Origin of the sequence: Salinarimonas soli (assembly GCF_008386575.1) — a bacterium.
GTDB classification, from domain to species: domain Bacteria; phylum Pseudomonadota; class Alphaproteobacteria; order Rhizobiales; family Beijerinckiaceae; genus Salinarimonas_A; species Salinarimonas_A soli.
Genome location: NZ_VUOA01000023.1, coordinates 1 through 55,641 on the forward strand (window position 1 = coordinate 1; position 55,641 = coordinate 55,641).

The 55,641-nt window shown below is 70.2% G+C and carries 54 protein-coding genes (1 of these 54 only partly in view); 30 read left to right on the plus strand and 24 right to left on the minus strand.

Annotated elements, in window-relative coordinates; all coding sequences use genetic code 11:
- Positions 1-221 precede the first annotated feature (221 nt).
- Positions 222-812 carry a TspO/MBR family protein gene (locus tag F0L46_RS13120; protein ID WP_210247636.1) on the minus strand — a complete coding sequence of 197 codons (591 nt, stop codon included), beginning with the start codon at positions 810-812 and terminating at the stop codon, positions 222-224.
- A gap of 133 nt (positions 813-945) precedes the next feature.
- Here F0L46_RS13120 and aroC point away from each other — a divergent pair, with 133 nt between their 5' ends.
- Entirely contained in the window at positions 946-2,088 is a 1,143-nt protein-coding gene (gene aroC, locus F0L46_RS13125; protein WP_149818226.1) for a chorismate synthase, read from the plus strand.
- Positions 2,089-2,133: 45 nt separating this feature from the next.
- Positions 2,134-3,216, plus strand: coding sequence for a 3,4-dihydroxy-2-butanone-4-phosphate synthase (gene ribB, locus F0L46_RS13130; protein ID WP_149818228.1), 1,083 nt, complete (start codon positions 2,134-2,136; stop codon positions 3,214-3,216).
- Positions 3,217-3,528: 312 nt separating this feature from the next.
- On the opposite strand, the gene F0L46_RS13135 is transcribed toward ribB, so the two are convergent.
- On the minus strand, positions 3,529-5,811 hold the full coding sequence (locus tag F0L46_RS13135; RefSeq protein ID WP_149818230.1) for a DUF3370 family protein: 2,283 nt from the start codon (positions 5,809-5,811) through the stop codon (positions 3,529-3,531).
- 100 nt (positions 5,812-5,911) lie between these two features.
- Entirely contained in the window at positions 5,912-6,841 is a 930-nt protein-coding gene (locus tag F0L46_RS13140) for a histone deacetylase family protein (RefSeq protein WP_149818232.1), read from the minus strand.
- 158 nt (positions 6,842-6,999) lie between these two features.
- Here F0L46_RS13140 and F0L46_RS13145 point away from each other — a divergent pair, with 158 nt between their 5' ends.
- A complete protein-coding gene (locus F0L46_RS13145; RefSeq protein ID WP_149818234.1) occupies positions 7,000-7,578 on the plus strand; it encodes a L,D-transpeptidase in 579 nt (192 codons plus the stop codon).
- A 19-nt stretch (positions 7,579-7,597) separates the two neighbouring features.
- Here F0L46_RS13145 and F0L46_RS13150 read toward each other — a convergent pair whose 3' ends face one another.
- From F0L46_RS13150 to F0L46_RS13160, 3 genes are all read right to left on the minus strand, one after another.
- Positions 7,598-8,500 (minus strand): metallophosphoesterase, encoded by a 903-nt coding sequence (locus F0L46_RS13150; protein WP_149818235.1) that lies wholly within the window; start codon positions 8,498-8,500, stop codon positions 7,598-7,600.
- Positions 8,501-8,504: 4 nt separating this feature from the next.
- On the minus strand, positions 8,505-8,699 hold the full coding sequence (locus tag F0L46_RS13155; RefSeq protein WP_149818237.1) for a hypothetical protein: 195 nt from the start codon (positions 8,697-8,699) through the stop codon (positions 8,505-8,507).
- 175 nt (positions 8,700-8,874) lie between these two features.
- On the minus strand, positions 8,875-10,257 hold the full coding sequence (locus tag F0L46_RS13160; protein ID WP_149818239.1) for an aminotransferase: 1,383 nt from the start codon (positions 10,255-10,257) through the stop codon (positions 8,875-8,877).
- A 158-nt stretch (positions 10,258-10,415) separates the two neighbouring features.
- On the opposite strand from F0L46_RS13160, the gene F0L46_RS13165 reads away from it, so the two are divergent.
- Positions 10,416-10,958, plus strand: a complete 543-nt coding sequence (locus tag F0L46_RS13165) for a hypothetical protein (RefSeq protein WP_149818241.1) — start codon at positions 10,416-10,418, stop codon at positions 10,956-10,958.
- Positions 10,959-10,967: 9 nt separating this feature from the next.
- On the opposite strand, the gene F0L46_RS13170 is transcribed toward F0L46_RS13165, so the two are convergent.
- Positions 10,968-11,579, minus strand: coding sequence for a class I SAM-dependent methyltransferase (locus tag F0L46_RS13170; RefSeq protein ID WP_149818243.1), 612 nt, complete (start codon positions 11,577-11,579; stop codon positions 10,968-10,970).
- Positions 11,580-11,842: 263 nt separating this feature from the next.
- Entirely contained in the window at positions 11,843-12,232 is a 390-nt protein-coding gene (locus tag F0L46_RS13175; protein ID WP_149818245.1) for a DUF3775 domain-containing protein, read from the minus strand.
- A gap of 174 nt (positions 12,233-12,406) precedes the next feature.
- Between F0L46_RS13175 and F0L46_RS13180 the strand changes: the two genes are divergently transcribed.
- A complete protein-coding gene (locus F0L46_RS13180) occupies positions 12,407-12,667 on the plus strand; it encodes a SemiSWEET family sugar transporter (RefSeq protein ID WP_149818247.1) in 261 nt (86 codons plus the stop codon).
- 3 nt (positions 12,668-12,670) lie between these two features.
- Here F0L46_RS13180 and F0L46_RS13185 read toward each other — a convergent pair whose 3' ends face one another.
- Positions 12,671-13,210 (minus strand): DUF1499 domain-containing protein, encoded by a 540-nt coding sequence (locus F0L46_RS13185; protein WP_240539986.1) that lies wholly within the window; start codon positions 13,208-13,210, stop codon positions 12,671-12,673.
- A gap of 76 nt (positions 13,211-13,286) precedes the next feature.
- Between F0L46_RS13185 and F0L46_RS13190 the strand changes: the two genes are divergently transcribed.
- Positions 13,287-13,628: a DMT family protein gene (locus F0L46_RS13190; protein WP_149818251.1), complete on the plus strand. Its 342-nt coding sequence runs from the start codon at positions 13,287-13,289 to the stop codon at positions 13,626-13,628.
- Positions 13,629-13,702: 74 nt separating this feature from the next.
- Positions 13,703-14,779: a hypothetical protein gene (locus tag F0L46_RS13195; RefSeq protein ID WP_149818253.1), complete on the plus strand. Its 1,077-nt coding sequence runs from the start codon at positions 13,703-13,705 to the stop codon at positions 14,777-14,779.
- Between the two features lie 13 nt (positions 14,780-14,792).
- Here the strand turns inward: F0L46_RS13195 and F0L46_RS13200 are convergent, their stop codons facing one another.
- Complete coding sequence (locus tag F0L46_RS13200) at positions 14,793-15,299, minus strand: hypothetical protein (RefSeq protein WP_149818255.1); 507 nt, start codon at positions 15,297-15,299, stop codon at positions 14,793-14,795.
- A 123-nt stretch (positions 15,300-15,422) separates the two neighbouring features.
- Here F0L46_RS13200 and F0L46_RS13205 point away from each other — a divergent pair, with 123 nt between their 5' ends.
- From F0L46_RS13205 to infA, 3 genes are all read left to right on the plus strand, one after another.
- Entirely contained in the window at positions 15,423-15,902 is a 480-nt protein-coding gene (locus F0L46_RS13205) for a GNAT family N-acetyltransferase (protein ID WP_149818257.1), read from the plus strand.
- A gap of 153 nt (positions 15,903-16,055) precedes the next feature.
- The gene (locus F0L46_RS13210; RefSeq protein ID WP_149818259.1) at positions 16,056-16,265 is read left to right on the plus strand and encodes a cold-shock protein; all 210 of its coding nucleotides are present in this window, start codon (positions 16,056-16,058) and stop codon (positions 16,263-16,265) included.
- A 113-nt stretch (positions 16,266-16,378) separates the two neighbouring features.
- A complete protein-coding gene (gene infA / locus F0L46_RS13215; RefSeq protein WP_149818261.1) occupies positions 16,379-16,657 on the plus strand; it encodes a translation initiation factor IF-1 in 279 nt (92 codons plus the stop codon).
- A 46-nt stretch (positions 16,658-16,703) separates the two neighbouring features.
- Here infA and F0L46_RS13220 read toward each other — a convergent pair whose 3' ends face one another.
- From F0L46_RS13220 to F0L46_RS13230, 3 genes are all read right to left on the minus strand, one after another.
- A complete protein-coding gene (locus F0L46_RS13220; protein WP_149818263.1) occupies positions 16,704-17,852 on the minus strand; it encodes a PQQ-dependent sugar dehydrogenase in 1,149 nt (382 codons plus the stop codon).
- Positions 17,853-17,933: 81 nt separating this feature from the next.
- Positions 17,934-18,137, minus strand: a complete 204-nt coding sequence (locus tag F0L46_RS13225) for a hypothetical protein (RefSeq protein WP_149818265.1) — start codon at positions 18,135-18,137, stop codon at positions 17,934-17,936.
- Between the two features lie 752 nt (positions 18,138-18,889).
- Positions 18,890-19,867: a Bug family tripartite tricarboxylate transporter substrate binding protein gene (locus F0L46_RS13230; protein WP_188311957.1), complete on the minus strand. Its 978-nt coding sequence runs from the start codon at positions 19,865-19,867 to the stop codon at positions 18,890-18,892.
- Positions 19,868-20,123: 256 nt separating this feature from the next.
- Between F0L46_RS13230 and F0L46_RS13235 the strand changes: the two genes are divergently transcribed.
- The 6 genes from F0L46_RS13235 to msrP all read left to right on the plus strand — a co-directional run bounded on the left by F0L46_RS13235 (position 20,124) and on the right by msrP (position 27,530).
- Positions 20,124-21,326, plus strand: coding sequence for a pyridoxal phosphate-dependent aminotransferase (locus tag F0L46_RS13235; protein ID WP_149818269.1), 1,203 nt, complete (start codon positions 20,124-20,126; stop codon positions 21,324-21,326).
- Positions 21,327-21,412: 86 nt separating this feature from the next.
- Positions 21,413-21,808: a GIY-YIG nuclease family protein gene (locus F0L46_RS13240; protein ID WP_149818271.1), complete on the plus strand. Its 396-nt coding sequence runs from the start codon at positions 21,413-21,415 to the stop codon at positions 21,806-21,808.
- Positions 21,805-22,521 carry a hypothetical protein gene (locus F0L46_RS13245; RefSeq protein ID WP_149818273.1) on the plus strand — a complete coding sequence of 239 codons (717 nt, stop codon included), beginning with the start codon at positions 21,805-21,807 and terminating at the stop codon, positions 22,519-22,521. Before F0L46_RS13240 ends, F0L46_RS13245 begins: the two co-directional genes overlap by 4 nt.
- Before the next feature lie 32 nt (positions 22,522-22,553).
- A complete protein-coding gene (locus F0L46_RS13250) occupies positions 22,554-24,611 on the plus strand; it encodes an elongation factor G (RefSeq protein ID WP_149818274.1) in 2,058 nt (685 codons plus the stop codon).
- A gap of 166 nt (positions 24,612-24,777) precedes the next feature.
- Positions 24,778-26,487 carry an AMP-binding protein gene (locus F0L46_RS13255; protein WP_149818277.1) on the plus strand — a complete coding sequence of 570 codons (1,710 nt, stop codon included), beginning with the start codon at positions 24,778-24,780 and terminating at the stop codon, positions 26,485-26,487.
- Between the two features lie 92 nt (positions 26,488-26,579).
- On the plus strand, positions 26,580-27,530 hold the full coding sequence (gene msrP, locus F0L46_RS13260; RefSeq protein ID WP_149818279.1) for a protein-methionine-sulfoxide reductase catalytic subunit MsrP: 951 nt from the start codon (positions 26,580-26,582) through the stop codon (positions 27,528-27,530).
- A 144-nt stretch (positions 27,531-27,674) separates the two neighbouring features.
- Here the strand turns inward: msrP and F0L46_RS13265 are convergent, their stop codons facing one another.
- From F0L46_RS13265 to F0L46_RS13280, 4 genes are all read right to left on the minus strand, one after another.
- On the minus strand, positions 27,675-28,157 hold the full coding sequence (locus tag F0L46_RS13265) for a hypothetical protein (protein WP_149818281.1): 483 nt from the start codon (positions 28,155-28,157) through the stop codon (positions 27,675-27,677).
- A gap of 343 nt (positions 28,158-28,500) precedes the next feature.
- Positions 28,501-29,391 carry a LysR family transcriptional regulator gene (locus F0L46_RS13270; RefSeq protein ID WP_149818283.1) on the minus strand — a complete coding sequence of 297 codons (891 nt, stop codon included), beginning with the start codon at positions 29,389-29,391 and terminating at the stop codon, positions 28,501-28,503.
- 143 nt (positions 29,392-29,534) lie between these two features.
- Entirely contained in the window at positions 29,535-30,536 is a 1,002-nt protein-coding gene (gene trxB, locus F0L46_RS13275; RefSeq protein ID WP_149818285.1) for a thioredoxin-disulfide reductase, read from the minus strand.
- A gap of 19 nt (positions 30,537-30,555) precedes the next feature.
- Entirely contained in the window at positions 30,556-31,542 is a 987-nt protein-coding gene (locus F0L46_RS13280; RefSeq protein WP_149818286.1) for a mitochondrial fission ELM1 family protein, read from the minus strand.
- A 122-nt stretch (positions 31,543-31,664) separates the two neighbouring features.
- Here F0L46_RS13280 and F0L46_RS13285 point away from each other — a divergent pair, with 122 nt between their 5' ends.
- From F0L46_RS13285 to F0L46_RS13295, 3 genes are all read left to right on the plus strand, one after another.
- The gene (locus tag F0L46_RS13285; protein WP_149818288.1) at positions 31,665-32,156 is read left to right on the plus strand and encodes an Lrp/AsnC family transcriptional regulator; all 492 of its coding nucleotides are present in this window, start codon (positions 31,665-31,667) and stop codon (positions 32,154-32,156) included.
- Positions 32,157-32,274: 118 nt separating this feature from the next.
- On the plus strand, positions 32,275-32,631 hold the full coding sequence (locus F0L46_RS13290) for a YciI family protein (protein ID WP_149818289.1): 357 nt from the start codon (positions 32,275-32,277) through the stop codon (positions 32,629-32,631).
- On the plus strand, positions 32,632-33,852 hold the full coding sequence (locus tag F0L46_RS13295; protein WP_149818291.1) for an RNA polymerase sigma factor: 1,221 nt from the start codon (positions 32,632-32,634) through the stop codon (positions 33,850-33,852). It begins immediately after the preceding gene.
- 9 nt (positions 33,853-33,861) lie between these two features.
- Here F0L46_RS13295 and F0L46_RS13300 read toward each other — a convergent pair whose 3' ends face one another.
- The 5 genes from F0L46_RS13300 to carB form a co-directional block, all read right to left on the minus strand.
- The gene (locus tag F0L46_RS13300) at positions 33,862-34,662 is read right to left on the minus strand and encodes a TSUP family transporter (RefSeq protein ID WP_149818293.1); all 801 of its coding nucleotides are present in this window, start codon (positions 34,660-34,662) and stop codon (positions 33,862-33,864) included.
- Between the two features lie 76 nt (positions 34,663-34,738).
- Entirely contained in the window at positions 34,739-35,227 is a 489-nt protein-coding gene (locus F0L46_RS13305; protein ID WP_149818295.1) for a hypothetical protein, read from the minus strand.
- Positions 35,228-35,288: 61 nt separating this feature from the next.
- Positions 35,289-36,635 carry a serine hydrolase domain-containing protein gene (locus F0L46_RS13310; protein WP_149818297.1) on the minus strand — a complete coding sequence of 449 codons (1,347 nt, stop codon included), beginning with the start codon at positions 36,633-36,635 and terminating at the stop codon, positions 35,289-35,291.
- 178 nt (positions 36,636-36,813) lie between these two features.
- Complete coding sequence (gene greA / locus F0L46_RS13315) at positions 36,814-37,287, minus strand: transcription elongation factor GreA (protein ID WP_149818299.1); 474 nt, start codon at positions 37,285-37,287, stop codon at positions 36,814-36,816.
- Positions 37,288-37,379: 92 nt separating this feature from the next.
- Positions 37,380-40,850 (minus strand): carbamoyl-phosphate synthase large subunit, encoded by a 3,471-nt coding sequence (carB, locus tag F0L46_RS13320; RefSeq protein WP_149818301.1) that lies wholly within the window; start codon positions 40,848-40,850, stop codon positions 37,380-37,382.
- Positions 40,851-41,140: 290 nt separating this feature from the next.
- Here carB and F0L46_RS13325 point away from each other — a divergent pair, with 290 nt between their 5' ends.
- From F0L46_RS13325 to F0L46_RS13350, 6 genes are all read left to right on the plus strand, one after another.
- Complete coding sequence (locus F0L46_RS13325) at positions 41,141-42,238, plus strand: OpgC family protein (RefSeq protein ID WP_149818304.1); 1,098 nt, start codon at positions 41,141-41,143, stop codon at positions 42,236-42,238.
- Positions 42,196-43,029: an SGNH/GDSL hydrolase family protein gene (locus F0L46_RS13330; RefSeq protein WP_240539987.1), complete on the plus strand. Its 834-nt coding sequence runs from the start codon at positions 42,196-42,198 to the stop codon at positions 43,027-43,029. Before F0L46_RS13325 ends, F0L46_RS13330 begins: the two co-directional genes overlap by 43 nt.
- A gap of 119 nt (positions 43,030-43,148) precedes the next feature.
- Entirely contained in the window at positions 43,149-43,973 is an 825-nt protein-coding gene (locus F0L46_RS13335) for an SGNH/GDSL hydrolase family protein (protein ID WP_149818308.1), read from the plus strand.
- A gap of 301 nt (positions 43,974-44,274) precedes the next feature.
- The gene (locus F0L46_RS13340) at positions 44,275-45,114 is read left to right on the plus strand and encodes an outer membrane protein (protein ID WP_149818310.1); all 840 of its coding nucleotides are present in this window, start codon (positions 44,275-44,277) and stop codon (positions 45,112-45,114) included.
- A gap of 291 nt (positions 45,115-45,405) precedes the next feature.
- Positions 45,406-46,110, plus strand: a complete 705-nt coding sequence (locus tag F0L46_RS13345) for an outer membrane protein (protein ID WP_276315538.1) — start codon at positions 45,406-45,408, stop codon at positions 46,108-46,110.
- A 163-nt stretch (positions 46,111-46,273) separates the two neighbouring features.
- Positions 46,274-47,110 carry an outer membrane protein gene (locus tag F0L46_RS13350; RefSeq protein WP_149818314.1) on the plus strand — a complete coding sequence of 279 codons (837 nt, stop codon included), beginning with the start codon at positions 46,274-46,276 and terminating at the stop codon, positions 47,108-47,110.
- A 468-nt stretch (positions 47,111-47,578) separates the two neighbouring features.
- Here F0L46_RS13350 and F0L46_RS13355 read toward each other — a convergent pair whose 3' ends face one another.
- Both F0L46_RS13355 and F0L46_RS13360 read right to left on the minus strand, forming a co-directional pair.
- Positions 47,579-50,713, minus strand: a complete 3,135-nt coding sequence (locus F0L46_RS13355) for an efflux RND transporter permease subunit (protein ID WP_149818315.1) — start codon at positions 50,711-50,713, stop codon at positions 47,579-47,581.
- Between the two features lie 27 nt (positions 50,714-50,740).
- On the minus strand, positions 50,741-52,054 hold the full coding sequence (locus F0L46_RS13360; protein ID WP_149818317.1) for an efflux RND transporter periplasmic adaptor subunit: 1,314 nt from the start codon (positions 52,052-52,054) through the stop codon (positions 50,741-50,743).
- 632 nt (positions 52,055-52,686) lie between these two features.
- Between F0L46_RS13360 and F0L46_RS13365 the strand changes: the two genes are divergently transcribed.
- From F0L46_RS13365 to serA, 5 genes are all read left to right on the plus strand, one after another.
- Complete coding sequence (locus F0L46_RS13365) at positions 52,687-52,896, plus strand: cold-shock protein (protein ID WP_149818319.1); 210 nt, start codon at positions 52,687-52,689, stop codon at positions 52,894-52,896.
- 75 nt (positions 52,897-52,971) lie between these two features.
- Positions 52,972-53,193, plus strand: coding sequence for a hypothetical protein (locus tag F0L46_RS13370; RefSeq protein ID WP_149818321.1), 222 nt, complete (start codon positions 52,972-52,974; stop codon positions 53,191-53,193).
- 132 nt (positions 53,194-53,325) lie between these two features.
- Positions 53,326-53,526, plus strand: a complete 201-nt coding sequence (locus F0L46_RS13375; protein ID WP_149818323.1) for a hypothetical protein — start codon at positions 53,326-53,328, stop codon at positions 53,524-53,526.
- Positions 53,527-53,733: 207 nt separating this feature from the next.
- Positions 53,734-54,909, plus strand: coding sequence for a phosphoserine transaminase (locus tag F0L46_RS13380; protein WP_149818325.1), 1,176 nt, complete (start codon positions 53,734-53,736; stop codon positions 54,907-54,909).
- A 179-nt stretch (positions 54,910-55,088) separates the two neighbouring features.
- Positions 55,089-55,641, plus strand: partial view of a phosphoglycerate dehydrogenase gene (gene serA, locus F0L46_RS13385; RefSeq protein WP_149818327.1) — the beginning only. Its footprint extends 1,034 nt past the window's final position; the window shows 553 of its 1,587 coding nt (coding positions 1-553); its start codon is at positions 55,089-55,091; its stop codon lies beyond the right edge, outside the window.

Below are 55,641 nucleotides of genomic sequence, written 5' to 3' on the forward strand. Positions count from 1 at the left end.
GGGGAGAGGGATCATCGGCATCCGCCGCGCAGACCTCTGGAGTCCGGGCGAGACGGGCACGTCTGCGCCCCTCTCCCCCCTTGCGGGGGAGATGCCCCGTCAGGGGCAGAGGGAGGTCGGCGAGGCGCAAGCCTCGCCGCGCGACCGAACGATCAGGCGATCCCCAGCCGTAGGCGCGACACTCGTCCCGTGATCCAAGGACCCCGGGATCCCAGGCCCGCTCACCGGTTCTCCCGCCACACCTCCTCCGCCGTGAGGCTCGCGAAGGCGATCCAGGCGGCGTAGGGGAGGGCCATGGCGGCGGCCGGGCCGTCGACGCGGCGGGCGGCCTCGACATAGCCTAGCCCCGCGCCGAGCTGGGCGGTGGCGGCCGCGAAGCCGGCCGTGGTGCTGCGCTCGCCGAAGAAGAGCTTCGTCCAGCCCGGGATCATGGCGAGGTTGACGGCCCACAGCGCCAGGGCCGCGTCGCGCTCAGGTCCCGAGGCCTCACGGAGCAGCCGGTAGCCGCCGGCCGCGAGCAGGAGTTCCAGCGCCGGCCAGACGGCGCCGAAGACCGCGTCGGGCGGGGTGAACCCTGGCTTCTCCAGGGAGCCGTACCAGTCCTTGATCTCGGGATGCGACCGGTCGGGGGCGTAGCGGCGCCCCACCAGGCCCGCCGCCAGCACCGCCCCGCCCGCGATGGCGAGCGCCGCCCAGGGCGAGAACGCGCCTTCGCGCCGGTGCCGCCGCTCGCTCCGCTCCCGCAGGTTGGATTTCTGGCGCTCGTTCATCCCGCGCACGGACTCGGCGTAGACGTCGCTCGACTGGGGCATGGCGGCTCTCCGGTGACCGTGGGGTCAAACGGGGCAGGGGGGCGGCGGTTCCGGCGGGGGAGGGGGCATGGAGCGGGCGTGACAGGCGGGCGCGCACCACTTAAACAACCGCGCATCCGGCAAGGCGCGTCCCATGTCCCACAACACCTTCGGCCATCTCTTCCGCGTCACCACCTTCGGCGAGAGCCATGGCCCGGCGCTCGGCTGCGTCGTCGACGGCTGCCCCCCGGGGATCCCGCTCACCGAGGCCGACATCCAGGGCGAGCTCGATCGCCGCAAGCCCGGCCAGTCGCGCTTCACCACGCAGCGGCGCGAGCCCGACGCGGTGCGCATCCTGTCGGGGGTGTTCGGCGACGAGCGCATGGCCGGCCCCGTGACGACTGGCACGCCCATCGCGCTCCTCATCGAGAACGTCGACCAGCGCTCCAAGGATTACGCGGCCATTCGCGACGCCTATCGCCCGGGCCATGCCGATTACGCCTACGACGTGAAGTACGGCGTGCGCGACTATCGCGGCGGCGGGCGCTCCTCGGCCCGCGAGACGGCGGCGCGGGTCGCGGCGGGCGCCATCGCGCGCAGGATCTTGAGCGGCGTCACCATCCGCGGCGCCCTCGTCCAGATGGGCCCGCACGCCGTCGACCGGGCGAACTGGGACTGGGAGGAGGTCCACCGCAACCCGTTCTTCTGCCCCGACGCGCGGGCCGCGGCTCTCTACGAGGACTATCTCGACGGCTTGCGCAAGGAGGGCTCGTCGGTGGGCGCCGTGATCGAGGTCGTGGCCGAGGGCGTGCCCCCCGGCCTCGGCGCTCCCGTCTACGCCAAGCTCGACGCGGACCTCGCCGGCGCCCTAATGTCGATCAACGCCGTCAAGGGCGTCGAGATCGGCGAGGGCTTCGCGTCGGCGGCCCTGCGCGGCGAGGACAACGCCGACGAGATGCGGCCGGGCAACGGGGGCGCGCCCACCTTCCTGTCGAACCACGCGGGCGGGATCCTAGGGGGCATCTCGACGGGGCAGCCCGTGGTGTGCCGCTTCGCCGTGAAGCCCACCTCGTCCATCCTCACGCCCCGCAGCAGCGTCACCCGCTACGGCGAGCCGGCGGAGGTGATGACGAAGGGGCGCCACGATCCGTGCGTGGGCATCCGCGCCGTGCCGGTGGGGGAGGCCATGGTGGCCTGCGTGCTCGCCGACCACCTGCTGCGGCATCGCGCCCAGGTCGGCGCCGGCATCCCCTGGCCGTTCGACAAACCCGTCGAGCCGGTGCTAGGGGAGCCCTGAAACGCATATGCAACGGCCGCCCGGGGCGGCAGGGGGAATCTGGACATGCCGGTCACCGTGACGGAGGCGCTCGAGGCGTTCGCCCGCGGCGAGATCGTGATCGTCACCGACGACGACGATCGCGAGAACGAGGGCGACCTCATCGTGGCGGCGTCGCTCTGCACGCCCGAGAAGATGGCCTTCATCATCCGCAACACCTGCGGCATCGTCTGCGCGCCGCTGACCACGTCCGAGGCGAAGCGCCTGCGCCTCGATCCGATGGTGGCCTCCAACGACGCGCCGCTCGGCACCGCCTTCACGGTGACGGTCGACGTGAAGCACGGCCTCACCACGGGCATCTCGGCCGAGCAGCGCTGCAACACCGTGCGGGCGCTCGCCAACGGCAACATGGGGGCGAGCGACTTCGTACGCCCCGGCCACGTCTTCCCGCTCATCGCCAAGGACGGCGGCGTGCTCATGCGCTCGGGCCACACGGAGGCCGCCGTCGACCTGTGCCGTCTCGCCGACCTGCCGCCCGTGGGCGTGATCTGCGAGCTCGCCAACGACGACGGCACGGTGATGAAGGGCGACCAGATCGTCGCCTTCTCCGAGCGCCACGGCCTCAAGCGCGTCTCGGTCGCCGACATCATCGCCTACCGGCAGGCGCGCGAGAAGCTCGTGGAGCGGCTCGGGACCTTCCCCGTGCGCACGCCTCACGGCGAGATGACGGGCTACGCCTACGGCACGCCCTTCGATTCCGTGCAGCACTTCGCCCTCGTCCATGGCCGCATCGGCGACGGGCGCGACATGCTCGTGCGCTTCCAGCGCGCCGACGTGGTGGCCGACGTGTTCGGCGGCGGGCGCACGATCTCCCGGGCGCTGGAGCGCATCGCGGCGGAGAAGCGCGGCGTGCTCGTCTACCTGCGCGACGGCACCGCCGGCGTGCCCACCACCGCCTTCCCGGGCGCGGAGGACACCGCGTCGGAGGCCGCGCGCACCAACCAATGGCGCGAGGTAGGCCTCGGCGCCCAGATCCTGCGCGACCTCGGCGTCACCTCGATCCGCAACCTCTCAACCTCCTCGCGCTCCTATGTCGGCCTGTCGGGCTTCGGCATCGAGCTCCTCGGCGAGGAGCCGATCGAGGGTTGACGAGGGGAGGGGGTGGCCCTTCCGGCCGGGACACCGCCGTCACCTCCTGTCCATGCCCGCCTCCGAAAGGGGGAGGAGGCTCGGCGGCGCATTTCAGCGCTCGCCTTGCCGTACCCGAGCCGACCATACGGGAGAGCCGCCACAGGTTCCCCTCCCCCTTGCGGGGAGGGGCTAGGGGTGGGGTTGACGGCGGTGTCGAGCCAAGATGGATCACGACCGATCGGCTGGTGACATCTCCGGACAGGGCACCGCCGTCACCCCCCACCCCAGCCCTCCCCCGCAAGGGGGGAGGGAGCACGGCGGCGCCGGCTTCTACTGTACCGGCGTGCTCTTCACGTCGAAGTAGTGCGGCGGGGTGGTGTTGGCGGGGTAGATGGTGTCGAGGGTGATGTTGGCGCGGCCGCCGGGCGGGACGGTCACCTCCGCGAGCGGCGTGGTGCCGGTGGTGTTGGGGCGCTGCATGATCGACAGCGTCTCCTTGCGGGTGGTGCCGTCCGGGTTGGTGATGGTGACGTTCATGTTGCCGCGGAACGCCGCCGAGTCGCCGGTGTTGCCCGATCCCATGAACACCTGCACCTTCTGGGGCACCGAGCTCGGGTTGTGCAGCGGCAGCGTCATGTCGAACTCCGCGCCGTAATTGCCGTGCGGCATGGGCGCCGAGCCCGCGGCCTGGGCCACCATGAAGGGCGTGTCGAGGGGGGCGCCGCCCCGGGCCGTGTACTTCGTGTTCCACACGAAGCGCTGCGAGCTCGCCTCGCCGTTCTCCGGCAGCAGGAAGAGGTTGCCCTCGCTGTTGTTGGCCATGTTCAGCTTGAAGACGCCCGCGTCCGTGATGCCGTTGACGCGACCGTAATTGCCGAACTGCCCGTTCTCGATCTGCTGGCGCGAGGTGGGCACGGGCTCCTTCTCGGAGACCGGCACCATGGGACCCGAGGTCACGAGGGAATCCACCTTGGCGGGCGTCGCCGCGCCCTGGGTGAGGACGATGTCGAAGCTCGCCTTGGCGTTGCCGGTCATGCCCGGCGGCTGGGTGACCGTGAAGCTGCCCTGCGTCATCACCTCGTTCTTCACCGGGAAGGCGTCGTTGGCGAGGATCACCGTCTTGCCCGGGGGCACGACGATCTCGCGGGGGAGCTCCGACTTGCCGGCGAGCGCGTTGCCGGTGGCGGCCATGCCGGGCCCGTCCATGGCGCCGCCGCCCCGGCGCACGGTCTCGTAGTTCTGGCGCGGGGAGCCGTCGTTGCCCACCGTGGTGTAGCGAGCCTCCCCCGTGCCGACGCTCGAGTAGTAGTTGGTCTTGAGGATCATCGGCTCGGTGCCCTCGTTGCGCACGGCGATGGTGCGGTTGAGGGGCGTTCCCGTCAGGTTCTGGTTCGAGATCATGAAGTTCACGGTCTCGCCCGGCTTGAAGGCGTGGTTGCACCCGTTCGCCGTATCGCGGCTGGAGAACAGGACCGCGCCGCCCGCCGGCACCGAAGTGACGATCTCGGGCCGGTTGGAATGGACTACGTAGGTGCCGGGCTTCGGCCCGCCGACCATGCCAGCCGACGACGGGAGGTCGACGCGCTGAAGCATCTCGGCCGAGACGGGCGCCTGGACCGAGGGCACCGCGGGGGCAGGCTTGCTGCGGCTCTGGAACAGCTCCGCGCTGTAGCTCGTCGCGTTGGCGGGCGCGGCCGAGACGGGCGCCGCGGGGGTGGCCGGGGGCTTCGGCGCAAGGTCCAGCGAGGGGGGCAGGGTGCCGGCCCCGGGCACCGTGACGGGGCGGGTCGTCTCGCCGGGAGCGGGTTGAGGCTGGGGTCCGACCGGCCGCTCGCCCGCGGGCTTGACGGCGTCCGGCGCCGGCGCCGGTGCGGTCGTGACGGGGGCCGTGGTCGCGGCGGCGGACGAGGCGCCGCCCGTCTCCGTGCGCGACGGGCTCGTGCCTGAGCTCGGACGGCCGGGGGTCGCCTCGGCCTCGCGCCGCGGGCTCGGGCCGTTCGGCGGCTTGCCGCCGAAGCCCGGCGGCATGAAGGGGATGAGGCGCGCGGCGTCATTCGCGGGCGGCGTCTGGACCGGCGGCCGCTGCGGCGCCGGCTGCGGCTTGACCTCGGGCTCCTGCCGGAGGTTCGTCGGCGCCGCCGTCTGCCCGCCGGTCGCAGGCGTGGTGACGGCGGGCGCCGTCGCGGGCTGCGCCGTGGCAGGCTGAGTCGTCGGCGTCTTCGGCGTCTCGACGGGCGCGGGGGGGTGGGCCGTCGGAGCCTGCGGCTGCGCGGCGGGCGCCTGCGGCTGGGGCGTCGGATTGGCCTGCGGCGTCTGCCGCGGTGCCACGAGGGGCGCCTGCGGCTTGGCGGTGGCGCCGGGTTGCGCCGTATTGGGCGCGCCCGACGGCGGCGTGGTCAGGTCCGTGAACGTGCCGGTCCGCGGATTGAGATCGCCGATGCGCTGGACGTTGCCGGTGCGCGGGTCGAGATATTCGACGGGCGGCAGGTCGGCGGGCTGGGGCTGGCTCGTGACCTGCGACAGCTCGGCCTTGAACGCCGGCGCGGCGCTCCTGTCGGCGCTCTCGCGCGGGGCGATCGAGGGAGTGGTCTGCTGCTGTAACGCGACGCTCATTACCGTGAACCCGTTTGGACAGGGTCACAGGATGGATCCGTCGATATATAATTGCAAGTGATTATTGTTGATTATAAGTTATCAAATACGGCATTTTGTATTACCCATGTATGAGGGCGTCCACGTGGGCTGCCGCCGACTTCGCCAGGCCCTCCAGGTCGTAGCCGCCCTCCAGGAGCGAGACGATCCGCCCCGCGCAGCGCCGGTTCGCGATGACCATGAGCTGGCGCGTGGCCCAGGCGAAATCGGCTTCCGTGAGGTTTAGGTTCGCGAGCGGGTCCCGCCAGTGGGCGTCGAAGCCCGCCGAGATGACGATGAGATCGGGCGCGAAGGCGTCGATCCGCGGCAGGATCGCGGTCTCGAAGGCCTCGCGGAAGATGTCGCCGCCATCGCCTGCCGCGAGCGCGACGTTGACGATGGTGCCGTGCTCGCCGCGCTCCGAGGGACGGCCGGTCCCCGGATAGAGCGGCATCTCGTGCGAGGAGCAGTAGAGCACCGTCGGGTCGGCCCAGAAGATGTCCTGGGTGCCGTTGCCGTGGTGGACGTCCCAATCGACGATCGCCACCCGCTCGGCGCCGTGCCGGGCCTGGGCCTGGCGTGCCGCGATGGCGGCGTTGTTGAAGAAGCAGAAGCCCATGGCCTGGGCCCGCTCGGCGTGGTGCCCCGGCGGGCGCATGGCGCAGAACGCATTGGCGACCCGGCCCCCCATCACCTCGTCCACCGCGAGCGCCGCCGCGCCTGCGCCCCGCAGGGCCGCCTCGTAGGTGCCCGGCGACAGGACGGTGTCGGAATCGATCGCCACCAGGCCGTCCCGGGGCGAGGCCTCGGCGAGCGCCTCGACATAGGCCAGCGGATGGGCGAGGGCGACGGTCTCAGGGGCAGCCGCGGGCGCCTGCTCGCGCAGCAGCGCCGCGAAGCGCTCGTGCTCCAGCGCCCGCTCGACGACGCGGATCCGGTCCGGGCGCTCCGGGTGGCCGAGCGGGGTGCGATGGTCCAGGGAGGCGGGGTGGCAGAGATAAAGCGTGCTCATTCGAGCCTTTGCGAGCGTGTCCTGCCCTCCAGTGTCGCAAGGCGGGCCGCTCCTGTCCATGCGGCATGCGGCTGGAGCCCCGCAGGCTGCGGACGCTGGCTTAACCATGCGTTCACCATGTCGGGGCTAGGTGTTGGGTCCTGATCCGTGGGCTCGTCATGCGTCGAATCGCTCTTGCTCTGGCCCTGTGCGGCCTTGCCGGCTGCAACTTCAAGCCGGTTCCCGACCCGAGCGTCTCGGCGCGCGACGCGGAGTGGATGGCGCTCGTGCCCAACCACGACCTCGATCCCAACTTCCAGCGCTACGTGGTGGACGACCCCACCAACGAGCCGCCGGGCACGATCGTGGTCGACACCCGCGAGCGGCTCCTCTACCTCGTGCTGCCCGACCGCCGCGCCATCCGCTACGGCGTGGGAGTGGGCGACGAGGCCTTCGGCTGGACCGGCACGTCCCGCATCGCCCGCAAGGCGGAGTGGCCCTCCTGGAACCCGCCCGCCGAGATGAAGCAGCGCTGGCCGCACGTGCACCCCATGCAGGGCGGCCCGGCCAATCCCCTCGGCTCCCGCGCGCTCTATCTCTACGAGGGCAACCGGGACACGCTCTATCGCATCCACGGGACGAACGAGCCCGAGAGCATCGGACGCGCGTCCTCGTCGGGCTGCATCCGCATGCGCAACATCGACGTGATCGATCTCTACAACCGGGTCTCGGTCGGCGCCCGCGTCATCGTGCGCTGAGGGCAGGCCGCCGGGGCGGTCACTCGCCCCAAATATCCACGACCACGATCTCGGGCGGCACCCCGAACCGCACGGGGACGAGGCCCGCCGCGACGGTGCCGAGCCCGCCCGAGACGATGAGGTGGCGGCCGTCCTCGACCACGTGGCCATAGGCGTAGCGGTTGCCGTAATGCGAGGGCACGACGGGGGAGTGGCCGAAGAGGCGCACCTGCCCGCCATGGGTATGGCCCGCGAGGGTCAGGGCGATCCGGCCGGGCACCTTGGGGAAGATATCGGGCTCGTGGGCGAGGAGGATCGCGGGGGCGTCGTCGGTGACCTTGGCGAGCGTGCCCGGCAGGTCGTCGCGGCCGATATAGCGGGCGCGGCCGAGGCGGAAGGCGAGCTGGTCGCCGAGGCCCAGGAGCCAGACCGGCCCGCCCCGGGCCTGGAGCCGGACGGCGTCGTTCTCGAGAAGGGGCACGCGGCTGCGCCGGAAGGCGTCGTGGGCGAGGGTGTCGCCGCGCCGCCGCTGCGCCGACGGATCGTCCCAGAACTCGTGATTGCCGAGGATGCCGTACACCCCGAGCGGGGCGTCGAGGCCCCGAAAGAGCGGGACGGTCTCGTCCCACGGGATCCGCGTGAAGGGAAAGCGGTCGCTCGACGCATAGTCGCCGAGCAGGACCACGAGGTCGGGCGCGAGCGCGTTGGTGGCCTCGACGATCTGGCGCACCCGCGCGAGGGGCATGTAGGGGAGACCCGCATGGATGTCGGCGAGCGCCGCGATGCGCAGGCGCACCCCTCCGGGCCAGCCCGCGGGGGAGAGCGCGTAGGCCTGCACCCGCAGGCGCAAGCGCGGCTCCACCACGAGCCCGTAGGCGCCGAGGCCGGCGCCCAGGATCGCCGAGCCGGCAGCGCCCGCCAGGAGGCCGCGCCGGCTGACCATGACCTCAGCCGAGGACCGCTTCCTTGCGCAGGATCGGCGGCAGCTCCCGGGCGGCGGCGTCGACGGTCTGCGTCTCGCGAACCTGGCGCAGGGCGGCAGCGAGCGCCGGCAGGGCCACGGGCTTGAAGCCCGTCGCGGTCTCGGCCGCGCGGAGGGCCGGCTGGGGGCGGGCGGTTCGGTAGGGGTTGGCCTGGGCCATGTGCGTTCCTCATGTTGTTCGATTCGCGCCGTCGGCGACGCGACGGGGCGCGGGATGCAGGCTGATCGCGACGAGCCTTGGGCACGTTCGTGGCGCTCCCAAGGCCATCCCGATCGCTCGCTCCCTCGTTGAAGGAACAGATTTAACCGTCCGTTACCGTGCGGACTCGCACCGCCTAGGCCGCCCGCAGGCTCTCCCCCGCGACCCAGGCCTCGGCGCGGTCGAGGGCCCGGGTGAGGCGGTCGAACAGCTCGTCGATCTCGGCTTCCGTGATGATCAGGGGCGGGCACACGGCGATGCGGTCGCCGTAGAGCGAGCGCACGATGAGGCCCTCGGCCTGGGCGAAGGACACCACCTTGGCGGCGATCCCGAGCTTCGGGTCGAACTGGCGCTTCGTCGCCTTGTCGGCGACGATCTCCAGCCCGCCGATGAGCCCGAGGCCCCGGGCCTCGCCCACCAGCGGATGGTCGCGAAGCCCTGCGAACCGGGCCTCGAAGCGGGGCGCCTTGGCGGCGACGCCCTCCACGATGCGATCGCGCTCGTAGATCTCCAGGGTCTTGATCGCGACGGCGCAGGAGGCCGGGTGGCCCGAATAGGTGAAGCCGTGGCCGAAGGTGCCGATCTTGCGGCTCCCCTCCAGCATCGCCTGGTACATGCCCTCGGGGATCATCACGGCGCCGAGCGGCAGGTAGGCGGAGGTGATGGCCTTGGCCACCGAGATCGTGTCGGGCCGCATGCCGAGGCGCTGCGAGCCGAAGCGGGTGCCGAGACGTCCGAAGCCGCAGATCACCTCGTCGGCGATGAGGAGCACGTCGTATTTGTCGAGCACCGCCTGGATGGCCGGGAAGTAGTTCTCCGGCGGGATGATGGCCCCGCCCGCGCCCATGACGGGCTCGGCGATGAAGGCGGCCACCGTGTCCGGCCCCTCGCGCAGGATCATCTCCTCGAGCTCGGCCGCAAGGCGCGCCGAGTAGTCGGTCTCCGACTCGCCGGCCTCACCGAACCGGTAATGGTGCGGGCAGCTCGTGTGGAGGATGTTCTGGATCGGCAGGTCGAAGTCCGCGTGGTTCGCGGGCAGGCCCGTGAGCGAGGCGGAGGCGACCGTGACGCCGTGATAGCCCCGCAGGCGCGCGATGATCTTCTTCTTCTGCGGCCGGCCGAGCGCGTTGTTCATGTACCAGACGAGCTTGACCTGCGTGTCGTTCGCCTCCGAGCCCGAGGAGGTGAAGAAGATCTTCGACACGGGGACGGGGGCGATCTCCTTGAGCCGCTCGGCCAGCTCGATCGCCGGGTCGTGGCTGCGGCCGGAGAAGAGGTGCGTGAAGGGCAGGCGCATCATCTGCTCGCGGGCGGCCTCCACGAGCTCGGCGTTAGAATAGCCGAGCGACGTGCACCAAAGCCCTGCCATGCCCTCCAGGTACGGCTTGCCCTCGGTGTCGTAGACCCACACGCCCTGGCCCCGCTCCAGCACCAGCGGGCCGGTCTCCCGGAACGCGGCAAGCTGGGTATAGGGGTGGATCAGGGTCTCGACGTCGCGGGTCGCGAGATTCGTGAGCACATCGGCCTCCGTGGTTTGGCCCAGAGGGTAACGGGAAGAGACGCGGGCGCAAGCGCGCGCGCCGCAGGGCGGCATGCGCGGCCTTCATCCGGCCACGAAATGTCCTATGAGGGTGGGCCGACGGCGCGGGGGCGCCGGCCGAGGGGGCCTTGGAGATCATGCAGCTCGATCCGACGCAGTTCGTCACCACGCCGGCGCCGGGGCGCTCCTGCGGCACCTGCACCCTGTGCTGCAAGGTCTTCGACGTGCCCTCGCTCGAGAAGCCCATGGGGCAATGGTGCCGGCATTGCGTCCAGGGGCGCGGCTGCAACATCCACGAGACCCGGCCGGCCCATTGCCGCGCCTTCTTCTGCATGTGGATGACGGAGGGGTGGATCGGCCCGGAATGGAAGCCCGAGCGCTCGAAGCTCGTGCTCACCATGAACCCCGTGAACCGCTTCCTCCTCGTCCAGGTCGATCCCGGCGCGCCGGCCGCCTGGAAGAAGGAGCCCTATTACGGCCAGCTCAAGCGCTGGTCGCAGGCGGCGCTCGCCGAGAAGCGCCACGTGGTGGTGTTCATCAACAAGCTCGCCACCGTGATCCTCCCCGACCGCGACGTCCCCGTCGGGACCGTGGAGGCAGGCGACCGGCTGGTGTTCAAGGAGCGGGCGACGCCCAAGGGCCCGGTGATCGACGTCGAGAAGGTGAGCGCCGCGGCGTGAGCCGGGGGCCTATCCCGGGGCCTTGAGCGCCAGGAACGTCCAGCGCACGTCGTCGCGGCCGAGCGCATCGTCGCGCTCGACCCGCCCCACCGCCGCCAGGCCGTTGCGGGCCGCGAGGGCCTGCGTCTCGTCGCCCGAGACGTCGAACATCCGCCGCCCCGCCGGAACGGGGCCGTGGCGCAGCGACAGGACGACGAGCCCGCCCGGCGCGAGGAGTTCCGCCACCCGCCGCATGCCCCGCGCCCGCTCGGGCTCGTCGAGATGCATCCACACCGCCGTGAGCAGGATGAGGTCGAAGCCCCCTCGATCGGCCTCGACCTCCGCCAGGTCCGGCAGGCCGTCGTCGACCCATCGGATCCCGGCCGCCGCGTGGAGGCTTTGCCCGTGCTCCCGCAGCTCCTGCGTGGGTTCCACGGCGGTGACGGCGTGGCCGCGCAGGGCGAGGGCCGCCGCGTCCCGTCCCGTGCCGGCCCCGATGTCGAGAACCCGGCTCGGGCGCTCGGGAAAGAGCGGGAGCATGTCGCGGTGGACCTCCTCGAAGGTCACGCTCTCGTATTGCCGCGTCAGGGCCGGCGCGGCCTCGGCATATCCAGCCGTGCTCGCGCGATCGGATCCGCTCATGGGGGCTGCTGTCCTCCCAAAATCCGGTTCGTGGTCTGGCGCCTCCCCCCCTTCTCCACCCTCGTCCTGAGGTGTCCTGCGAAGCAGGGCCTCGAAGGGCGCTCCAGGGATCTCCCTCCGGCTCACAGACGTGCTGCGTGCTTCGAGATGCGCTCTTCGAGCGCTCCTCAGCATGAGGGGGTTGGAGAGGGTCGCCCCACCAACCTTTCACGCCACGCTGAAACCTAAGCCGCGCCACCCCGCCCGGTCCAGGGCGTTCGCTCTCACACGCAGCTGCGCCCCATCAGCGCCAGCCCTTCGTCGAGGATGTCGCCGAGATTGGGGATGCCGAGCAGCCAGTCGGCAGTGCTCACCGCCATGGCGCCCTCGCGCTCGGCGGCGAGCCGCATGGCGGCGCCCCATTCCTCGGGCTCCATGTCGCCGCGCCCGATATAGACCAGGGCCAGGAGGCTCTGACGCTCGTCGTCGTTCAGGCCCTCGATCACCTGCCGGAGTTGCTCCTCGGTCGAGTCGTCCGCCGACTCGGTGAGCGAATCGAGGTTGCCGTCGTCGAGGGGGTTCGAGCCCGAGTCCGGGTCCGTGGGACCCTCCTTCACGTCGAAGGCCTTGGCGTAGAGGATGATCTCGCAAACCTTGTCGAGGGCGATGTCCATGGCGGCTCCTTGTGTGCGTCCGGTGCCGTCCAGGCTTGGCGGCGGCAGGCTCGTCCCTCACAAGAACCCGTTGGGACGCGTTCGGTTCTCGCAGCCGGCCCCCGGGCGGGGTCGGGGGTTCTCGGCGGCGCGAAAGTGCTCTAACGAGCCGCCTCAACCCCGCTGAGTCGCGCCATGCCCCCCGCCCATATCGAAGCCGTCGGCTTCGCCGCCGCCGTGCTCACCACGCTGTGCTGGATCCCGCAGGCCTTGCGCACCATCCGGACGCGCGACACCCGGGCCATCTCGCTCGTGACGCAGGCGGCCTTCACCTTCGGCGTGGGGCTGTGGCTCCTCTACGGGCTCCTCATCGGCAGCACGCCCGTGATCGTGGCGAACGCGATCTCGATCGTTCCCGTCGCGGCGATCCTGGCGATGAAGCTGCGCTTCGGGTGAGCCTCAGGCGTCGCGCCCCGCGCGGGCGGCGATGGCGTCGAGCCAGCGCTCGATACGCTTGCGGTTCACGCCCCAGTCCGAATAGCCGAGCTGGCTGCGGGAATAGATCGCCACGGTCGCTGCATCCGCGGCCACCGGCACCACGCGCACGTTGATCGTGTCGGGAAAGCGCATGAGCCGGGTGCGGGCCACGTAGCGGTCCTGCTCCTCCCAGCGGGCCGAGAAGACGATCTGCGTCTCCGGGTCCTGCCGGGCGACGTCGGCCACGATCTCCCGCAGGCGCTCCGCCGAGACGGGGTAGAGAGGAGGCACGATGTCGGGCCGGGCCGAGCGGCACAGGTCGGCGGGGCAGGCGAGCGCATCGTTGGGGCGCGAGCGGCGGACCAGGGTCTCGAAGGTCACGGGCCCGAGATCCGGCCCGCCCACCACCGCGTGGTAGAGGTCGTCGATGCCGCCGGGCTCAGAGCCGCGCCAGATCAGGACGGCGAGGCCCGCTCCCGCGACGACGACAAGGGCTCCCAGGAGGCGAAGGACCGCGCGCACCGTGCTTTCTCCCTTGCGCCCGCGTGGCGCATCATGTGTTGAGGGCGATCCGTGAACCGACTCGGGAGCGCCGTCCATGAGCCCTTATGCCACGCCGATCGTGCTTCTGCTCTTCTCCAATATCTTCATGACCTTCGCCTGGTACGGCCACCTCAAGTTCACGGCCTCGCCGCTCTGGATCGCGGTGTTCGCGAGCTGGGGCATCGCGCTCTTCGAGTACTGGCTCGCGGTGCCCGCCAACCGCATCGGGCACGAGGTCTACTCGGCGGCCCAGCTCAAGACCATCCAGGAGGTGATCACCCTTATGGTCTTCGCGGTGTTCTCCGTGGTGTGGCTCAAGGAGCCGCTGGGCTGGAACCACCTCGTCGGCTTCGGGCTCATCGCGGCCGGCGCGACCTTCATCTTCCAGACGCGCTGACCCGCGCCGTCCCGGAGCCAACCGAAACTTAAAGTCCAGCGGGCATAGTGGCGGGGTCATCGAAGGGGTGTCCCTTGCCGCGCTCGCGTTTCGCCTCGCTGTCCGCTCCCGCCGCCTGGGCCTGCCTTGCCGCGCTCGCGGCGCTGGTCGTCTGGGGGCTCCTCGCGGGCGGTCCCCTCGTCCTACCCGTCGTCGATCCGGACCGGGGCGATATCGCCCTCTACCAGGCCATCGTCGGGCGCATCCGGGCGGGCGAGGGCTATTACACGGCGGCGGCAGCGGAGCTCGCGGGGCGCGGTTACGCGGTTCGGCCCTTCGTGAACTTCCGCCTCCCGACGGTCGCCTTGTTCACCGCGTCCCCCGTGGGCACGGCGTTCGGGACGGCGCTGCTGATCGGGCTCGCCCTCGCCACCCTCGTGGCCTGGATCGGGCGGCTCGGGCGGGGGCTTCCCGCGCCAATCGCGCTCGGTGTGCCGGTCATGACGGCGGTGGGCTGCGCGTGGCCCGGCGTCGTCTCCCTGGAGGCGATGGTGGTGTTCCACGAGACCTGGGCCTGCCTCCTCATCGCGCTGTCCCTGGCGCTCTGGGATCCAAAGCGCTGGTGGCCCAGCATGCTCGTGGGCCTCATGGCGCTCCTCGTGCGCGAGCTCGCGCTGCCCTATCTCGCGATCATGGCCGTGACGGCCTTCTGGGAAGGCCGCCGCCGCGAGGCCCTGGCCTGGGCCGGCGGGATCGCCCTGTTCGCGGTGTTCCTCGCCGTCCACGCCTATCTGGCGACGATCCACACGCCTGCCGTCGGCCCGACCAACAGCTGGACGGCCGTCGGCGGCTGGCGCTTCGTCCTCACCACCGCGGGCTGGTCGATTCCGCTGCTTCTCGTGCCGGCGGCCGCTCACGGGCTCCTCGTACCCGTGGCGCTCCTGGGGCTCGCCGGCTGGCGAGGCGCCTTCGGGACCCGGGTCGCCCTCGTGGTCGGCGGCTATGTCGGCGCCCTGATGCTGGTGGGCCGGCCCGACAACCATTATTGGGGCTTCCTCTACGCCCAGCTTCTCATCCCCGGCTTCCTGATGGCCGTGCCCGCGCTCCGCGATCTCCTCGTGCGGGCGCTCGAGCCGTTCATGCCCCGGGGGGAGGGCGCCCGCGCCTCGTGACCGGGCGGCCCCGTCAGCGCGGCGGGCCGATCTGGAAATCCAGGCGGAACCCCGGGCCGGGCTGGCCGCGGCGCAGGGTCTGCGGATCGTCGAGCCACTCGTCGCGCTCCTGCGGGCGAGCCGCCTGGCGGCGCTCGGGCGTCTCGCCCGCGGGAAAGCGCAGGGCGAAGGCGAGACGGTTCGGGCTGTTCTCGCACAGCTCGAAACCGCGCACCCGGTCGCCCTGCAGGGTGCCGTAATAGCTGCACACGCCCTCGTCGCCCCGGCGCGCGGCGAAGAAGTCGCGCCCGGCGAGGATCGCGCGCACCTCGGTGCGAACCTGCTCGCCCGTGGCCCGCTGGCACGAGCCGCCGATGTGCTCGTGCTCGATGTCGCCGGTCCAGACGCCCTCCCGCTCCTGGACCATGGTCCAGCGCGTCCGCCACTCGCCGCATTCTCCTTCGCGGGAGGCCCACACCTCGGTGGCGGACGCGTGGGATGCGCCGAGGACGACGAGAACGATGGACAAGGCGATGCGCATGGCGTCTCTCCGTTGATCGGGAGGCGAACACCGGCTGGCGGGTTTGGTTCACGCCGGCCCCGTCCCGGGTTACGATCCTCGCGCCCCGATCCACCCCTGCCGCGCGGGAGGCGCGCCGCCTCGATGGGCTCCACCCACGCCTTGCGCCCCTATCGCGACGCCGATGCGCCCGCCTGCGCGGGGGTGTTCGACCGCGCGTGGCATGCCGGCCACCCCTATGCGCCCCGGGTCATCGACGAGGCCGTGTTCCTGCGCGAGACGGCGGGCCGCCGCCTGATCGTGGCGGCGTGCGGCGCCGACCGCGTCTTGGGGTTCGCGGGCGTCCACGTCCCCGGAGCCTTCGTCCATCACCTCTATGTCGACCCGCCCCGGGCGGGTGGCGGCATCGGCCGGGACCTCCTCGCGGCGGCGCTCCAGCTCGCGGGCGGCCGGGCCTCGCTCAAGTGCCGGCTGCGCAACGAGCGGGCCCTGCGCTTCTACGAGCGCGAGGGCTGGACCCGGGGCGAGACGGGCTTCGAGGGCGGGGAGCCCTGGATCCGGCTTCTCAGCCCCGGGCCGCGCCCGTTGCCGTCCTTGCATTCGGGGCCGTTCGCGCCCATATAGGCGCCATCGGATTTGGCCGGACGACTGGGCCGCTTCGCCTTTTCAATGCAGGGCGCACGCGCAGACTACCCACTCCACATTCGACGAACCGGGCAGTCTGGCTGACGAAGGCTTCTGCTCACCCTGCACTAGACGAGAATAAGGATGGTTCCCATGGCTACGGGCACCGTGAAGTGGTTCAACGAGACCAAGGGCTACGGCTTCATTCAGCCGGACGACGGCGGCAACGACGTGTTCGTGCACATCTCGGCGGTTCAGCGCGCCGGCATGCAGACCCTGGCCGAGGGCCAGCGCCTGGCCTACGAGCTGCAGGCCGACCGTCGCACGGGCAAGAGCTCGGCCGTCGACCTGAAGGCGGCTTGACCGTGCGGCCCTTCGGCTGGCATGGCAATTGATCGCTCATGACGGAAGGCCGTTCCGCCCGGAGCGGCCTTTTTCATTGCGCCCGACGGTGACGGGCCGCAGGAGGTGACTGGATGGCGAAAGAAGAGTTGATGCAGTTCGAGGGCCTCGTGATCGAGGTCCTGCCCGATGCGCGCTTCCGCGTGCAGCTGGAATCGGGGCACGAGATCATCGCCTACACGGCCGGCAAGATGAAGAAGAACCGCATCAAGACGCTGGCGGGCGACCGCGTGACCGTCGAGATGTCGCCCTACGACCTGGAGAAGGGCCGCCTCGTGTTCCGCCACAAGGACGGCGGCGCGCCGACGGGTCCCCGTCCTCCCATGCGCAGCGGCCAGGCCCGCCGGCGCTGACGCGCGGCGGAGCCCCGGCTCCCGCGCGCCCCTGCCAGCCGACGGGTCAGCTGCGCCCGTCCGCCGGCCGCACCCGCAGCACCCGTCCCGGTGCCGCGTCGGTGAGCAGGTAGACGAAGCCGTCCGGCCCCTGCCTCACGTCGCGGATGCGCTCCCGCAGGCCCTCCAGCATCCGCTCCTCGCGCACCACCTTGTCGCCGTCGAGGTCGAGGCGCACCAACATGCGGCCCCGCAGCGCGCCGACTAGGAGGTCGCCGCGCCAGGCCGGGAAGCGGTCGCCGGTGTAGAAGGCCATCCCCGAGGGCGCGATCGAGGGGTCCCAATAATGGACCGGCTGCTCCAGCCCGGGCTTCGCCGTCCCCTCGCCGATCTTCGCGCCTGAATAATCGACGCCGTAGGTGATCACGGGCCAGCCGTAGTTCAGGCCCTTGCGGGGGATGTTGACCTCGTCGCCGCCCCGCGCGCCGTGCTCCACGGTCCAGAGCTCTCCCGTGGCCGGGTTGATCGCGGCGGCCTGGACGTTGCGGTGGCCGATGGACCAGACCTCGGGCGCCCAGCCGGGCTTGTTCGGGTTGTCCGAGGGCGCGCCGCCGTCGGGGCGGATGCGCACCACCTTGCCGAGATGGTTGGCGGGGTTCTGCGCCTGGTCGCGCAGATCGAAGCGATCGCCCAGCGCCACGAGCAGGTTACCGCCGCGGTCGAACGCGATGCGCGAGCCGAAATGGTTTCCGCCGCGATGAGCGGGCATCTGCCGGAAGATCACGGTCGCATCCTCGAGCGCCGTCCCGCCCGCATCGAGCCGCGCGCGCAGCACCGACGTACCGCCATTGCCTTCGGCGCGGGGCTCCGCGAAGGTGAGATAAATCGTGCGGTTCTCAGCGAAGCGGGGATCGATCGCGACGTCGAGGAGCCCGCCCTGGCCCTGTGCGCGCACCCCGGGCAGCCCGCCGAGCGGCGCCGACAGGCGGCCGTCGGCCCCCACGAGCCGCAGCCGTCCCGGCCGCTCCGTCACCAGCATGCGCCCGTCGGGCAGGAAGGCGAGCCCCCAGGGGTTGTCGAGGCCCGACGCCACCGTCTCGACCACGACCTCGCCCGCCTGGGTCTTGAAGCGCTGGAGTTCGCCTTGCGCGGCGGCGGAGGCGGCAAGCGCCATGGTTCCGGCAAACGCCGCGAGGGCGGGGGAGGGCAGGGGCATCGGTGATCTCCTGGCTGCGATCCGCCCCCGATCTAGGGCGCGCAGGCGGCTCCCGCACCACCCGCGGCGCGGGCCCGCGGATCACTTGGCCGTGAGCGAGGACGGCTCGGAGGAGACGGGGGAGATCGTGGCGGACAGCGCCACGGTGATCGTCGCGAGGCTCAGCAGGACGATCAAGGCCCAGGAGAAACGGGTCTCCCGCGCGGCGGACGCGCGCTCGGCCGTCAACGTGCTCAGGCCGGCGCCTTGCCGGAGAGGAGTGTGGGATGACGCGAAGCGGTGCAAGGCCCACTTCCTCCGACGCTGGGCAAGAGCCCCGATGCTGCAAGCGCCCTGCGGCGCGGTCTTGGTCGTCCGGGCGCGACGCCCCAACGTCGACGCCGCCCCGGTCGCAGAAGACAACGACGGCGAAACGCCACGGTTCCTTTCGCTGATCTTGGGTAGGGGGGGCGAGGGGAGTGTCCGGGGCTCTGCGGCGTAGCTTTCGGAGCCGATGGTTGGGCGACAACTGGGCCGTTCGACCCGGACGACTGGTCAAGCGCGGATGTGGGCCGGACAGTTCCTGTCGTCGTGGCCACGGTGGGACATGTATTGAGGCAAGACGAGGCGCGAGGTGCCCGAAGTAGAGCAAGGTCACGGCGTGGGGGCGCTCGATCTCCGCCGGGGGTCGTCCGGAACGGCCTGACAGGCCGCAAGCGCCTGCCGAACCTTGCATCCGGGTGCCATGATCCACAGCTTATCCACAGGACTGCGGCATTGTGGCACACCGGGCTGATCCGGCCGGAAACGACGATGGCCGGGCGGACCCGGCCATCGCTGCGGCCAAAGAGGCGGTTTCGGAGCGTGAGACCTTCACACGTCCTCATGCTGAGGAGCCTGCGCCAGCAGGCGTCTCGAAGCACGCATCACGCTGCCACAGCCGTCCGGAGATCCCTGGAGCGCCCTTCGAGGCCCCGCGTTGCGGGCGCCTCAGGACGAGGGGGAGGGTGGGCTCTCCCGAGAGGCTAGCCTCTCACAACGCGGGCGGAGGGTGAGCCCTAGCCCTGCATGGGGATGTTCGCCGCCTTGATGATCTCGCTCCAGGTCTCCTGCTCCTTGGCGTGGTAGGGCCGGAAGGCGGCCGGGTCGCGGACGTTGAGGCTGAAGCCGAGCTTGGTGATCGCCTCGCGCATGGTGGGCTTGTTCAGCGCGGCGATGATCTCGCGCGAGAGCTTGTCGAGCACCGGCTGCGGCGTGCCGCCGGGCGCGAAGAAGCCGGCCCAGGACTCGGCGTCGGCATCGCTCACGCCCTGCTCGCGCAGGGTGGGGACGTCGGGCAGCTGAGGATTGCGCTGCGGGCTCGCGATGGCGATGGCGCGGATCTGGCCGCCCTGGATCTGGCCCAGCACCGAGGGGAGGGTGGAGTTCGACACGTCGATGCGCCCGGCCACGAGGTCCTGCACCAGGGGCGCGGCGCCGCGATAAGGCACGTGGGTCATCTTGATCCCCGTGCGCGTCATGAAGAGCTCGGTGGACAGGTGCGAGCCCGAGCCAATGCCCGTGGAGCCGTAATTGAGCTTGCCGGGGTCCCGCTTGGCGAGCTCGATGAGCTCGGGGATCGACTTCACGGGCAGGTTGTTGGGCACCACGAAGACGTGCTCGAAGGCGCCAGCGCCAGCCAGCGGGTAGAAGTCCTTCACGGCGTCGTAGCCGGGATCCTTCATCAGAAACATGTTGTTCCCGTGCGTCTGGTTGTTGCCGAAGGTGATCGTGTGACCGTCGGGCTCCGCCTTCGCGACGCCACGGGTCCCGAGCGCGCCGGACGCGCCGGCCACGTTCTCGACGAGCACGTTCTGCCCCAGCGTCGCCGACAGATCGTTCGCCACCATGCGGGCGATGGCGTCGGTGGGCCCACCCGCCGGATAGGCCACCACCATCTTGACCGGGCGGGTCGGGAATGCTTGCGCGCGGGCCGAGGCCGGCACGAGGGCCGCGCCGGCCATGAGGCCGAGCGCGTGGCGGCGGGTGATGGTCATGGGTGTTCCTCCGGGGGTTCTTGAGGGCGGGCGGCACGGGGCCGTCTCTCCGCCCACTGCCTTGACGTGAGCCGGCGCAATGAACCGTAGGCAGCAACGAAACGTCAAGGGCGGCGCCCCATCCGACACGAACGATCCGCGCGTTGGGTTAAGTCGCGGCGGGAGCCCTGTTCCGGCTTGCCTCACCCCATCCCCCGAACTAGGGTCCGCCGCGCCCGTGGCCGCACCCGGCCCGCGCTTCCGGAGGATCTTCGACGTGGCCTTCCTGTCCGACGCTCTGTCCCGCATCAAGCCGTCCGCCACCATCGTCATCACGCAGAAGGCGCGCGACCTGAAGGCGAAGGGCAAGGACGTGATCAGCCTGTCGGTGGGCGAGCCGGATTTCGACACGCCCGACAACGTGAAGAACGCGGCGATCGAGGCCATCCGGCGCGGCGAGACGAAGTATCCGCCCGTCGCCGGCATCGTGCCCCTGCGCGAGGCCATCGCGGCGAAGTTCAAGCGCGAGAACGGGCTCGACTACAAGCCCTCGCAGACGATCGTGGGCACCGGCGGCAAGCAGGTGATCTACAACGCGCTCCTCGCCACCCTGAACCCCGGCGACGAGGTGATCGTGCCCCGGCCCTATTGGGTGTCGTACCCTGAGATGGTGGGCCTGTGCGGCGGCACGCCGGTCTTCGTCGACACCACGATGGAGAAGAGCTTCAAGCTCCAGCCCGAGGATCTCGAGCGGGCCATCACCCCGAAGACCAAGTGGATCATCCTCAACTCGCCCTCGAACCCGTCGGGCGCCGCCTATACCCGCGCCGAGCTCAAGGCCGTCACCGACGTGCTGATGCGCCACCCGCACGTGTGGGTGCTCACCGACGACATGTACGAGCACCTCACCTACGGCGACTTCGAGTTCGTGACGCCCGCCCAGATCGAGCCCGGCCTCTACGACCGCACGCTCACCATGAACGGCGTGTCGAAGGCCTATGCCATGACGGGCTGGCGCATCGGCTACGCGGCCGGCCCCGAGCAGCTCATTAAGGCTATGGACTTCGTCCAGGGCCAGCAGACCTCGGGCGCCACCACCATCGCCCAGTGGGCGGCGGTCGAGGCGCTGAACGGGCCGCAGGACCACCTCAAGGTCTTCCGCAAGGCCTTCGAGGAGCGCCGCGACCTCGTGGTCTCGATGCTGAACCAGACGAACGGCCTCAAGTGCCCCATGCCCGAGGGCGCCTTCTACGTCTATCCGTCCTGCGCCGAGACCATCGGCAAGCGGACCCCCTCGGGCAAGGTGCTGGAGACCGACGAGGACTTCGTCACGGAGCTCCTGGAATCGGAGGGCGTCGCGGCGGTCCACGGCTCGGCCTTCGGCCTGGGGCCGAACTTCCGCATCTCCTACGCGACCTCGAACCAGCTGCTGGAAGAGGCCTGCCACCGCATCCAGCGCTTCTGCGGCTCGCTGCGCTAGGGGGGACGGACGGTCAGATCCCCTCATCCTGAGGAGGCCCGCAGGGCCGTCTCGAAGGACGAGGGGATCGGGACCAGGGATCTCCGATGGGCGGCTGCTGGCTCTATATGCTTCGGTGCGCTGATGGACGCTACTATGTCGGTACGTCCCGCCTCGACGATGTCGCCGTCCGTGTCAGCCAGAATAATCAAGGTCAGAGTGAATATACGTCGAAACGTCTGCCGGTTGTGCTCGTCTTCGCCGAGCACTTCGAGCGGATCGCCGATGCCGTAGCGTCCGAGCGCCGCCTCAAGGGATGGTCTCGTCTCAAGAAGGAGGCGGTGATCCGCGGCGAGTTCAGCATCCTTCCTGAGCTTGCGAAGCGTGGTTTCAAGCCGAAGATCGGGCGGATCCAAAGCGAGCTGGAAACGCCCTCGTCCTTCCAGACGCCCGCTGCGCGGGCTCCTCAGGATGAGGGCTGCGGGCTGGACGAGGTTACATGAGCGGCTTCGCTCCCGTCCTGCTGGCTGCAGCTGCCCCGGGCCTCGCGGCCCTCACCGGCCTCACCCAGCGCTCCCTCCTCGGCACGTCCCTGGAGCCCTACGCCTTCGGCTTCTTCCTCGACCGCTACCCCCTCTTCGCGCTTGCGATCATCTACGGCGTCGCACGCCTCCTCGCCGTCGCGGCGACCGAGCCTGGACGCCTCCGATGGCTGCGGCTCGCCACCGCGCCGCTCGCGGTCGCGGCGCTGCTGGCGGTGTGCCTGTATCCCACCTTCGGCGGGTTCGTGACCCGGGCGGGGTTCTTCTCCGGCGGCATGTCCTTCGTGCGGGGGCAGACGGTGGCGGGCGGTTACATGGTGGGCACGGCCATGGCGGCGCTCCTCTACGGCGCCGTTCTGGGGCTCGGCGTGTGGCTCGTGCGGCTCCGGGTCCGCCCGAGCCGGCGGGCGGTGCTGCGGGGCGGGCTCTCCTTCCTCGCCCTCTGGTGGGCAGCCCTCGTGATCGCGGCGCCGCGGGCTCTCGGCCTCGACGTCACCGGCGATTGGCCGGCGCTGCCAGTCACCGCCGCGGCCGCCCTGAAGTGCGCCGGGCTGGCGCTCGTCGCGCTCATGCCCCACGCCCTCCTGGCGGAGCGCCGCGCCGTTAACCTTTCGTCAAGAGACTTGCCAACTCACCGGGAGGGGCAGACCATCCCTGTCAACCGCGCCGGATAAGAAGCGCGCCAGCGACAGGGAAGGAATGGATCATGGCACCCCAAGGCAGACCAGCCGCGGGGCCCCGATGCATCGCCATCGTCGGCCCCTTTCAGAGCGGCAAGACCACGCTCCTTGAATCCATCTTGGAACGCACCGGCGCCATCGACAGGGCCGGGCGCGTCTCGCAGGGCTCCACCATCGGCGATTCCAGCCCCGAGGCCCGCTCCCACGCCATGAGCGTGGAGCCGAATATCGCGACGGCGTCGTTCCTCGGCACCACGTTCACCTTCGTCGACTGCCCCGGCTCCGTCGAGTTCGCCCACGACATGCGGGCGGTGCTGCCCGCCTGCGACGCGGCGATCGTGGTCTGCGAGGCCGACGAGCGGAAGGTGCCGGCCCTGGAGCTCGTCCTGCGCGAGCTGGAGGAGGCGGACATCCCCCGCGTCCTGTTCATCAACAAGATCGACACCGCGACCCGGCGGGTCCGCGAGTCCCTGGAGATCCTCCAGCGCGCCTCGCGCACGCCGCTGCTGCTGCGCCAGATCCCGCTGTGGCGGGACGGCATCGCGGTCGGGTTTATCGATCTCGCCCTGGAGCGCGCCTTCATCTACCGCGAGCATGCCCCCTCCGAGGTGGTGAGCCTGCCCGACGGCGAGCTGCCGCGGGAGAAGGAGGCGCGCTACGCCATGCTGGAGCGCCTCGCCGACTACGACGACGCCCTCATGGAGGATCTCATCTCCGAGATCGAGCCGCCGCAGGACCGCGTCTTCGACGATCTCGCCCGCGAGCTGCGCGACCGCCACGTGGTGCCGGTTTTGTTCGGCGCCGCGGAGCGCGGCAACGGCGTCACCCGCCTTCTCAAGGCCCTGCGCCACGAGGCGCCCTCCATCGCCGAGACCCGCGACCGCCTCGGCGTCCCGGCGGAAGGCCCGCCGCTCGCCCACGTCATGCGGACCGTCCACACGGGCCATGGCGGCAAGCTCTCCGTCGCCCGCATCCTACGCGGCGCCTTGAAGGAGGGCGACGCTGTGGTGGGCTCGCGGGGCGCGGAAAGCCGCGTCGGCGGCCTCCTCACCGTGAAGGGCGCCGCCACGACGCGCGTGCCCGAGGGAGCGGAGGGCGCGGTGCTCGCCGTCGCCCGGATGGACATGATCGAGACCGGCGAGACCTTCGCCGCGGGCAAGGCCCGCCCGCTCAGCGCCGCGTCGATCGTGCCGCCCGACCCCGTCCACGTGGCGACGCTCGCCGTCCGCGACCGCAAGGACGAGGTGCGCCTCACGGGTGCCATCGCCAAGGTGCTGGAGGAGGACCCGTCCTACCGCTTCGACCACGACGCGGAGCTCGGCGAGATGCGCCTCTCCGGCCAGGGCGAGATGCATCTGCGGGTCGCCGTCGAGCGCCTGTGGTCCCGCTTCGGCGTCCAGGTCCAGACGGGCCGCGCCCGCGTGCGCTACCGCGAGACCATCAAGGGCGACGCCACGGCCCGGGGCCGCCACAAGAAGCAGACCGGCGGCCACGGCCAGTTCGGCGACGTGGTGATCGCGGTGCGCCCGCTTCCCCGGGGCGAGGGCTTCGTCTTCGAGGACCGGATCACGGGCGGGGTCGTGCCGCGCCAGTACATCCCGTCCGTGGAGGCGGGCGGGCGCGACTTCCTCAAGCGCGGACCCCTCGGCTTCCCCGTGGTCGACCTTGCCGTGACCCTGCTCGACGGCTCCTACCACAACGTGGATTCCTCCGACGCGGCGTTCCAGGCCGCCGCCCGGCTCGCGCTCGGCGAGGCCCTGCCGAAGGCCCGGCCCGTGCTCCTCGAGCCGGTGCTCTCCGTCGAGATCGCCGTGCCCTCCGACGCGCTCTCGCGGGCAAGCGGGCTCGTCACGGCGCGCCGGGGCCAGATCCTCGGCTATGACGGGCGTCCCGGCTGGTCGGGCTGGGACCTGCTCTCGGCCCTCGTGCCCGAGGCGGAGATCGGCGACCTCATCGTCGAGCTGCGTTCGGCCACGGCGGGGGTGGGCACCTTCCGCTCGCGCTTCGACCACATGGCCGAGGTCACGGGTCGCACCGCCGAGCAGGCGATCGCCGGGTCGAGGACCGCCGTCTCGGCCGGCTAGGCTCAGGCGGCCGCTCCCTCTCCGGGGAGGGGGCGGCCATCCCCGGGCTCTTTACCCAAAACCCTTCCGCGCTATCGACTTTCGGCCGCAACCACGCCAAATCTCTCCCGACGCGGCCCGCCACCACGCACGAGCGGACCGGTTCGAACGAAAAAGGGAGGGAGCCATGTCCGCCGCCGCATCCGCCGCCGCCATCGCCGCGCAGGGCCGTCCCTGGCTCGCCTCCTATCCGCCGGGCGTGCCGCCGGTGCTGGACGAGGGCACCCTCAAGCCGCTGTCCGACCTGTTCCGCGACAGCGTCGCCCGCTACGCCGACAAGCCCGCCATGGAGAGCTTCGGCAAGCGGATGACCTATACGGAGCTGGGTGCCGCGGCCGATGCCGTCGCGGTCTGGCTCCAGGCGCAGGGCCTCGCCAAGGGCGACCGGGTGGCGATCATGCTGCCCAACGTCATGGCCTATCCGGCGATCCTGTTCGGGATCCTCGCGGCGGGCCTCACGGTCGTGAACGTGAACCCGCTCTACACGGCGCGCGAGCTCACGCACCAGGTCACGGATGCCGGCGCCAAGATCCTCTTCGTGCTGGAGAACTTCGCCCACACGGTCCAGGAGGCGGGCGAGGGCCTGAAGCTCCAGAAGACCGTGCTCGTCACCCCGGGCGACCTGCTCGGCCTCAAGGGGCTCGTGGTCAACCTCGTCTCGCGCCACGTCAAGAAGGCCGTGAAGCCCTATCGGCTCGCCGGCACGGTGGCGTTCAAGGACGTGCTCGCTTCGGGCCGCGGCGGCAAGCCGAGGGCCGTCCAGACCTCCCTCGACGACGTCGCCTTCCTGCAATACACGGGCGGCACCACGGGCGTCGCCAAGGGCGCCACGCTCACGCACCGCAACGTCGCGGCGAACGTCGCGCAATGCGCGCTCTGGTTCGAGCCCTCGCTCGGGCCCGGCGAGCGGGTGATGGTGACGGCCCTGCCGCTCTACCACATCTTCGCGCTGACCTGCTGCTGCCTGTTCATGGTGCGCATCGGCGCCTGCTGCCTTCTCGTCGCCAACCCGCGCGACATCCCGGGCTTCGTGAAGACCCTGAAATCGCGTCCCTTCACGATGATGTCGGGGGTGAACACGCTCTACAACGCGCTCGCCAATGCCCCGGGCATCCGCGAGGTGGACTTCTCCCGGGTCGACTTCTGCGTGGCGGGCGGCATGGCGACCCAGGCCGCCGTCGCGAAGCTGTGGAAGGACATCACGGGCAAGCCCATCATCGAGGGCTACGGCCTCTCCGAGACCTCGCCCGTGGTCTCGATCAACCGCTACGACCTGCCGGAGTTCTCCGGCACCATCGGCTACCCGATGCCGTCCACGGACGTGTCGATCCGCAAGGCCGAGGGGTCCGAGGCCGAGCCCGGCCAGCCGGGCGAGCTGTGCGTGAAGGGCCCGCAGGTGATGGCGGGCTACTGGCAGCGGCCGGACGAGACCGCCAAGGTGATGAGCCCCGACGGCTATTTCCGCACGGGCGACGTGGCGGTGCTCCTGCCCGACGGCCAGGTGAAGATCGTCGACCGGATGAAGGACATGGTCCTGGTCTCCGGCTTCAACGTCTATCCCAACGAGGTGGAGGACGTGCTCGTCACTCACCCGAAGATCCTGGAGGCGGCGGTGATCGGCCTGCCCGACGCCCATTCGGGGGAGGCGGTGGCGGCCTATGTGGTGGCGCGCGACCCGAGCGTCACGGCGGACGAGCTGCGCGAGTTCTGCCGCGCCAACCTCACGGCCTACAAGGTGCCCCGCCGCATCGAGATCCGCGACAGCCTGCCCAAGACCCCCGTAGGCAAGGTCCTGCGCCGCACGCTGCGCGACGAGGTGATGAACAAGGGCGCGTGAGGCGGTGCGGCCCGCCGCCCGCTCACCCACCCGTGACTTGCGCAACCCGCCCCCGCCCGGCACGTTCTGGCGTAACGTCAGGAGACCGTTCCATGCTGATCAGACGTCCGCGGGGCTGGGAGATCCCCGAGAGCCAGGCGACCCCCGAGTCCGTGGTGCTCGACCGCAGGAGCCTGCTCGCGGGCGCCGGCGCGGTCCTGTCCACGGCGACGATGCCGGCCTATGCCCAGGGGCCCGACCTGCTGGCGGGGATCTATCCGGCCAAGCGCAACGAGCGCTTCGCCCTCGACCGGCCCGTGACGCCCGAGGCGGCGAGCACCACCTACAACAACTATTACGAGTTCGGCTCGTCGAAGAGCGTGGTCGCGGCGGCCAAGAGCCTGCAGACCCGGCCCTGGACCGTGACCATCGATGGCCTCGTCGAGAAGCCGATCCAGGTCTCGATCGAGGACCTCGTGCGGCAGATGCCCGTGGAGGAGCGGCTCTACCGCCACCGCTGCGTCGAGGCCTGGGCCATGGCGGTGCCGTGGACGGGATTTCCCATGAAGGCGCTGCTCGACATGGCCAAGCCCCTGTCGGGCGCCAAGTACGTGCGCATGCAGACCTTCCAGAACCCGAAGGTCGCGCCGGGCCAGCGCCAGACCTGGTACCCGTGGCCCTACACGGAGGGGCTCACCATCGAGGAGGCCGCCAACGACCTCACCTTCCTCGCGACCGGCGTCTACGGCAAGCCGCTGCCCAACCAGATGGGCGCGCCGCTGCGCCTCGCGGTGCCGTGGAAATACGGCTTCAAGTCGATCAAGTCGATCGACCGCATCACGCTCGCGGCCGAGCGGCCCAAGAGCTTCTGGGAGGCGCTCCAGGCCGAGGAATACGGCTTCTGGGCCAACGTGAACCCGGAGGTGCCCCATCCGCGCTGGAGCCAGGCCACGGAACGGATGCTCGGCACCGACGAGATGCGCCCGACCCTGCCGTTCAATGGCTACGGCGAGTACGTGGCCGAGCTGTACAAGGGCAAGGAAGGCGAGAAGCTGTATCTCTGAGGCGCTAGGGGCTACAGGTCGATACCCCGTGCACTATTGTATCCCAATCGATGGCGACACAATAGTGTGTGCCTGCGCAGAAAATAAGATCTCGCGACCTCAACAGAATATCCTGTGTAGTTGGGCGGGTATATAGTATTTCATCTACGCCTCGATGGACGCATTCTCGTCGAACCAGCCGCGACCATGTCGGTTGCCTGCGAAGTGTATATTGTGTATTTTGATTTTTGTCAGATTTTTATTGAGGATAGGTGCGCCGTACTCTACCGCCGTTCTTATCATGAACTTCTGAACGATCGAAAGGCACTTCTTAGGATCTTGATTCCGTTTCGTCTCAAGTGCCCCATAATGAAAGTAACGGGTGCCCTGACGGATCTGCGTGTCAGAAACATTTATACCACGGAGTACATCAACGATCGCAACGGTGTTGAGGTGTGATCTAAGCCGACTTCTCAGATTGAGTGTCTCGCCGATATAGAACGGAGTGTGTGTAGACCCGTATCTACGGGAAAAATAGTATACGCCCGCCACATCGGGAATTTCGTCGGGGACATTATCGGGCGACAGCAGCAATCGTCCGCGCTCAGTAAGTTGAACTGGCTCGAACCATTGAATCGAGATTTCCATGATAGCTCCCCGGAGGTGTGTAGCAGGATTATTGCCCGCAAAGGGAGAGTTCGCAAGACATGCGCTCCAAAAGAAAAAAGCCGGATCCACGAGGGATCCGGCTTGAGAGTTTTGTCAGGCCCCGGCTCACGAAGAGCCTCGGGCCTTCCAGAGGGGAACGGCCGAAACGGGAAACCGCCGGGAGGAAGTAGCGGGCCCGTCGAATTCGACCAATGCCTATATCTCGCGCATCCTGCCTTTTCGCAATGCAACATTCGGCATGCGAGACCTGCGCCGTCGGCATGACTGTGGGTGATCCAAGCGGCAAGCTCTTGCGTGCATGTGAGCGACGCAGGCGTCGGCCCTAGTAGGTCCAGCGCTGCGCCTTGGCGACGAGGAAGTCGCGGAAGACCTGGACGCGCGCGACGGAGCGCATTTCCTCGGCATAGACGAAGTAGCTGTCGAGCGAGGGCATCTCGACGTCCCGCAGCACCTGGACGAGCTGCGCGTTGGCGTCCGCCACGTAGTCGGGCAGCACGGCGATGCCGGCGCCGTTCTCCACCGCGGTCTTCAGCCCCGAGATGTTGTTGATGATGCAGTTCGTCTGGCGCGGGTTGCGCAGGTCGCGTCCCGCCGTCGAGAGCCAGTGCACGGCGAGCAGGTAGGAGGGCTGGTCGCCGCCGAAGGAGATGATCCGGTGGTTGTCCAGGTCCTCCAGGGACTTGGGCTCGCCGAAGCGCTTGATGTAGTCGGGCGAGGCGTAGATGTGGAAGTGCACCGTGAAGAGCCGGCGCTGGATGAGGTCGGGCTGCGTCGGCTGGCGCAGGCGGATGCCCACATCCGCCTCCCGCATGGCAAGGTCGAGCTCCTCGTTGGTGAGGATCAGCTCCACCCGGATCTCGGGGTAGAGGTCGAGGAACTCAGGCAGGCGCTGGGTGAGCCAGAGCGAGCCTAAGCCCACGGTGGCCGTCACCTTCAGCTCGCCCGAGGGACGCTCGCGGGTCTCGGCCAGGCGGGCGCGGGTGGTCTCGAGCCGCATGCGCATGTCGCGGGAGGCCCGGAACAGGATGTCGCCCTGCTCCGTGAGGATGAGGCCGCGGGCGTGGCGATGGAACAGGGGCGCGTTCAGCTCGCGCTCCAGCGCGCTGATCTGCCGGCTCACCGCCGACTGGCTCAAGCCCAGCTCGTCGCCCGCGCGGGTGAAGCTGCCCGCCTCCGCGACGGTGTGGAAGATGCGGATCTTGTCCCAGTCCAAGGCTTTGTCCCCGCGGCGCCGCTGTCCGGCGCCCTTATCACGCATGGCGGAATGGCGTTCCGCCCCAAAGGGCAGCCATACAGGGAATCCGCGATCACGTCACGGTCTCGCTTGCGACTCCGCACGCGCCGCGGGGAAACGCGCTATTCCCAGGCCGCGATCATCTGCTCGGTATGGGCCTCGCGCTCGCGCACCTCCGGATCGGGCGAGTGCTCGGCGAGGAACTTTTCGGCTTCCAGCGCCGCCATGCAGCCCATGCCGGCCGCCGTCACGGCCTGGCGGTAGATGTCGTCGGTGACGTCGCCCGCCGCGAACACGCCCGGCACGGCGGTGGCGGTGCGGCCGGGCTCGGTGACGAGGTAGCCGCCGGCCTTCATGGCGAGCTGCCCCTCGAAGAGCTCGGTGGCGGGCTTGTGGCCGATGGCGACGAAGACGCCGTCGGTCTTCAGGTCGGAGACCGCGCCGGTTTCCATGTCCCGCAGGCGCACATGAGTGACGGAGGGCGGGTTCTGCGTGCCGCAGATCTCCTCCACGACCGCGTTCCAGCGCACCTCGATCTTCGGGTGGCGGAAGAGGCGCTCCTGGAGGATGCGCTCGGCGCGAAACGAGTCCCGCCGGTGGACCACGGTGACCTTGGCGGCGAGGTTGGAGAGGTAGAGCGCCTCCTCGACGGCCGTGTTGCCGCCGCCCACCACCACGACCTCCTTGCCCCGGAAGAAGAACCCGTCGCAGGTGGCGCAGGCCGAGACCCCGAAGCCCTGGAACGCCCCCTCGGAGGGAAGCCCCAGCCACTTGGCCTGGGCGCCCGTGGCGATCACGAGGGAATCGCAGGTATAGGTGTCGCCGGAGTCGCAGGTGATGCGGAAGGGGCGCTGCGACAGGTCGACGGCCGAGACGTAGTCCGACACCATGTTGGTGCCCACATGCTCGGCCTGAGCCCGCATCTGCTCCATGAGCCACGGGCCCTGGATCACGTCGGCGAAGCCCGGATAGTTCTCCACGTCCGTCGTGATCGTGAGCTGCCCGCCGGGCTGGAAGCCGGAGATGAGCACGGGCTTCAGCATGGCGCGGGCGGCGTAGATCGCGGCCGTGTAGCCGGCGGGCCCGGAGCCGATGATGACGAGCCTGGCGTGGGTGTGGGGCATGGAACGCGTGACCTTGGGTTCAAGCGGGCGCGGATGCGTCCCGGGCGGCGCGATGGCGGAGGAAGCCAGCCTCGATCGCGGCGGCGATGACGGGCGTGGAATCTAGCGGTTCGTAGGTAAGGGCTTCAAGGCGTCCGGTGAAGGGCCTCACAGCTCCGTGACGCTCCAGGCCGCGGATGAAGGCCGCGAGCTTCGGGTGCCCGCCCGAGGGCTCGAAGACCAGTACGGGCACGCCGGTGGCGGCGGCCTCGCCCACCATGTTGGCGGAATCGGCGGTGACGACGACCCCGTCGGCGAGCGCCAGGAGCGCCAGGTAGGGGTTCTCGCCGTCCCCGTCCCAGAAGAAGCCGCCCGAGCGCGCGGCAAGCCCCCTCAAGGCCTCGCGCAAGGGCGCGGGCGTGCGCCGGGACGCCGTGATCATCGGGGTCGCGCCGCTCCGTGCGAGCGTGTCCAGGTCCCGCACGAGGCGGGCGACATCCTCGGGGGTGAAGCGGTGGTGCCGGCTGTCGCCCCCGGCGAGCACCGCGACCCGCGGGCGGGGGAGGGGGGCGAGCCGCGGATCGGGGTGGGTGCGGGCGGCGGCGAGCCTCGCGGCGGAGATGCGATGGGGGGAGGTGAGGGTCACGAGCACGTTGTCGCCGCGCAGGCGATCGTGCTCGGGCGTCCAGATCAGGTCGGCGACGCGCGGCCCGCTGCGGGGATCCTTGAGGATCACGGTGTAGGTGCGCCCCCGGCTCAACCGCTTCACGGCCCGCACATAGGGCACGGCCCGGCGGCCGGAGGCGATGAGGATGTCGGGATAGGGCGGGCGGATGGGGCTGCCCGGCCGGCCCGGTCCCTCACGCGGGTCGATGGGCCCCCAGGGCATGCCCCAGACGAACGGCGCGCGCGGGGCGACGCGGCGGCTCTCGGGGCTCAGGCCCAGCGCGTCCGCGACGCCGAGGCACTGAACCTCGTCTCCCGCCTTGCCGTCGGTGAGCACCCATGCGGTCACGTCGCGCAACATCGCTTCCCGTTTCGAGGCCTTCGTCCACCGTTCGTTGCGCGCCGACCCGCGCAAGGTGCTTGTAAGGCGGTGCCGCGCGGTCTAGTCAACGAGAAATAATGTTTCACCCGGAGCCGTGATCCGTGCGCGGACGCCTCGACGCCATCGACTGGGCCATCCTGCGAGAACTCCAGAACGACGGCAGCATCACCAACGTGGAGCTCGCCCGCCGGGTCGGCCTCTCGGCCCCGCCCTGCCTGCGCCGCGTGCGGGCCCTGGAGGAGGCGGGCATCATCAAGTCCTACCGCGCGCTCCTGGAGCCCAAGGCGCTGGGCTACGAGGTGGTGTGCTTCGCCATGGTGCAGCTCGCGAGCCAGAAGCAGGCCGATCTCGCCGCCTTCCAGGCCCGCGTGAAGGACTGGCCGGCGGTGCGCGAGTGCTGGATCCTATCAGGTGACATCGATTTCATCCTGAAATGCGTCGCCCCCAACCTCGCGGCGTTCCAGAGCTTCGTCACCGAGCTGACCCAGCTTCCGGCGGTCCGCAACGTGCGCACCTCGCTCACCCTGGACCTCGTCAAGGACGAGCCCCTGGTGCCCATCGACACGCAGCGCACCACGCCCGCCGAGGTCTGAGGCCCGCCGGCAAAAAAATCTCGTCCGTCCTGTCGATTCCCGCCCGTCTCGCCCGTCTATGATGCTGGGAACGCCGGCACGGCTCGACGGTCCCGATCCGATGCAGATGGGGGATACGATGAAATACATGCTGATGATCTACGAGGACGAGCGGGCCTATGGGCCGGAGAAGGCCGGAGCGGTGCTGGATGCGGTCGCCGCCCGGCACGGGGCCTTCGCGGCGGAGCTCGGCCCCGTCCTGGTGGGCGGCGCCGGCCTCAAAGGCACGCCGACCGCCACCACGGTGCGCGCCGGGACCGGTGCGCGAACGATCCATGACGGGCCCTTCGCCGAGACCAAGGAGCAGCTCGGCGGCTTCTACCTCGTCGACGTGCCGGATCTCGACGCGGCCATCGCGGTCGCCCGCCGGGTCCCGCTTGTGGGGGAGGGGGCGGTGGAGATCCGGCCCGTGCTCCAGGCCGACGACGCGCGCTGAATGAAGGGACTCGAGGAGGCGGTCCGTGCGGCCGGGGCCCGCATCGTCGCGGCCCTCGCCATGCGCTTTCGCGACCTCGACCTTGCCGAGGAGGCCTTCGCCGACGCTTATGCGCGGGCGGCGGAGGCCTGGACGGACGGGGCCGCGCCCGCCGACCCGGCGGCGTGGCTCTACAGGGTCGCGGAACGCCGCGCCGTCGACCGCCTGCGCCGGGCCCGGGTGCGCGGCCGCCTCGCGCCCGAGCCGCCGGAGCCGGCGCCCACGGCCGAAGACGCCATGACCGACGAGACCCGCCTCATCCCGGACGACCGGCTGCGGCTCATCTTCGTGTGCTGCCACCCGGCCGTGGCGCCCGAGACCCGCGCCGCCCTGACGCTCCGGCTGGTCTGCGGGCTCGCCACCGATGTCATCGCTCGCGCCTTCCTCGTCCCCGAAGCGACGCTCGCGCAACGCCTCGTGCGCGCCAAGCGCAAGATCAGGGAGGCGGGCGTCCCGTTCGAGGTCCCCGGACCTGAAGCCTGGCCCGACCGTCTTGACGCGGTTCTCTCGACCCTGGAGATCGCCTACGCCAAGGCGCACGAGGACGCGGCCGGCAGCGGGCCTCATGCGGGCTACGCGCGGGAGATGCTGGACCTGTCCCGCCTTCTCGCCGAGCTTCTCCCGCGCGAGCCCGAGGCGCTGGCCTTCGCCGCCCTGGTGCGCTTCGCCGAGAGCCGCCGGCCCGCCCGGCTCGACCCGGGCGGGGCGATGGTGCCGCTTGCCGAGCAGGATCCGGGGCTCTGGCATCGCGCGCTGATCGAGGAGGCCGATCCCTATATGCGGCGGGCGCTCGCTCTTGCCTCCCCGAGCCCTCGCGTGATCCAGGCCGCCATTCATGGAGTGTGGTGCGCCCGCGCGAGCCTCGCCGATCCGGCGCCCTGGCCCGCGGTGCTGGCGCTCTACGACGTGCTGCTGCGGCATCGCGACGATGCCGTGGTGCGCCTCAACCGGGCCGTCGCCCTGGCCGAGGTGGCGGGCGTCGCCCCGGCTCTGGCCGAGATCGAGAGGCTGGACGCTCCGGGCCTCGACGCCTTCCTGCCCTACCACGCGGCTCGCGCCGATCTCCTGCGGCGGGCTGGCCGAACCACAGAGGCGGCAGAGGCTTACGACCAGGCGCTCGCCTTGGGTCCGAACGCGGCCGAACGGGCTTGGCTGGGGCGCCGCCGGGCCGGCCTCGGCTGACGAGCGGTCTCAGCCCGACGCCAGGAGGCCTGCCAGGGCGCGGCGCAAGGGGTTGGCCGGGTCCCACAGGAGCCGGGCCGCCATCGCGCAGGAGATGAGCACGAGGAGCGGGCGGATGAGGACGGCGCCGTGGCGCATCGCGAGGCGCGAGCCGATCTGGGCGCCGAGGAACGAGCCCACGCCCATGGCGATCCCGACGGGCCAGACGACGGCGCCCGTGAGCGCGAACAGGGCGAGGCTGCCGAGATTGCTGGCGGCGTTGACGATCTTGGTGTGGGCCGTGGCCTTGAGCACGCCGAAGCCCAGGAGCCCCACGAAGCCCGCCATGTAGAACGAGCCCGCCCCCGGCCCGAACACGCCGTCATAGAAGCCGATCACCGGCACCACGAGGCCGAGGAACAGCGGCATCCCCATGCGGGCCCTGGCATCCGCGTCGCCCATCCGGCGGGCGGTGCCGAAATAGAGCGCGATCGTCACGAGCAGGACCGGCACCAGGGCCTCCAGCACCGGACGGGACAGGAGCCCGACGCACAGCGCCCCCGCGACGCCGCCGAGCGCCCCCATGACCGCGCCGGGGACGGCGATGCGGGGGATCAGGAGCCCCTTGCGGGCGAAGGTGGCCGCCGCCGAGAGGGTGCCGGCCGCGCCCTGGACCTTGTTGGTCGCGATGGCGGCCACGGGATCCAGCCCGGCGAGCAGCAGGGCCGGGACCGTGATCAAGCCGCCTCCGCCCGCGATGGCGTCGAAGCAGCCGGCCAGCAGGGCGACGCCGAACAGGAGGGCGATCGTCTCGAACTCGATTCCAGCCATCCGCTCCGGCCCGTCCCCATGGTGAGGAACGGGCTCTAACCCATTCCAGGGCCGTGGGAAGGGGGCGGGGCGCAGGTCACCCCAGCGTGCGCCGCAGCCAGGCGGTGTAGTTGCGGCCAAGCTCGATCACGCGGCGGCGCTCGCTCTCGGGGTCGAACCAGGCCCCGCCCGCGTTCGAGGGCTGCACGAAGAGCTGGGGCACCCGGCGCAGGACCTCGCCGCGCGGCCCGAGGATCAGGGCCTCGCCGTCGAGATAATCGTTGCCGCCGCCACCGCCGCCGCGAAACGGACCCTCGCCGTCGCCTGCATAGGCCGACATCTGCAGGGTGTTGAGCACCACGACGAGGCGGGGCCCACCGCGCACGATCCGGTCGGCGAACATCGTGCGCGCCTCGGTGCCGATCACCTGCCGCAGCAGATCGGCGGCCATCCCGGCGCCGCGGGCCTGGAGCGGGCGGACGTCGACCTCGATGGTACCGAAGCCCTGGACCTGGGCATGGCTTGGGGAGGCGGCGAGGGCCGCAAGGCCGCCCAGGAGCAGGGCGCGACGGGACGGGTGGGTCATGGTCGGATCCTCCGGTGACGCTTCAGCTTGCCATCAGGTCAGGCCTCCCGTCCACCGGGCATCATGTCTCGCGGGCGGCGAGCTCCCGGGCGAGCGCACCCTCGCTCACGAGGTGGGCGCCCCCGATCCACACGGATTCGGGCTCCAGCCGCACCGGCTCAGCGGGCGACATGAAGCCGTGGGCCCGTGCCACGTGGCCCCTATCCGGCCCGTCGACGGCGATCTCGGTCGCGTCCAGGAAGGGCAGGGGGAGGCCCGGGACGGCGACGAGCACGCGCTCGCCCACCGGCACGAGGTCGAACGCGCCCCACAGGGTCCACCGCCGGCCCGACCAGCGCTCGCGCCCCGCGGGCGGCGCGCCCCGGGCCTCGAAGGTGCGCAGGATGTGGAGGATGCCGTCGACGAAGGCATAGGCCGGCCCGTCGATGGAATTGGTGAGCACGGTGATGGCGAGGCTGTGGTCGGGCACCACGACGGTGCGCGAGAGGAAGCCCTGGAAGCTGCCCGTATGGCCGAACCAGGCCCATTCGCCCGGCGGGCCGGAGATGACGCCAAGGCCGTAATGGCGCTCCAGGCTCACGGCCTCGTCCCGCCACAGGCGCCGGGTCATCTCGCGGCGGGTCCGGGGCTCGAGGATGCTGCGCTCGGCTCCGGGCGAGAGGCTCCCGAAGAAGCGGGCGACGTCGCGGGCGGTCGCGGTGAAGCCTGCAGCCGCCGCCATGGCGCGGGTCGGGTTGTCGCCCGCGATCACCACGCGCCGGCCCAGCGGCCAGCGGCAGCTGTGCCCCCGGGCGAGCGGGATACCGGGTGTCGCCGGAACGTCGGGGGTCGTCTCGGCGAGCCCGGACGGAGCGATCACCTCGCGGGCGATCCAGTCCGCGTAGGGGCGGTCCGCCACCGCCTCGATCACAAGCCCGAGAAGGCCGTAGCCGTGGTTCGAGTATTTGAAGCGGGTGGCGGCGGGCAGGACGGGCGGTAGCGCGAGATCCGCGCGCAGCTCCGCCTCGTCGAGATAGGGCCGGCGATCGAGGAACTGGCCCGCATCGGGCCCGTCGCGCAGGAGGCCGGCGCTGTGGGACACGAGCTCGGCGATGGTCGCGTCGGCAACGTCCGGATGCAGGCCCTCCACGTAGTCGCCGACGGGATCGTCGAGGCGCAAGAGGCCGCGCTCAATCAGGCGCAGGATGCCGGCCGCCGTGAAGGTCTTGGAATGGGACGCGACGCGCAGGCGGTGGGCCGTGGTGAGCGCCTCGCCCGTGGACAGGTCCGCGACCCCGAACGCCGCGTCGAGAACGGTCGCGCCGCCATGATCGATCGCCACGGCGCAGCCGGGCTGGTCGTGGTGGCGCAGCTGGAAGCCGATCCAGCGGGGGATGTAGTCGAGGGCGGCCGCAAGCCAGGCGTCCATGCGGATCTCCCAATCCCGAACCGGGCCTCGCCCCCTGCCCAGGCGGGCGGGCGGACCGGGGGAAAGGCAGCTTCCCCGCCCGGCGCGGCCCCGTCAATCGGGCCGACGGCAGCATCGGCTGGAAGGGACGCGAGCGCGGGTTCCGCGCCCGGCCGGCAGGTCCAAGCCGGGACGGAGCCTAGCGGAACGCCAAGCCCACGATCTCGTAGGACTTGCCGCCGCCCGGGGTCGACACCTCGACGGTGTCGCCCACCGCCTTGCCGATCAGGGCGCGCCCGATGGGCGAGGCGATGGAGACGCGGCCCGAGCGCACGTCGGCTTCGGGCTCGCCGACGATCTGGTAGGTCTTCTCCTCCTCGGTGTCCTCGTCGACGAGCTTCACCGTGGCGCCGAACTTGATGCGGTCGCCCGAGAGCTTCGTGACGTCGATCACCTCGGCCCGGGAGATGAGGCTCTCCAGCTCCTGGATGCGGCCCTCGTTGAGGGACTGGGCTTCCTTGGCGGCGTGGTACTCGGCGTTCTCGGACAGGTCTCCCAGCGCGCGCGCCTCGGAGATCGCCTGGATGATGCGCTGCCGCTCCACCTGCTGGCGATGCTTCAACTCTTCCTCCAGGGCCACGAAGCCCTTGGGCGTGAGCGGTATCTTCTCCATCGTCCGTCCTCAAGCAATGGCGGCCCTGCGGAGAGGCGCTCCGCAAGGCCGTGTATCAGGTCAGCCCTGGCGCCGTCGCCGACGCCGCGGGGTCAGACGAAATAGTCCTGCAGCGCCCGCACCTCGAGGTCGCCCGCCAGATAGGCCTTGATGCCTTCCGCCGCCGCGATCGCGCCTGCAAGAGTGGTGTAGTAGGGCACCTTATGCAAGAGGGCCGCGCGGCGCAGCGCACGGGAGTCCGAGAGGGCGCCCGCGCCTTCCGTGGTGTTGAGCACGAGGTGGATGTCGCCGTTCTTGATGGCGTCCACCACGTGCGGGCGGCCCTCCAGAACCTTGTTGATGCGCCGGACCGGAACCCCGTTCTCCTCCAGGAAGCGCTGGGTGCCCGCCGTGGCGAGCACCTTGAAGCCGGCCTCCGCCAGCATCTTGACCGCCGGCAGGATGCGCGCCTTGTCCGAGTCGCGCACCGACACGAACAGGGTGCCCGCCTTCGGGAGCGCCGTGCCGGAGCCGAGCTGGCTTTTCGCGAAGGCGACGCCGAAGCCCCGGTCGAGGCCGATGACCTCGCCCGTGGACTTCATCTCGGGGCCGAGCAGCACGTCGACGCCGGGAAAGCGGGCGAAGGGGAACACCGCCTCCTTGACGCCGATATGCTTCAGCACCTTGCGCTGGAGCCCGAAGCTCGCGAGGCTCTCGCCCGCCATGATCCGGGCCGCGATCTTGGCGATGGGCTCGCCGATGACCTTGGCGACGAAGGGCACCGTGCGGGAGGCTCGCGGGTTGACCTCGAGCACGTAGATCTCGCCGTCCTTGAGCGCATATTGCACGTTCATGAGGCCGCCGACCTCCAGCGCCCGGGCGAGTGCCGCCGTCTGGCGCTCCAATTCGGCGATGGTCTCAGGCGACAGCGAGCGCGGCGGCAGCGAGCAGGCGGAATCGCCCGAATGGATGCCCGCTTCCTCGATGTGCTCCATGATCCCGGCCACGTACGAGTCGCGACCGTCGGACAGGCAGTCCACGTCGACCTCGATCGCGTCCGTGAGGTAGCGGTCGAAGAGGAGCGGGTTCTTGCCGAGCACCGTGTTGATCTGGCCCGTCTTGTCGTTGGGGTAGCGCGCCTTCACGTCCGAGGGGATCAGCGAGGGGAGGGTGCCCAGCAGGTAGTCCTCGAATTGCGTCTCGTCGCGGATGATCGCCATGGCCCGGCCGCCGAGCACGTAGGACGGGCGCACCACGAAGGGCAGGCCGAGATCCGCCGCGATGAGCCGGCTCTGCTCCACCGAATAGGCGATGCCGTTCTTGGGCTGCTTGAGGCCGAGCTTGTCGAGGAGGCGCTTGAAGCGGTCGCGGTCCTCCGCGAGATCGATGGCGTCTGGCGACGTGCCGAGGATCGGCACCCGCTCGGCCTCCAGCGCGCTCGCGAGCTTGAGCGGCGTCTGGCCGCCGAACTGGACGATGACCCCGTGCAGGGTGCCGTTGCTCCGCTCCGTGTCGATGATCTCCAGCACGTCCTCGGCCGTGAGGGGCTCGAAATAGAGCCGGTCCGAGGTGTCGTAGTCGGTCGACACGGTCTCGGGGTTGCAGTTGATCATGATCGTCTCATAGCCCGCGTCCTTCAGCGCGAAGGCCGCGTGGCAGCAGCAATAGTCGAACTCGATACCCTGGCCGATCCGGTTGGGCCCGCCGCCGAGGATCACGATCTTGCGGGCGTCCGTGGGCTCGGCCTCGTCGGCGAGACCGCCTGCGAAGGGCGGCGCATAGGTCGAGTACATGTAGGGCGTGGGCGAGGCGAACTCGGCCGCGCAGGTGTCGATGCGCTTGAACACGGGGCGGATGCCCAGCGCCCGGCGGCGCCGCTTGACCTCGGCCTCGGTGAGGTTGGCGAGCACCGAGAGGCGCGCGTCCGAGAAGCCCATGCTCTTGAGCGCCCGGAAGGCGCCCGGCGTCGCGGGCAGGCCGTGCGCCCGCACCCGCTCCTCCATCGCCACCACGTCGCTGAGCTGCTCCAGGAACCAGGGATCGATCTTGCAGGAGGCATGCACCTCCTCGATCGAGGTGCCGAGCCGCAGGGCCTGGACCACCTTGAGGAGCCGGTCGGGCGTCGGGGTGCCGATGGCGGCCTTGATGGCGTTGTGGTCGTCGCCCTTGCCCAGGCCCTCGATCTCGATCTCGTCGAGGCCGGTGAGGCCCGTCTCCAGCGAGCGCAGGGCCTTCTGAAGGCTCTCGGGGAACGTGCGCCCGATCGCCATCGACTCGCCCACCGACTTCATGGAGGTGGTGAGGGTCTGGTCGGCGCCCGGGAATTTCTCGAAGGCGAAGCGGGGGATCTTGGTGACCACGTAGTCGATGGTCGGCTCGAAGCTCGCGGGCGTCGCGCCGCCCGTGATGTCGTTGGCGATCTCGTCCATCGTGTAGCCCACCGCGAGCTTCGCGGCGACCTTGGCGATGGGAAAGCCCGTGGCCTTGGAGGCCAGCGCGGACGAGCGCGACACGCGGGGGTTCATCTCGATCACGACCATGCGGCCGTTCTCGGGATTGATGGCGAACTGGACGTTGGAGCCGCCGGTCTCGACCCCGATCTCGCGCAGCGTCGCGATCGAGGCGTCGCGCATGATCTGGTATTCCTTGTCGGTCAGCGTAAGCGCCGGCGCGACGGTGATGGAATCCCCCGTGTGGACGCCCATTGGGTCCACGTTCTCGATCGAGCAGACGATGATGCAGTTGTCCGCCTTGTCGCGGACGACCTCCATCTCGTACTCCTTCCAGCCCAGCACGCTCTCCTCGATGAGCACCTCGCCGGTCGGCGAGGCGTCGAGGCCGCGCTCCACGATGTCGAGGAACTCCTCGCGGTTATAGGCGATGCCGCCGCCCGTGCCGCCGAGCGTGAAGCTCGGCCGGATGATGGCGGGCAGGCCGATCTCGGCCAGCGCCATGAGCGCCTCGCCGAGCGCGTATTCCTGGGTGCGCTTGCGCCGCTCGGACTCGCCTGCCGTCCATTTCAGCTCGAAGGCCGCGCGCTGGCCGGCCCGATCGGCCTCGGCGATGTCGAGGGCGTCGATGCGGGCGATCTCGGCGAGGTACTCGGCGCGGTGCTTCTTCTTGAGGGCGGAGGCGTTGGCAAGCCGCGAGCTCGGCGTCTCCAGGCCGATGCGCTTCATCGCCTCGCGGAAGAGCTGCCGGTCCTCGGCCATGTCGATGGCCTCCGCCGTCGCGCCGATCATCTCGACGCCGAACCGCTCCAGCACGCCCATCTTCTGCAGCGAGAGGGCGCAGTTGAGCGCCGTCTGCCCGCCCATGGTCGGGAGCAGCGCGTCGGGGCGCTCCTTCTCGATGATCTTCGCCACCACCTCGGGGGTGATGGGCTCGACATAGGTCGCGTGGGCGAGGTCCGGGTCCGTCATGATCGTCGCCGGGTTCGAGTTCACCAGCACGATGCGGTAGCCCTCGGCCTTCAACGCCTTGCAGGCCTGCGTGCCCGAATAGTCGAACTCGCAGGCCTGGCCGATCACGATGGGACCGGCGCCGATGATGAGGATGGAGGAGATGTCGGTGCGCTTGGGCATGGGGCCATCCGGGCGCGTCCGGCCGCGGGCCGCCGCCGGAGCGGCTCGGGACGGGGACGGGCGCAGGTGAGTGAGATGCTGAGCGGGCCTCTTACACGGCACGGCCGTGGATGGGAAGGGGATTGGACGGGTTCCGCCGCCGGGTTCCGCATAGCGGCGCGGCGTCGCGCGGGGGTGGCCTCGGCACGCCTCGTCCGCTAGATGCAGGGCCGGACGCGAGCTGGGACGCCTCGAATCGGCCGTCCACCAGGCCCGGCCAATTGCGGCAGAGGGAGCCCGACCGGACAGCCATGCGCGAACCGAATGCCATCGACTTCTGGCGTGGCGTCGCCCTGGTGACGATCTTCGTCAACCACATCCCGGGAGCGCTCTACCAGCAGGTCACCTACAGCCAGTACTCGATCTCCGACGCGGCCGAGCTCTTCGTGTTCCTCGCCGGATGGGCGATCGCGCTCGCCACGGCGCGCCGGGGCGATCCCGACAGCCCGCGCCGGGTCGTGCTGCGGCTGGCCTCGCGCACCCTGGAGATCTACCGCGCCCAGATCCTCGTGACCGCCATCGCGCTCGCCATGATCGCGGGCGCCGCGATCGTCCTCGACAACCCGCTCATCATCGAATGGCACAATGCCGGGCCGGTCTTCGTCGATCCCGTGCCCACCACGCTGGGCTGGGTCCTGATGACCCACCAGCTGGGCTATTTCAACATCCTGCCGCTCTATGTGGCCATCCTGGCGCTGAGCCCCTTCTTCGTGCTCCTCGCCCGCTACAGCCGCGCGGCCGCCCTCATCATGTCCGCCAACCTCTACCTCGCGGCCATGATCTACGAGATCAACGTGCCGAGCTGGCCCGTGGAGGGGCACTGGTTCTTCAATCCCCTGTCGTGGCAGCTCCTGCTTGTGCTCGGCTTCGTGGCCTCGGACCTGAGCCGGTCCTCCGAGCGGTTCTGGACCTGGGCGGGACGGCTCCAGCCCGTGGGTATCGCAGGCGTCGCGCTCGGCGTCGTCGTGATGGTCACCGGATGGCGGCCCGATCCGCTGATGGTGCCCGAGCCGCGCCTCCTGTTCCTCTTCGACAAGACCTATCTCTCGCCCGCGCGCATCCTGCACTTCGTATGCCTGCTCCTTGCCTTCCAGGGCGTCTTCGGCTGGATCGCGCGCCTCTCGCCCTGGCTCGCCGGGCAGGCGTCCGCGCTCGGACGCAACTCTCTCGAAGTCTTCGTCGTTGCCTCCTTGGCCAGCCTCGCGGCGCAGTTCGTGAGATTTGTCACCGGGGGCGGTTTTATTGTGGATACGCTTGTCGTATGGTCCGGTTTATGCGCCCTGTCGTTTACCGCGTGGTTCGTGGAGTGGCGCTCGCGCTCGCCACGGCCATCGTCGCTGCGGGAGTAGCGGGCGCGAAGCCAGCCCTGGCCCAGACCGCCGCTCCCCTCCAGGACGGCGCGCGCGAGGCCGCGACCGCCGCCCCCGCCGTTCCGGCACCGGAGGCCCCCGACGCCGGCCTGTCGCCCGAGTGCCGCGTGCCGGGCGCCAAGCTCTACAACCTCGCGCCGCTGCGCGCCGTGAAGGCGGCCCTGCGCGACGACCGCGCGATCCGCGTTCTCCTGATCGGCGCGTCCGGCGGCGGCGGCGCCTTCTCCTCGGTGATCAGCTACCCGGTTCGCCTGCGCACCGAGCTCGAGAAGCAGTTCAAGGGCATGGAGGTGGAGGTGATCCACCGTGCGCTCTCGGGCGAGGTGGGGACCGGCGCCGCCGATATGGTGCGCACCGCGACCGCCGAGATCGGGCCTGATCTCGTGATCTGGCAGGTGGGCACGAACGACGCCCTCGCCCGGGTCGACGTCGACGAGTTCGCCGAGGCGCTCGGCGAGACCGTGGCCTGGTTGAAGTCGCACGAGATCGACGTGCTCCTCGTCGATCCGCAATACACCTCTACCCTGGGCTCCGACCCCTATTACGCGCGGGTCGTGCAGGCGGTCGGGACGGCGGCTGCCCGCAACGGCGTGCCCCTGGTCCAGCGGTTCGAGGCGATGAAGTACCTCGCCACCAGCGGCGGGGGAGCGGCCGTGGGCGGGTTCGCCCTCAACAATCTCGGCAAGCGCTGCATCGCCGAGCATGTCGCCCGCGCCGTCGCGGTGGCGGTGGGGCTCGCCGGCGACGAGACGCCGCCAGCGTCCCGCTAAGATTTTCCAGGCCTCGTCAACCGTCTTTTAAGATAATTCCTATCCGCGCCCCACCGGATTGGCTCCGTTAAGGGAGGCATGCTATATCTTGAGCATCGGGGGCGTCTATAGGAACCGGAATGCCAGTCGTTTGCACCGCGCATCGCTGGACCAGCGTGCGTCGTCTGTCGATCGCCGTGTGTGCATCGATCGTCGCTCTTCTGTCGCTTCCCGCCGCGTCGCTCGCGGCGGATGCGCCCTGCGCGGCCACCAAGCCCGTGTTCTCCGCCCGCAAGGGGCTGGAGCGCCTTGGCGCCGAGCTGCGGCGCAAGGCCGAGGTCCGCATCCTCGCCATCGGCTCGTCCTCGACCGCCGGCGTCGGCGCCTCGAGCCCGGCGCTCGCCTATCCGGCGCAGCTCCAGCGCAAGCTCGCGGCCCTCACCGGGCGCCCGGACATCGAGGTGGACAATGCCGGCATCGGCGGCGAGGCGGCCGACATCACGCTCCAGCGGCTCGAGACCCAGCTCGCCGAGGGCGACTACGACCTCGTGATCTGGCAGGTGGGCACCAACGACGCCCTGCGCGGCGGCGACGAGGCCTCGTTCCGTGCGCAGCTGGCGCGCGGCATCGCGGCCGTGCGCCGGGCCAAGGCCGACCTCGTGCTCCTCGACCAGCAGTTCTTCCCCACCGTGAAGGACCCGGCGCGCTACGAGCGTTTCGTCAACGTCCTGGGCGAGGTCGCCCAGACGGGGGGCGTGCCCCTGTTCTCGCGCTTCGCCCTCATGAAGGCGTGGGGCGAGCGCTCCATGGACGACCTGCGGGCGATGCTGTCGTCCGACGGCTTCCACATGAGCGACCGCGGCTATGGCTGTGTGGCGGAGCTCCTGGCCGGCGACCTTCTCTCCGCCTCGAAGCCCCAGGTGGCCCGCAGCGGAACGGCCGCCGTCGCGGCGGTATCGCGCTAGGGAGCCGACCAGCCCTGGCGGGGCCTGCGCCTGAGGCGCGGCCCGCCATTCTCGCGATCCATCCTATGCCGATGCGTCCCCTCGCGAGGACGACGGCTGCTCGTCCGGATCCCGTGCGGTCTGCGCGATCCGCACGCGCGCGGGGAGGGTCGCCGGCGGCTGTTGCAAGAAATCGCCGGCTTTCGTCTGGTTAAACGTTAGGGTTAAGCTGTCTTTAAGCTGTTCCTGACATGGTCACGACCATCGGATCTTCCGCCAGGGATCGCCCAAAGGGTCCCGGCACTCAGAAGGGACATGGTCCATGGGCAGCCTGAAAGTACTCGCCGTGGCGGGGCTGGTCGCTGCGGCCTCGACGGCCGCATCGGCCGCCGACCTCCTGCCGCCGCCGCCGGCCGTCTACGCTCCGGAGGCCCCGGCACCCGTCGAGATCGGCGGGGGGTGGTACCTGCGCGGCGACATCGGCGTGGGCGTGACCCACATGCGCGATTTCGAATACGTGTCCGACCAGCCGCTTCCCACGGATATCGCCTACTCGATCGATCGCAAGTCGGTGAACGATCAGGTCTTCGTGGGCGCCGGCATCGGGTTCCAGTTCAATTCGTGGCTGCGCGCCGACGTGACGGGCGAGTACCGCGCCTCGACGGGCTTCGACGCCATGGAGCGCGCCCGCTACACCTTCGGCGGGGCGGACGGGTTCAACCACTTCACGGGCAAGATCGCCTCCTTCGTGGTCCTCGCGAACCTCTATGCCGATCTCGGCACCTGGTACGGGATCACGCCGTTCGTCGGCGTCGGCGTCGGTGGAGCCCACCATCGCACCCAGGACTTCCAGGACATCGGGTACGGCCGTCACCTCGGCGGCATCGGGTTCGCGGGCTCCACGAGCTCCACCCATCTGGCCTTCGCCCTGCATGCCGGCCTGGCCTACGACGTCAACGAGCGGCTCAAGCTCGAGCTCGCCTATCGCTACCTCAACATGGGGCGGCCCAACGCGGGCACGATCAACTGCGAGGGCGGCTGCGACGCCTACGGCTACAAGCTGAAGGACTACGATTCCCACGACATCAAGATCGGCATGCGCTGGCTTCTCGCCTCGCCCGCGCCCGTGGCGTACGAGCGCCCGCTCATCCGCAAGTATTGAGGCTGTCCAGAGATCGTGACGGGGCGGCGTGGACGGGGTCCGCGCCGCCCTTCTCATGTCTGGACCTTGCCCGGACGCGTTGCATTTAATCGATCCTTCACGCCCCGTCTTTACCATGGCTCGTCGATGGCACGGCAAGCGCCGGCCGCCCCCCAGCGATCGACGACAGGGACCACGCCGCCATGACCAGCCCAGCCCTCCAGGCCCTCGCGGGAGCCCTTCTGCTCGCCATCGCCGCTCCGGCTGCCGCCGCGGACCTGCTGCCGCCCCCGCCCCCCCCTGCGCGAGACCCTGGCGCCCGTCGCCGACACGGAGTTCGCGGCAGGCTGGTACCTGCGCGGAGACGTCGGCTACGTGCATCCGGGCAACGTCACGGAGGCGGCGTATGGCGAGCCCACGCCCCCGATGGTGCACCCGAAGCTCAGCGACGCCTGGTCGGTCGGCGGCGGCATCGGCTACCGCGTCAATAGCTGGCTTCGCTTCGACGCCACGGTCGATTACCGCATCGGCTCGACCTTCAAGGGCCGCAATTCCGGTACGGGTTTCGTCCGGGGCTACTCGCAGGAGAGCGCGGATTTCGAGGCGACCACGGCGCTCGCCAACGCCTATGTGGATCTGGGGACCTGGTCCGGCATCACGCCCTATCTCGGCGCCGGCATCGGCCTGTCCTCGACCCTGTTCCGGAACTACGTCTCGCAGGTGGTCTATTTCGACGGGACCCCGGTTCCGCCCTTCGGCTACCCGGGCAAGCGCACGAACCAGCTCGCCTATGCGCTCATGGCCGGCGTCGGCATCGATCTGGGCTCCGGCGCGACGCTCGACGTCGGCTACCGCTACGTCCATCTGGGCGAGGTCGCCACGCGCCTCGACGCCTTCAACGTCGGCACCAAGATGAAGGACATCGACGCCCACGAGATCCGGGCGGGCCTGCGCTGGGAATTCGCCCGGCCCGCGCCGGCCGTTCTCGCCCAGGCTCCGGTCTCGGCCCGTTACTGAGCCGGCGCCAGCACGTCCCAAGCAATCGCGGCGCGACCCCGGTCGCGCCGTTCGTATCTCAGGTCCTGTTACTTCGGGCGGCGCCGCAACCCAAAATTAACGTTAATCCCCCATCGTGTCCCTCAAGCACCACCCGAAAAGTGCCGTCGTCGAGGGCTCCTTCATGCGTATCCTGTCCATCGCGGTCCTGGCCGCGGGTCTTTCGTCTCCCGTCCTCGCGGCCGATCTCGACTACGCGCCGTTGCGCGGCACGCAGTACGGCTCGGCGCCCGCATCGGTCGAGAACTGGGAAGGAGGGTATGCCGGCGGCTTCGCGGGCTATACACAGACGAACTACGCCTTCACGGGCACAACGGCCAATCTTCTCTATCCCTTCTTTCGCGAAAGCTATCTCGAGACCGAGCATCAGGTCACGAGGCTCCTGGAACCCGGCGCGGCGGCCGCGAACGCGATGTCGTTCGGCGCCTTCGCCGGCTACAACGTCCAGTTCGACGAGATCGTGATGGGCGTCGAGGTGGACTATACGCGCACGCGCAGCACGCTGTACGGGTCCGGAACGGACGCGATCGGCCGGCGATACGCGACGAAGGACGGCTACAACAACGACGTCTACGTGGCGGGACGGGCCTCGGCGGAACTGCGGGAGTTCGCCACGCTGCGCGGCCGCGCCGGCTACACGATGGGGGCGTTCATGCCCTTCGTGTCGCTCGGTCTCGCCGTGGGGCAGGCGAAGGTGACCCGTGCGGCGTCCGCGACTTGGCTCGGCACCGACGCCGATCCCTTGTCTTCGCCGATTCTGCCGGACTTCTACGGGGCGTACAGCAATTCCAACGCCAAGACCGCCTGGTCCCTCGGTGTGGCGACCGGGCTGGGCGTGGACGTGGCCCTGTCGCGCAACGCCTTCCTGCGGACCGAATGGCAATATGTCCGCTTCACCGATTTCGACGGCGTCGCGGCGAGCATCAACACGGTCCGAGCCGGCGCGGGCTTGAAGTTCTAGTCCCAGGCTGCCCGAGCCCAGCCCGGTCCAAGTCGCTTTTCCCACTCTCCCCCTCGTCCTGAGAGGCTGGCCCATAAGTGCGGCCGACCCACCACCCTCGTCCTGAGGTGCCCACGAAGTGGGCCTCGAAGGGCGTTCCAGCGGTCTCCGGACGGCCGTGGCAGAGGTCGTGCGTGCTTCGAGGCTCGCTCCGCTCGCACCTCAGCATGAGGGAGGGACAGGAGCATCCCTTTTCGGGTCAGGCTCTGAGGTGGCGGGCCTCGAAGGGCGCTCCAGGGCTCTCCGGACGGCTGTGGAAGCATCCTGCGTCCTTCGAGGGCGGGCTCCGCAGGCCACCTCAGCATCAGGGGGACAGGAGCAGGCCCTCTCGGGCCAGATTCGCAGGCGCCCTCGATATAGAGGGGGGAGGGTGGGCCGACCCCGGCCCGACCCCTAAAGAAACGGGGCCTTTCGGCCCCGTTTGTCGTTTCACTCCGCGGGCTGGACCCGCTCGCCTTCGGTCTTGCCGTGGCCGTAGCGTTCGCGCAGGCGGTCGAGCATGCTGGAGACGTGGTTCGACGGCTTGGAGAAGCCGGCGAGCAGCAGATAGATGCAGGGCACCACGAGGGTGGTGAGCAGCGTCGAGAGGCTCACCCCGCCCACGATCACCGAGCCGATCGCCGCCCGCGCCTCGCCGCCCGCCCCCGTGGAGAGCGCCAGCGGGACGGCGCCGCCGATGGTGGCGATCGAGGTCATGAGGATCGGGCGAAGCCGCATGACGGACGCCTCCGTCACCGCTTCGCGCACGCTCAGGCCCTGCTCGCGCAGCTGGTTGGCGAACTCGGTGATCAGGATGCCGTTCTTCGTCATCAGGCCGATCAGCAGGATCATGCCGATCTGCGAGTAGATGTTGAGCGACTGTCCCGTCCACCACAGGGCCAGGAGCCCGCCCGTGACCGCCAGCGGCACGGTGGTAATGATGATGAGCGGCGCGACCCAGCTCTCGAACTGCGCCGCCAGCACCAGGAACACCACGAGGAGCGCCAGGCCGAACGTGATGTAGATCGCGCTCGACGAGTCCTTGAACTCCTTGGCCTGGCCCTTGTAGCCGATGCGCGCCTCCGCCGGCAGGTCCTCGCGCACGATCCGCTCCAGCGTGTCGATCGCCTGGCCGATCGACACGCCCGGGGCCAGCGCCGACTGGATGGTGATCGAGCGCAGGCGATCCTGACGGTTGAGCACCTGGGGCGCGGCCGACTCGCTCAAGGTGATGAACGAGGACAGCGGCACGAGATCGCCGCTCGCGGACCGCATGAAGGTGTTGGCGAGGTCGCTCGGGTTGGCGCGGTCCTGGGCGCGGGCCCGCATGATGACGGGGTACTCGTTGCCCCGGTTGACGAAGGTGGAGACCTCGCGCTCGCCGAACATGAGCTCCAGCGTGCGGCCGATCTCCTCGATCGACACGCCGAGATCGGCCGCGCGGGCGCGGTCGATCTGCACCCGGATGTCGGGCTGGCTCTCCTTGTAGTCGGTGTCGAGGTTCTGGTAGAGGCCCGTGGCCTGCGCCCGCTGGATCACCCGGTCGGTCCATTCCTTGAGCGTCGGGTAGTCGGGCCCGCCGATCACGAATTGCAGCGATTGCTGGCCGAAGCCGCGCTGGCCGAGGGAGGGCGGGTTCACGGGGAAGGCGCGCGCCCCGGGAAAGGTGGTCACGGACCCGAAGAGCTGGCGCGTCACGTCCTGCTGGCTGATGGAGCGCTCGTCCCAGGGTACGAGGCGCACGATGACGAGGCCCGCATTGACGGGGGAGGGGCGTACGAAGCCCGGAGCCACCTGGCTCAGGAGCGAGGCCACCACGCCCTTGTCCTGCATCGGGCGCAGCGCCCGCTCGACCTCGCGCACGCGCTCGCGGGTATAGTCGAGGCTCGACCCCTCGGGCGCGCTGATGGGGATGATGATGATGCCGCGATCCTCGACGGGCGAGAACTCCTTGGGCACCGCCTGGAACAGGTTGAAGGCGGCGAGCGACACCACGACGCCGAGCGCGAGCAGCACGAGCGGGATGTTGAGCGCCCGCTTCAGGATCCAGCGATAGCCGTTGGTCATGCCCACGAAGACGGGCTCGGTCCAGCGATGGATGGGCCCGTGGGCCGGCACCATGAGCTTGGAGCACATCATGGGCGTGAGCGTGCGCGCCACGACGCCGGAGAAGAAGATCGCCGCGGCGAGCTGGATCGCGAACTCCCGGAAGAGCCGGCCCGTGTTGCCCGTCATGAAGGCGAGGGGGATGAACACCGCCATGAGGGTGGCGGTGGTGGCGATCACCGCGAAGCCGATCTCGCGTGCGCCGTCGAAGGAGGCGAGCAGCGGCGGCTGCCCCTCCTCGATGCGCCGGTGCACGTTCTCGATCTCCACGATCGCGTCGTCCACCACGATGCCGATGGCGAGCACCACCGCGAGCAGGGTGAGCACGTTGATCGAGGCCCCGAAGAACGCCGCCACCATGTAGGAGGCGATCACCGAGACGGGGATCGCCACGATGGCCACGATGGTCGAGCGCCAGTCGCGCAGGAAGATCAGGATCACGAGGATCACGAGGGCGATGCCCTCCATGAGCACCCGCATGACGCCGTTGATCGAGGCGCGGATGAACTGGCTCTCGTCGTAGGAGATGCCCGTCGTGGTGCCCGGGGGGAGGGCGCTCTGGAGCTTTTCCAGCTCCGCCCGCACCCCGTTGGCCACGGTGAGCGTGTTGGCGGTGGACTGGCGCACGATGCCTAAGCCGATGGCCGGCTGGCCGTCCTGGTAGAACTCGAAGCGTGCGTCCTCCGGGCCCACCTCGACCCGCGCGACCTCGCCCAGGCGCACCAGATAGCCGTTCTTGTTGGAGACGATCACCCGCGAGAAGGCCTCGGGCGTCGCGAGCCGCGAGTCGGTCTTCACGGTGAGCTCGCGCTGGCTCGACTCGATGCGCCCGCCCGGCAGCTCCACGTTCTGGCGCTTGATCGCGGTCTCCACGTCCTGGACCGTGAGGCCCCGGGCCGCGAGGGCGCCCCGGTCGACCCAGATGCGCATGGCGTAGCGCCGCTCGCCGCCGATGTTCACGTTGGCGACGCCCTCGACCGTGGCGAGGCGGTCCACGTAGACGCGCTTGAGGAAGTCGGAGAGCTCCAGCGGATCGAGCGTGGAGGAGATGACGCTGATCCACATGATCGCGCCCGCGTTCGCGTCCACCTTGCGCACCACGGGCGTCTCGACGCCGTCGGGCAGGCGCCCGATGATGCGCGAGACCGCGTCGCGCACGTCCGAGGCCGCGGCCTCGGGGCTGCGGTTGACGTTGAACTCGATCGTGACGCCGGAGCGGTCGTTGCGGCTCTCGGACGTGATCGCGCGAATCCCCTCCAGGCCCGCGACGGCGCCCTCCACCACCTCCGTGATGCGGCTCTCGATCACCTCGTTCGAGGCGCCGCGATAAATGGTGTTCACGGAGACCACCGGGGGATCGACCGCCGGGTACTCGCGCACGGGCATCTGCATTAGGGAGGCGAGACCGCCCACCATGAGGAGCAGGCTCACCACCACCGCGAAGACCGGACGGCGGATGAAGAGATCGGAGATTTGCATCGGGGGGCCCGCGCGTGAAGGGTCGGATCAGCCCCGCCGCTCGGCGGGCAGGGCGTTGTTGTCGGTGCGGGCCGCGGCGGGCCGCGTGCCGCCGGGGGCCGGGGTGCCGGCGGGACGTGCCTCGCCGGGGGTAGCGCCGGGGGCGCCGATGGGGCGCGGGTTGACCGCGGCGCCCGCGCGGACCCGCTGGACGCCGCGCACCACGATGGTCTCGCCGGGCTTAACGCCGTCCACGACCTCCACCCCGGCCGCCTGGCGCTGGCCGATGGTGATCACGCGGCGCTCCACCTTGTTGTCCGCCACCACGTAGACGATGTGGCGCAGGCCCTCGTTGACCACGGCCTCCTCGGGCACCACCACGGCGTTCTCGCGCTCCAGCACCTCGAGGGCGACGGAGAGGAACATGCCCGGCCGCAGGGTCTCGTCCCCGTTCTCGAACTCCGCGGTGAGCTTCACGGTGCGGGTGGTGGGCTCCACCCGGGGGTCGAGGAGCGTGACCTTGCCGGTGAAGGCGCGCTCGGTGAACGCCGCCGACATGGCGCGCACGGTCTGGCCCACCTTCAGCTGCCCGAGCAGGTTCTCGGGCACGGCGAAGTCGACGCGCACCTTGGACAGGTCGTCGAGGCTCGTGATCCGGGTGCCCGGCGAGACATAGGCGCCGAGCGAGATGGAGCGCGAGCCGATGCGGCCGGCGAAGGGCGCGCGTACGATGAGATCGTCCATGCGGGCCTCCGCGGCCCGGCGCCGGGCTTCGGCCGCGGTCACGGCGCTCTCGGCGGAGCGGACCTGCGCCGAGAGGTCCTCGACCTGCGCCTCGGTGCCCGCGCCGGTGCGGCGCAAGGCTTGGGCACGCTCCAGGCGCCCGCGGATCTCGTCGCGCTGCGCGCTCGCGCGCTGGATCTCGGCGGCGGCGCTCTCGATGTCGGCGCGGCGCTCGTCGGTCTCGAAGCGCAGGAGCACGTCGCCGGGCTTCACGAGCTGGCCTTCCTGGAAGCGGATCTCGGCGACGACGCCGGACACCTTGGCGGTGACCGTGATGGACTCGTTGGCCCGCACCGTGCCCACCGCCTGGCGCGTGTCGACGATGCGTGCGGTCTTCACCGTGTCGACGTCGACCAGGGCGGGGCCGCCGGGGCTGCCGCGACCGGGCGGTCCGCCGCGCCCGGGCTGCTGAGCCGCAGCGCCGGCCGCAGGCGCCTGGGGCAGGTAGGGCGCGATCACCGGCCCGATCACGGGCACCGCCGCGACCTGCTGCCACTGACCCGTCTGATGCACGTGCCATGCGCCATAGCCAAGGCCGCCGATCACCGCGATGACCGCAAGCTGTCCGTACCAGCGCATGGAGGCTCCTGAAGGCTGAACTCGAGTGTTCCCGGCCTGCTTGTATACGCAAGATCGGGTCCAGAGGATGGGATAGGGATACACATAGCAGTGAACATGGGCTCCTGCATGCTTTTGTCGCAGCCTGCCGGCCGCTGCGCACGGCGCCCCGGGGCGGTCGCGGGGCCGGCTCGGGGGGCAGCCCCGGCGCGCCGTGGGCTCAACGTCAGGCTGGCGTAACGGCAGGGTGCCCAGCAGACATCAAGCGTGGTATTTCGCGGCCGTGACAGGCGAACGCGACTCGATGTTCGACGGCGACCGGCAGACGACGGCTGGCGTGCATGCGGGCGCCGACAAAAAACGGTCGAGCCGTTTCTGGCGTCGAAGCAATGATTTACGCGGGTTTTTCGCTGGGCTCCGCATCTGATCGGTTTCGATATTTTTCGGCATCGCTTCTTATCGCCTTGTAATTGCCGGGATGCGGGTCCATATTCGGATCATCGACATTTGGCCGAATATCGGGCCGTTCCGCCAGGGCGAACAGCCGGGCGCGCGTTCAGACCTTCCACCTCCAGATTTCGACAGCCGGATTCCGGATGCGCAGACGCGCGCCGTCGTCCAATCTGCATACCCAAGTGACAAGGATACCCCGCATGAACACGGGCACCGTGAAGTTCTACAACGAGACCAAAGGCTTCGGCTTCATCCAGCCGGACAATGGCGGCAAGGACGTGTTCGTCCACGCCACGGCTCTCGAGCGCGCCGGCATGCGCGGCCTCGTGGAAGGCCAGAAGGTCTCGTTCGACACGGCCGAGGATCGCCGCACGGGCAAGATCGCCGTCGACAACATCCAGGCCGCGTAACGGCTTCCGGCGCGGAGCCGCCGCGCCGACCCGCCGCCCGCTCAGGGCGGCGTCCACAATAACAAGAAGATGATCATGAAGTTTTCATTCCAGCCGGGCCGTGCCCGGCGTCCCCTCCGCTCCGAGCAGGCGACCTTCCGGGTCGCTCGCCTGTGGGCGCACGAGGCGAACGGGTCGACCGAGGTGAGCCACCTCATCGACCGTACCTACGACTACGCCTCGCCGCGCGAGCTGCTCTGGCACCTGGCCGAGCGTTTCGCGCGCCCTGTCGGCGATCTCGCCCTCGATCGGGTCTGATCGCCGGGCCTGCTCCGGCAGGCCCTCTCGCTTTCGAGCGCGGAGCCGTGCCGCCCGGCCCCGTGACCTCTCCTGCAGGCCGGCAGACTTTCGTGGGTGGCGGCCCTGGTGCCGCCTCCCCATATAGGACCCATGAGCAACGACAATCCGAACTACCCCTACACCCTCGAGATCGCTCCCTGCGTGAAGCCGTCCGGCCATTACGGATGGGCGATCCGCCGCCATGGCAAGCTCCTCGAGCGGTCCGATCGGCCCTACCATTCCGAGAACTCCGCCCGCGAGCGCGGAGAGGCGGCGCTGGAGCGCCAGATCCGCGCGTCCCGCGACCGCTGAGCCGGCACCCGTCCCGGCGAGACCGCGCCCCTCGCGGGCGCGATCCACGGACGGCCCCACCCACGGCATCCTGATCCTCCGCGGCGCCCCGGCGCCGCGGAGCGTTGCCGCATGGGCGCCAGCTTGACCCATCGCCCGTGGAGGCCCATACCGGTCGGCGGGAGACCCCTCCCCACCGAGGGGCGCCCATCTGGAAGGATGGATCACATGACCGCGAACACCCCCGCCGCGCGCCCGCGCGCGCCCTATTTCTCGTCCGGCCCCTGCGCCAAGCGCCCCGGCTGGTCCCTCGACAAGCTGTCCGACGCCCCGCTGGGGCGCTCTCACCGCGCCAAGGCCGGGAAGGCGAAGCTGAAGCTCGCCATCGACCTCACCCGCGAGGTGCTGGAGGTCCCCGCCGATTACCGCATCGGCATCGTGCCGGCCTCGGACACCGGCGCCGTCGAGATGGCCATGTGGTCCATGCTCGGGGCCCGCGGCGTCGATCTCCTGTCCTGGGAGAGCTTCGGCGAGGGCTGGGTCACGGATGCGGTCAAGCAGCTCAAGCTCTCCGACGTCCGCACCCTCTCGGCGCCCTATGGCGAGCTGCCGGACCTGTCCCAGGTCGATGCCGCGAACCGCGACATCGTCTTCACCTGGAACGGCACCACCTCGGGCGTGCGTGTGCCGAACGCCGACTGGATTCCCATGAAGCGCGACGGCGTCGTGATCTGCGACGCCACCTCGGCGGCCTTCGCTCAAGCCCTCGACTGGCCGAAGCTCGACGTGGTGACCTTCTCCTGGCAGAAGGCGCTCGGCGGCGAGGCGGCGCACGGCATGCTGATCCTCTCGCCCCGCGCGGCGGAGCGCCTTGAGACCTACAAGCCCGCCTGGCCGCTGCCGAAGATCTTCCGCATGACGAAGGGCGGAAAACTCATCGAGGGCATCTTCGAGGGCGAGACCATCAACACGCCCTCCATGCTCTGCGTGGAGGACTATCTCGACGCCCTGAAATGGGCGAAGAGCTTAGGGGGCCTCGACGCGCTGATCGCCAAGGCCGACGCCAATGCCCGCGTGATCCAGGAGTGGGCCGCGCGCACGCCGGGCGTCGCGAACCTCGCGCAAAACCCGGCCATCGCGTCCAACACCAGCGTCTGCCTCGTCATCGACGATCCGGACGTGGTCGCGCGCGGCCCGGAGGCTGTGTCGGCCGTCGCCAAGGGCATCGCCGCGATGCTCGAGAAGGAGGGCGTCGCCTACGACGTCGGCTCCTACCGCGACGCGCCCGCGGGGCTTCGCATCTGGTGCGGCGCCACGGTGGAGCGGTCCGACCTCGAGGCGCTCGTCCCCTGGCTCGACTGGGCGCTCGCCGAGCAGAAGGCGCGGCTCGCCAAGGCGGCGTGACGCCGCCATCCCCCTTGCGGGGAGGGGCTAGGGGTGGGGGTCGGGACGCGAGAGGTCCCGGTGCAGGATCAAGCCTGTAGCAGCGTGCGTGCTCCCCTCCCCATCCACCGCTCCGACTTTTCGACCCCCACCCCCATCCCCTCCCCGCAAGGGGGAGGGGGGCAAACCGCAGGTGCCCCATGCCCCGCGTCCTCATCTCCGATGCCCTCTCCCCCGCCGCCGTCCAGATCTTCAAGGATCGCGGCATCGACGCTGATTTCCAGCCCGACCTCGGCAAGGACCGCGACCGTCTGGCTGCCGTGATCGGCGACTATGACGGGCTTGCCATCCGTTCCGCCACGAAGGTCACGGCCAAGATCCTGGAGGGCGCCGTGCGTCTCAAGGTGATCGGGCGAGCCGGCATCGGCGTCGATAATGTCGACGTGCCGGCGGCCACGGGCCGGGGCGTGATCGTCATGAACACGCCGTTCGGCAACTCCATCACAACGGCCGAGCACGCCATCGCCATGATGTTCGCGCTCGCCCGCCAGATCCCGCAGGCCGACGCCTCGACGCAAGCCGGCAGGTGGGAGAAGAACCGCTTCATGGGCGTCGAGATCACGGCCAAGACGCTCGGCGTCATCGGCTGCGGCAATATCGGCGCCATCGTGGCCGACCGCGCGGTCGGCCTGCGCATGCGGGTCGTGGCCTACGATCCCTACCTGACCCCCGAGCGCGCCTTGACGCTCGGCG

Coding starts and splice junctions, on each gene's coding strand:
- F0L46_RS13175 (WP_149818245.1), bottom strand. CDS start 12,232: ATGGACATCGCCCTCGACAAGGTTTGCGAGATCATCCTCTACGCCAAG.
- F0L46_RS13245 (WP_149818273.1), top strand. CDS start 21,805: ATGAGCGGCTTCGCTCCCGTCCTGCTGGCTGCAGCTGCCCCGGGCCTC.
- F0L46_RS13165 (WP_149818241.1), top strand. CDS start 10,416: ATGCAGCTCGATCCGACGCAGTTCGTCACCACGCCGGCGCCGGGGCGC.
- F0L46_RS13300 (WP_149818293.1), bottom strand. CDS start 34,662: ATGGCTGGAATCGAGTTCGAGACGATCGCCCTCCTGTTCGGCGTCGCC.
- F0L46_RS13375 (WP_149818323.1), top strand. CDS start 53,326: ATGAGCAACGACAATCCGAACTACCCCTACACCCTCGAGATCGCTCCC.
- F0L46_RS13380 (WP_149818325.1), top strand. CDS start 53,734: ATGACCGCGAACACCCCCGCCGCGCGCCCGCGCGCGCCCTATTTCTCG.
- F0L46_RS13220 (WP_149818263.1), bottom strand. CDS start 17,852: ATGCCCCTGCCCTCCCCCGCCCTCGCGGCGTTTGCCGGAACCATGGCG.
- F0L46_RS13255 (WP_149818277.1), top strand. CDS start 24,778: ATGTCCGCCGCCGCATCCGCCGCCGCCATCGCCGCGCAGGGCCGTCCC.
- F0L46_RS13280 (WP_149818286.1), bottom strand. CDS start 31,542: ATGTTGCGCGACGTGACCGCATGGGTGCTCACCGACGGCAAGGCGGGA.
- F0L46_RS13210 (WP_149818259.1), top strand. CDS start 16,056: ATGGCTACGGGCACCGTGAAGTGGTTCAACGAGACCAAGGGCTACGGC.
- F0L46_RS13360 (WP_149818317.1), bottom strand. CDS start 52,054: ATGCGCTGGTACGGACAGCTTGCGGTCATCGCGGTGATCGGCGGCCTT.
- F0L46_RS13155 (WP_149818237.1), bottom strand. CDS start 8,699: ATGGCCCAGGCCAACCCCTACCGAACCGCCCGCCCCCAGCCGGCCCTC.
- F0L46_RS13370 (WP_149818321.1), top strand. CDS start 52,972: ATGAAGTTTTCATTCCAGCCGGGCCGTGCCCGGCGTCCCCTCCGCTCC.
- msrP (WP_149818279.1), top strand. CDS start 26,580: ATGCTGATCAGACGTCCGCGGGGCTGGGAGATCCCCGAGAGCCAGGCG.
- F0L46_RS13365 (WP_149818319.1), top strand. CDS start 52,687: ATGAACACGGGCACCGTGAAGTTCTACAACGAGACCAAAGGCTTCGGC.
- F0L46_RS13205 (WP_149818257.1), top strand. CDS start 15,423: ATGGGCTCCACCCACGCCTTGCGCCCCTATCGCGACGCCGATGCGCCC.
- F0L46_RS13240 (WP_149818271.1), top strand. CDS start 21,413: ATGGGCGGCTGCTGGCTCTATATGCTTCGGTGCGCTGATGGACGCTAC.
- F0L46_RS13335 (WP_149818308.1), top strand. CDS start 43,149: ATGCCAGTCGTTTGCACCGCGCATCGCTGGACCAGCGTGCGTCGTCTG.
- F0L46_RS13350 (WP_149818314.1), top strand. CDS start 46,274: ATGCGTATCCTGTCCATCGCGGTCCTGGCCGCGGGTCTTTCGTCTCCC.
- F0L46_RS13265 (WP_149818281.1), bottom strand. CDS start 28,157: ATGGAAATCTCGATTCAATGGTTCGAGCCAGTTCAACTTACTGAGCGC.
- F0L46_RS13230 (WP_188311957.1), bottom strand. CDS start 19,867: ATGACCATCACCCGCCGCCACGCGCTCGGCCTCATGGCCGGCGCGGCC.
- F0L46_RS13135 (WP_149818230.1), bottom strand. CDS start 5,811: ATGAGCGTCGCGTTACAGCAGCAGACCACTCCCTCGATCGCCCCGCGC.
- ribB (WP_149818228.1), top strand. CDS start 2,134: ATGCCGGTCACCGTGACGGAGGCGCTCGAGGCGTTCGCCCGCGGCGAG.
- F0L46_RS13250 (WP_149818274.1), top strand. CDS start 22,554: ATGGCACCCCAAGGCAGACCAGCCGCGGGGCCCCGATGCATCGCCATC.
- F0L46_RS13180 (WP_149818247.1), top strand. CDS start 12,407: ATGCCCCCCGCCCATATCGAAGCCGTCGGCTTCGCCGCCGCCGTGCTC.
- F0L46_RS13305 (WP_149818295.1), bottom strand. CDS start 35,227: ATGACCCACCCGTCCCGTCGCGCCCTGCTCCTGGGCGGCCTTGCGGCC.
- aroC (WP_149818226.1), top strand. CDS start 946: ATGTCCCACAACACCTTCGGCCATCTCTTCCGCGTCACCACCTTCGGC.
- F0L46_RS13120 (WP_210247636.1), bottom strand. CDS start 812: ATGCCCCAGTCGAGCGACGTCTACGCCGAGTCCGTGCGCGGGATGAAC.
- F0L46_RS13290 (WP_149818289.1), top strand. CDS start 32,275: ATGAAATACATGCTGATGATCTACGAGGACGAGCGGGCCTATGGGCCG.
- F0L46_RS13145 (WP_149818234.1), top strand. CDS start 7,000: ATGCGTCGAATCGCTCTTGCTCTGGCCCTGTGCGGCCTTGCCGGCTGC.
- trxB (WP_149818285.1), bottom strand. CDS start 30,536: ATGCCCCACACCCACGCCAGGCTCGTCATCATCGGCTCCGGGCCCGCC.
- F0L46_RS13310 (WP_149818297.1), bottom strand. CDS start 36,635: ATGGACGCCTGGCTTGCGGCCGCCCTCGACTACATCCCCCGCTGGATC.
- F0L46_RS13200 (WP_149818255.1), bottom strand. CDS start 15,299: ATGCGCATCGCCTTGTCCATCGTTCTCGTCGTCCTCGGCGCATCCCAC.
- F0L46_RS13340 (WP_149818310.1), top strand. CDS start 44,275: ATGGGCAGCCTGAAAGTACTCGCCGTGGCGGGGCTGGTCGCTGCGGCC.
- F0L46_RS13325 (WP_149818304.1), top strand. CDS start 41,141: ATGCGCGAACCGAATGCCATCGACTTCTGGCGTGGCGTCGCCCTGGTG.
- carB (WP_149818301.1), bottom strand. CDS start 40,850: ATGCCCAAGCGCACCGACATCTCCTCCATCCTCATCATCGGCGCCGGT.
- F0L46_RS13150 (WP_149818235.1), bottom strand. CDS start 8,500: ATGGTCAGCCGGCGCGGCCTCCTGGCGGGCGCTGCCGGCTCGGCGATC.
- F0L46_RS13190 (WP_149818251.1), top strand. CDS start 13,287: ATGAGCCCTTATGCCACGCCGATCGTGCTTCTGCTCTTCTCCAATATC.
- infA (WP_149818261.1), top strand. CDS start 16,379: ATGGCGAAAGAAGAGTTGATGCAGTTCGAGGGCCTCGTGATCGAGGTC.
- F0L46_RS13295 (WP_149818291.1), top strand. CDS start 32,632: ATGAAGGGACTCGAGGAGGCGGTCCGTGCGGCCGGGGCCCGCATCGTC.
- greA (WP_149818299.1), bottom strand. CDS start 37,287: ATGGAGAAGATACCGCTCACGCCCAAGGGCTTCGTGGCCCTGGAGGAA.
- F0L46_RS13170 (WP_149818243.1), bottom strand. CDS start 11,579: ATGAGCGGATCCGATCGCGCGAGCACGGCTGGATATGCCGAGGCCGCG.
- F0L46_RS13355 (WP_149818315.1), bottom strand. CDS start 50,713: ATGCAAATCTCCGATCTCTTCATCCGCCGTCCGGTCTTCGCGGTGGTG.
- F0L46_RS13140 (WP_149818232.1), bottom strand. CDS start 6,841: ATGAGCACGCTTTATCTCTGCCACCCCGCCTCCCTGGACCATCGCACC.